The sequence below is a fragment of the Nocardioides sp. 503 genome (genome assembly GCF_004522095.1).
GTDB lineage: Bacteria > Actinomycetota > Actinomycetes > Propionibacteriales > Nocardioidaceae > Nocardioides.
Genome location: NZ_SPUI01000002.1, coordinates 563909 through 619722 on the forward strand (window position 1 = coordinate 563909; position 55814 = coordinate 619722).

A 55814-nucleotide genomic window follows, 5' to 3' on the forward strand; every position below is an offset into this window, starting at 1 on the left:
ACGCCGGCCGGCGTCGCCATCGGCACGCTGTGCGTCTTCGACACCGAGCCCCGCGAGCTCGACACCGCGCAGGTCGGCGCCCTCGCCACCCTGGCCGACCGGGTCGTCGACGTCCTGGAGCTCTCGCTGACCAGCAGGCGTCTCGCCGAGAGCCTCGCGCAGGTCGAGGAGTCCAACCAGCGGCTGGCGTCGTTCGCCGGCCAGGTCAGCCACGACCTGAAGTCGCCGCTCACGAGCGTCGCCATGTCGCTGGAGATGGTCCACGACCACCTCGCCGAGGGCGCCGACCCTCAGGAGGCGCAGTGGCTGGTCGAGCGCGCGCTGCAGGGCTCCCAGCGGATGGCGCTGCTGATCGACGACGTCCTCGACTTCGCCCGCGTCAGCGGCTCGCTCAAGCTCGGCGACGTCGACCTCGGCGCCCTGCTCGACGACGTGCTGGTCGACCTCGAGTCGGCCCTCGCCGACGTGTCGCTGGAGGCCGGGGCGCTCCCGACCGTGCCCGGGGACCAGGTCCAGCTGCGCGCGCTGCTGCAGAACCTGGTCGGCAACGCCGCCAAGTTCCGCGTGCCCGGGCGTGCCCCCGCGGTGCACGTCGGTGCGCACCCCACCGCCACCGGGTGGCGGGTCGAGGTGACCGACAACGGGCCCGGCGTCCCGGCCGCGGAGCGCGAGCGGGTCTTCCTGCCCCTCGCCCGGGCGTCCAGCAGCGTCGACGGCTCCGGCATCGGCCTGGCGACCTGTCGGCGCGTGGTGGAGGCGCACGGCGGCGCCATCGGCCTGGACGAGGCCCCCGGTGGCGGCACGGTCGCGTGGTTCGAGCTGCCCCAGTGACGGGGGAGTGACCCCGGCCCGGGTCAGTCCTTGTGCGACTTGCCCGGCAGGTCGAGCATCCGCTGCAGCGCGACCAGCGCGTCGCGCTCGGTGTCGTCGTCCACGTCGATCTGGTTGACCACGATGCCGTTGACGAGCGACTCCAGCGCCCACACGAGGTGGGGGAGGTCGATCCGGTTCATCGTGGAGCAGTAGCAGACGTTCTTCTCGAGGAAGACGATGTTCTTGTCGGGGTGGTCCTGCGCGAGCCGCTTGACCAGGTTGAGCTCGGTGCCGATGGCCCAGGTGGAGCCTGCGGGCGCCGCCTCGATGGTCTTGATGATGAACTCCGTCGACCCGACCAGGTCGGCCTTGAGCACGACCTCGTGGGTGCACTCCGGGTGCACCAGGACCTGGATGTCGGGGACCGTCGCGCGCAGGGTGTCGATGACCTCGGGGGAGAAGCGCCCGTGGACCGAGCAGTGGCCCTTCCACAGGATCATCGTGGCGTCGACCAGCTGCTGGCGGGTCAGGCCGCCGTGGGGCTTCTGCGGGTCCCACACGACGCAGTCGTCGAGCGTGAGCCCCATCTTGAGCACGGCGGTGTTGCGGCCGAGGTGCTGGTCGGGGAAGAAGAGCACCTTGCGGCCCGGGCCGCCGGCCTCCACGGGCTGCTTCTGGTCGAAGGCCCACTCCAGCGCCGTCTCGGCGTTGGAGGAGGTGCACACGATGCCGCCGTTGCGGCCGCAGAACGCCTTGATGTCGGCGCTGGAGTTCATGTACGTCACCGGGACGACCGCGTCCTGGACCCCGGCCTCGGCCAAGGCGTCCCAGGCGTCCTCGACCTGGGAGAGGACGGCCATGTCGGCCATCGAGCAGCCCGCCGACAGGTCCGGCAGGACCACACGCTGGTGGGGGCCGGTGAGGATGTCGGCCGACTCGGCCATGAAGTGCACGCCGCAGAAGACGATGTACTCCGCCTCCGGGCGGCCGGCCGCGTCGCGGGCCAGCTTGAACGAGTCGCCGGTGACGTCGGCGAACTGGATGACCTCGTCGCGCTGGTAGTGGTGGCCGAGCACGAACACCCGGTCGCCGAGGGTCTCCTTGGCGGCCCGGGCACGGGCGACGAGCGAGGGGTCGGAGGTCTCGGGCAGGTCGCCCGGGCACTCCACGCCGCGCTCGGAGGAGAGGTCGACCCCGCGGCCGAGCGGGAGCAGGGGCAGGTCGACGGTCGTCATGGCACCGATCCTAGTTCGGGGAGAGCCGTTGCTAGAGCAGGGCACCAGAGTGAACGTACGGCGACGGCGGGCTCATTCCCCGCAGCGCCAGGTAGCCCTCGGAGTGCAGCTCCAGGCGTGCGGCCATGCCCACGTCGACCGCCCACTCGTTGGCCGCCGTCACGTGGGAGATCGTCTGCCCCTCCGGCCCGTCCGCGACGGCCGCCCAGAGCAGCCGCGTGGCCGTGGCGCGGTTGGTCGCGGCCAGCAGCTGAAGGGTGCCCCGGTCGTCGAGGTAGGCGTAGCCCGAGCCCGTGGTCGAGTCCGAGACGATCGGCCGCCACAGCCGTTGCATCAGCGCGTGGTCCGGGCCATGGGCCGCGTCGCGCACCTGGCGGTCGACGGAGTCCATGAGGTCGGTGTCGGCGGCGGAGCCCTCGCGCACCTTCTCCACGACGGGGATCACGGAGCGGTCGACGGTGCCCGTGAGGAACATCTGCGGGTGCAGGGTGAAGCCGGCCAGGCGGTAGCGCCGCGCCGACCTGGGGTCGCTGCCCGCCGACAGCATCCCGCGCAGGCAGCCCCGCCCGTGGTGGAGCGCCGCCTCGAGCAGCTGGCGCCCGACGCCGCGCGACTGCACGTCCGGCCGCACGGCGTACGTCGCCAGGAACCACGTCTTGTCGCGCACGAACGAGGTCGCCATCCCGATCATGCCGCCGGCGTCGTCGGCGACCCAGCACCCGCCGGGGTCGGTCTCCAGGAAGTGCCGCGTGCGCACCGTCCAGGCCTCCTGGCGGGCCGGCGAGCGACGCTGCGGCTCCGGCCACGCGCGGCGCTGCATGCGTCGGTCGAGGTCGAGGAAGCTCTCCGCGCTGAGGCGCTCGGCGTCCGCCACGTCCTCGGGCCGCATCGGCCGGATCGTCACCTCGGTCACGGGCCGAGCCTAGGTGTCGGCCAGGATGGCCGCATGCGAGTCCTGGTGGCGCCCGACAAGTTCGCCGGCACGTTGACGGCGGTCGAGGCCGCGCGCGCGATCGCCACGGGCTGGGCGCGGCGCGCACCGGCCGACGAGCTGGACCTCGCCCCCATGTCGGACGGCGGACCAGGATTCGTCGACGTGCTCCACGCGACGTTGGGGGGCGACCTGCTGGCCGTGACGGTCTCCGGACCGTTCGGCGCTCCCACGCCCGCGACCGTCCTGGTGGTCGGCGACACCGCCTACGTCGAGACCGCCCAGGCCTGCGGCCTGCCGCTCGTGGTGGGTCAGGACCCCGAGCGAGCCTCGACGGTGGGGGTGGGCGAGCTCCTGCTGGCCGCCGCCGGCACCGGCGCCACGACGGTCGTGGTCGGGCTGGGCGGCAGCGGCACCAACGACGGGGGAGCGGGCCTGCTGGCGGCGCTCGGCGCCACCTCGGACGGGGTCCTCGACGCCGGACCCGCGGCGTTCGCCGCCCCCACCGAGGTCGACCTCGCCCCGGCGCGCGAGCGCGTGGCCGGGCTGACGCTGGTGGTCGCCACCGACGTGGACATCCCGCTGACGGGGCTCTTCGGCGCCACCAAGGCGTTCGGCGCGCAGCGCGGCATCGCCGAAGACCGGCTCGTGACCGTGGACGGCTGGCTGGAGGGCCTCGCCGCCGCCACCGACCGCCGTACCGCGCTGGAGAAGGGGGCCGGGGCCGGCGGCGGGCTCGGCTTCGCCCTGCTGTGCCTGGGGGCGACCCGCGAGCCGGGCATCGCGCTCGTGAGCGCGGCCGTCGGCCTCGCCGAGCGCGCCCGGGCCGCGGACCTGGTCGTGACCGGGGAGGGCGCCTTCGACTTCTCCAGCCGCTCCGGCAAGGTCCCCTACGGCGTGGCCGAGGTGGCCCAGGAGGCGCTGCGCCCCTGCGTGGCGCTGGCGGGGCAGGTGCTGGTGGGCTCGCGGGAGATGCGCGCACTCGGCGTGGAGTCGGCGTACTCGCTCGTGGACCTGGTGGGCGAGGAGCGCGCCTTCACCGACCCGGCCGGCTCCCTGGCGGCCCTGGCCGAGCGCGTCGCGCGCACCTGGTCACGTGGATGACGTCGCCATCCGGAATAACCGGAGGTGTGCGACCATTGGAAACGGTAAGAAACCCGCACACGGACTGGGAGTCACCACATGACCGAGCAGGTCGAGACCACCACAGAGCGCCGCACCGACCAGATCAACCTGAGCCCGGTCGCCGCCGCGAAGGTGCAGAGCCTTCTCGCGCAGGAGGGTCGTGACGACCTCCAGCTGCGCATCTCGGTGCAGCCGGGCGGCTGCAGCGGTCTGCGCTACCAGCTGTTCTTCGACGAGCGCAGCCTGGACGGCGACGTCGTCACCGACTTCGACAGCGTCAGCGTCGTGGTCGACCGCATGAGCGTCCCCTACCTCAACGGCGCGATGATCGACTTCGTCGACAGCATCGAGAAGCAGGGCTTCACGATCGACAACCCCAACGCCACGGGCTCGTGCGCGTGTGGAGACAGCTTCCACTGATCGCCGAGAAGCAACCGTTAGTCGAACCAAGCAACAGCCCCCCGCCGGTCACCGGCGGGGGGCTGTTCGGTCTCAACAGGCCTGAGGGAGAGGAGGGGTCGGCCTGTCGAGGGTCTGGGCGGGTCAGTCGAGGTGCAGGTGCAGCGCGTTGGCCAGCCGGGTCGCGGCCTCCGAGACCTGGATCTCGCGCTTGGGGACCTCGCGCGGGAAGTCGGCGAACAGGATGCTCGGCGCGGGGCGCGAGGCGGCCCGTGCGGCGCGCTCCAGCCGCGACTCCAGGCGCAGGTTGCGACCCGCGGCCTCGCAGTCGGCGCGCATCTGCTGCGGGCTGGTGAGCTCCTCGTACGGCGTCATGCTTCGACGCTATTGGCTACTCCCGCGTAGCCCCAGGCATACCCGTCGGTAGTGTTCCGTGTCATGTCCTCTGGCTCGCTCCTCATCGCCGGTTCCATCGCCTCCGACCACCTGATGACCTTCGCGGGGAGGTTCGAGGACTCGCTGGTCGTGGAGCAGCTCCACAACATCTCCGTGTCGTTCCTCGTCAACGACCTCGAGATCCGCCGCGGGGGAGTGGCGCCCAACATGTGCTTCGGGCTGGGGCGCCTCGGGCTGCGGCCCGTCCTGGTGGGTGCCGCCGGCGAGGACTTCGCCGACTACCGCTCCTGGCTGGAGCGCCACCACGTCGACTGCCACTCGGTGCACATCTCCACGACCAAGCACACCGCCCGCTTCGTGTGCACGACCGACTCGACGATGGCGCAGTTCGCGTCGTTCTACCCCGGCGCCATGAGCGAGGCCCGCCAGATCGAGCTGCAGCCGATCGTCCAGCGCGTCGGCCAGCCCGACTACGTCCTCATCGGCGCCGACGACCCCGAGGCCATGCGCCGCCACACCCACGAGTGCCGCCAGCGCGCCTACCCGTTCATCTCCGACTGCTCCCAGCAGCTCGCGTTCTCCGACGGCGAGCTGATCCGCGACCTCATCGACGGCGCCGCGATCCTCTTCTCCAACGAGTACGAGTCGCACATGATCGAGCAGAAGACCGGCTGGTCGCCCGAGGAGATCCTGTCCCGCGTCGGCACCCAGGTGGTCACCCTCGGCGCCCAGGGCGTGCGGATCACCCGCGCCGGGGAGCCCGTCATCGAGGTCGTGGCCGCCAAGGGCGTCGTGGCCGTGGAGCCCACCGGCGTCGGTGACGCCTTCCGCGCCGGGTTCCTGGCCGGGCTCAGCTGGGACCTGGGCCTCGAGGGGGCCGCGCAGGTCGGCTGCGTCCTGGCCGCCTACGTCGTGGAGACGGTGGGCACCCAGGAGTACACGTTCTCGCACGCGCAGTTCGTGGCCCGCGTGGAGGACTCCTACGGCGCCGAAGCGGCGGCCGCCGTGGCCGCGCACCTCTGAGCCGACCCTGGGGCAGGCCCCTAGGAGACCCGGCGCACCACGAAGCGTGGCGCGCCGTCGGCGGCCGAGTCCTGGCCGGCGTACTCCTGGCCGCGCATGCGGCACCACGCGGGTACGTCGTGCCGTGCGGCCGGGTCGTGGGCGACCACGGCGAGCAGCTCGCCCACGCCCACGTCGGCGAGGTGGCGGGCCAGCTCGATGATCGGCCGCGGACAGGGCAGGTCGCGGCAGTCGAGCTCCAGGGCCGGCGTCACAGGCCGACGTCCGCGCGGATCTCGGCCACCGCGTCGGGGAGCACCGCGAGGAACCGCTCGACCTCGTCGGCGGTGCTGCCGCGGGCGAGCGAGAGCCGCACGTTGCCGTGGGTGAGCGCGCCCATGGCGGCGAGGACGTGGCTGGGCTCCAGCGTCGAGGCGGTGCACGCCGACCCGCTCGCGACCCCGAAGCCGTGGCGGCCCAGCGCGTGGACGAGCGCCTCGCCGTCGACGTAGAGGAACGAGAAGGTCACCAGGTGGGGCAGCCGGTCGACGGGGTCGCCCACCACGTCGGTGTCGGGGATCGCGACGACCGCCGCCCGCACCCGGTCGACGAGCGCGGACTGTCGGGCGGCGGTCTCGGCGCGCTCGGCGACGACCGCCTGCAGCGCGGCCGCCGCGGCGAGTGCGGCCGGGACGTTCTCGAAGCCGGTCGAGCGGTCGTCGACCCGGTCGTCGCGGGGGAACGGGCTGGTCCAGCGCACGCCCTTGCGCACGAGCAGGACGCCGACGCCGGCCGGACCGCCCCACTTGTGGGCCGACGCGGCGGCCGCCGCCCAGCCGGTGGGCAGCTCCACGCGCCCCGCGGCGGCGCAGGCGTCGACGAAGAGCGGGACGCCCTCCAGCCGCTCGGCGACCTCGGCGACGGGCTGGAGGGTCCCCACCTCGTGGTTGGCGGCCTGCAGGGCCACCACGGCGACGCCGTCGGCCGCGGCGAGCAGCTCGTCGACCCGCACGCGGCCCCGCTCGTCGACCGGCGCCGAGACGGTCTCTCCCGGGGCCCACTCGGCGGCGTGGAGCACCGCCGAGTGCTCCACGGCGCTGTGCACGATCCGGTCCGAGACGCGCGCTCGAGCGCGGTGCAGCCCCAGCAGCCCGCGGTGCACGGCCTCGGTGCCCGAGGAGGTGAAGCTGACCTCGTCGGGGCGCACCCCCAGCCCGTCGGCCACCACGGCGCGCGCGTTGTCGAGCAGCAGCCGCGCGCTGCGGCCCGGGCGGTGCAGTCGCCGCGGGTCGGCGTAGCCCTGGTCGAGGGCGGCGAGCAGGGTGTCACGGGCCGCCGGGTGGAGGGGTTCCGAGGACGCCGAGTCGAGGTACCCGGCCGTGGGGTCCGCGGGATAGGTCACAGTCGGAGGCTACCGGCGACCCGGTCCGTCATCGGGGGGGTGATTCGGATAGTCTCTGGGGAGTTCGTGACCGTCTGAGAGGAAGGCTCGTTCGTGGGTCTGCAACTCCCCGAGCGCAAGGCAGGATCCGGCGTTCTCGGCCGCCGTCTGTCGCTCCTCGTCCTGCTGGGCCTCGGCCTGCTCGCCCTCTCCGGGTGCGGCTCCGACTCCGGCGAGTGGAAGCGCCTCGCCATGCCCGATCCGGGCACCGAGCAGGGCGAGTCCGTCCTGGCCCTGTGGCAGGGAGCGTGGATCGCCGCGCTCATCACCGGCGTGGTCGTCTGGGGCCTGATCTTCTACGCCTCCTGGCACTTCCGCCGGCGCAGCGACGACGAGATCCCGATCCAGACCCGCTACAACCTGCCGCTGGAGATCTTCTACACGATCTTCCCGGTCATCATGGTGATCGTCTTCTTCTCGCACACCGTGCGCGTGCAGAACGAGGTCCTCGACGACCGCGAGCCCGACAACACGATCACCGTGGTCGGACAGCAGTGGCAGTGGACGTTCAACCACCCCTTCGACGACGAGAACGTCTACGTCTCGGGCGATGGCAACACGATCCCCACGCTCTACCTCCCGGTCGACGAGACCACCCGCTTCAACCTGGTCACCCCCGACGTGATCCACGACTTCGGCGTGCCCGGCTTCCTGATGAAGATGGACGTCGTGCCCGGCCAGATGAACCACTACCAGGTGACCCCGAAGCGCACCGGCACCTACGCCGGCAAGTGCTTCGAGCTCTGCGGCACCTACCACTCGCGCATGCTGTTCGACGTCAAGGTCGTGACCCGCGCCGAGTACGACGACTACCTCCAGGGCCTCTCCGAAGACCCCGACCACGTGTCCGAGGAGCCCATCATCGGCGGCTCCTACGCCGACACCCCGGCCGGCCTGGAGTCCGACGAGTCCGAGAAGGGGGCCGAGTGACCACCACCGCGGCGCGACCGACCGACCTGAGCGCCGGGCGCAAGCCCCTGGGCCAGAAGCTGGTCACGATCATGACGACGACCGATCACAAGCTGATCGGCAAGATGTACCTGATCACGTCCTTCGCCTGGTTCATGGTCGGTGGCCTCATGGCCATGCTGATCCGCTCCGAGCTGGCCTACCCCGGTCAGCAGGTCGTCAACGAGGAGCTCTACAACCAGCTCTTCACGATGCACGGCACGATCATGCTGCTGCTGTTCGCGACGCCGCTGTTCTTCGGCTTCGCCAACGTGATCATGCCGATCCAGATCGGCTCGCCCGACGTGGCGTTCCCGCGGCTCAACATGTTCAGCTACTGGCTGTTCCTCTTCGGCGGCCTGATCGCCGCCTCCGGCTTCCTCACGCCCCAGGGCGCGGCCGACTTCGGCTGGTTCGCCTACACCCCGCTCTCCGACGCGATCCGCTCGCCCGGCGTCGGTGGTGACCTGTGGATCATGGGTCTGTGGCTGGCCGGTCTCGGCACGATCCTGGGTGCGGTCAACTTCATCACCACCATCATCTGCATGCGCGCGCCCGGCATGACGATGTTCCGGATGCCGCTGTTCGTGTGGAACACGCTGATCACCAGCCTGCTGGTCCTGATCGCGTTCCCCGTGCTCGCCGGCGCGCTGCTCTCGCTCGAGGCCGACCGCCAGCTCGGCGCCCACGTGTTCGACACCGCTCACGGCGGCGCGATCCTGTGGCAGCACCTGTTCTGGTTCTTCGGGCACCCGGAGGTCTACATCATCGCGCTGCCGTTCTTCGGCATCGTGACCGAGATCCTGCCGGTCTTCAGCCGCAAGCCGATCTTCGGCTACGTCGGCCTGGTCGGCGCCACGCTCGGCATCGCGATCCTGTCGGTCGCCGTGTGGGCCCACCACATGTTCGTGACGGGGTCGGTCAACCTCGCGTTCTTCTCCGGCATGACGTTCCTGATCGCGGTGCCCACGGGAGTGAAGTTCTTCAACTGGATCGGGACGATGTGGGGCGGGTCCATCTCGTTCGACACGCCCATGCTCTGGTCGATCGGCTTCCTGACGACGTTCCTCTTCGGTGGTCTGACCGGCATCATCCTGGCGTCGCCGCCGCTGGACTTCCACGTCTCCGACTCCTACTTCGTGGTCGCGCACTTCCACTACGTCGTGTTCGGCACGGTGGTGTTCGCGATGTTCGCGGGCTTCTACTTCTGGTGGCCCAAGATGACCGGCCGGATGCTCGACGAGCGCCTGGGCAAGGTCCACTTCTGGCTGCTGTTCGTGGGCTTCCACCTGACGTTCCTGGTCCAGCACTGGCTGGGCGTCGAGGGGATGCCGCGTCGCTACGCCGACTACCTGCCCGGCGACGGGTTCACCACCCTCAACCAGGTGTCCACGGTGGGTGCGTTCCTGCTGGGCGCCTCCACGCTGCCCTTCCTCTACAACGTCTACATCTCCCGGCGCGCGCCGCTGGTGGGTGTGGACGACCCGTGGGGCTGGGGTCGGTCGCTGGAGTGGGCGACGAGCTCGCCCCCGCCGCGCCACAACTTCGTGACGATCCCGCGGATCCGCTCGGAGTCCCCGGCCTTCGACCTGCACCACCCCGAGATCGCCGCCATCGAGCTCGACGAGAACTCCTCGGCCCGCGACGGCGACTTCGCCGACGCCCCGGACATGGAGGGCCGCGAGGAGCTCATCCAGGAGCGCCTGGACGGCGACGACCAGAGCCAGCGCCAGCGCCCGGAGGATGACGCCCGATGAAGTCCGAGACCTGGATCTTCGCCATCTGCACCGTCTTCCTGGTGCTCGTGACGCCGGCCTACTGGTTCGTCACCGAGGGCTCCGACAAGGGCGGTGACTGGACCGGCACGTCCGCGCTGACGATGACCGCGCTCCTGACGCTGATGGTCAGCCTCTACCTCGGCTTCCACGCCCGCAAGATGGACCCGCGCCCCGAGGACCGCAAGGACGCCGAGATCGCGGACGGCGCCGGCGAGCTGGGCTTCTTCCCGCCCTACAGCTGGTGGCCGCTCTGGTGCGCCCTCACGCTGGGCGTGATGGTGTCCGGGGTCGCCGCCGGTGCCTGGTGGATGGTCATCATCGGCGGGGTCCTGGGCGCGATCGCGCTGAGCGGCCTGGTCTTCGAGTACTACCGCGGCGAGCACGCCCACTGAGTCTCGGGCCGACCCGCGGCCCAGCACGACGATCCAGGATTCTAGGGATCGCCGCGTTATCCTGGGTCCGGTCGGCCGCTCGGTCGGCCGCGTCGCGTTCGGCAAGACCTCCGGGAGTTCCACCATGTCCAGCCGCCGCCTGGTCGGCGCCTCCGCGCTGCTCCTCGCCAGCCTCACCCTCGCCGCCTGCGATGCCGGGTCCGCGCTGACGGGTGGTCCTGACGACGAGCCCACGAGCTCCTCGAGCGGTGGTGCGACGGCGGCCCCGAAGCCCGCCGGCCGGGTCGCCACCAACGTCAAGCGTGGTGCGACGGTGGGCGTCGACAAGGTCGTCGAGGTCACCGCCAAGAACGCTCGCCTCACCTCGGTCACCCTCTCGTCGCCCTCCGGTGCCGTCGACGGCGCGATCGCCGCCGACGGCGCGCGTTGGACCGCCTCGGACCGGCTCGAGCCGGGGGAGACCTACACCGTCAAGGCGCTCGCCGAGGGCGCCGACGGCGCACCTGTCCGCCGTACCTCCCGCTTCGAGACGGCGCCCCTGTCGCTGCAGCAGCAGACCTACCCGTCGGTGGCGCCCCTGGGCGGGGAGACCGTCGGTGTCGGCATGCCCGTGGTCGTCTCCTTCGACGTGGCGGTGACCGACCGGGCGGAGTTCGAGCGGCACATGAAGGTGACCTCGCAGCCCGCCCAGCGCGGCACCTGGCACTGGCTGAGCGCCACCGAGGCGCACTGGCGCCCGGCGAGGTACTGGCAGCCCGGCACCAAGGTGTCGGTCGACGTCGACGTCAACGGCGTCGCGGCCGGCAACGGGATCTTCGGCCAGGAGGACCGCGTGGTCGACTTCGAGGTCGGCGACGCCCACGTCTACAAGGTCAACGCCCAGACCCACCAGATGAAGGTGTTCTCCAACGGCAAGCTGCTCCGCACGCTGCCGATCACCACCGGCAAGCCGGGCTTCACCACCCGCTCGGGCACCAAGGTGATCATGGAGAAGTTCGACCGCAAGCGGATGAACTCCGAGACCGTCGGCATCGCCGCCGGCAGCGCCGACGCCTACGACATCGACGATGTCCAGTGGGCCATGCGGGTGACCTACTCCGGCGAGTTCATCCACGCCGCCCCCTGGTCCACCGGGTCGCAGGGCCACGCCAACGTCTCCCACGGCTGCACCGGCATGAGCACCGCCGACGCCGGCTGGCTCTACGACATGTCCCGTCGCGGCGACGTCGTCGAGTACACCGGCACCGACCGCCCCATGACCCTCGACAACGGCTACGGCGACTGGAACGCCTCCTTCAAGGACTACGCCCAGGGCTCCGCCCTCCGCTGACGTCCTGTCGGTGGTCGAGCAGCGGGCGTCAGCGAGCGCACGTCGAGACCCCCACACCTCTGGTCGCCTCCTCGGGGCTGAGGTGAGCCCGCCCGCTACAAGCGCGGGCTCCGCCTGTCGGGCACCCACGTCGGCAGTCCGATCCCACGACAAGGTCGGCCACGCTCGACGGGCCCGAGGAGACAGCCACTGGTGCGGGGGTCTCGACGTGCGCTCGACCGCAGACGCGGGGGAGTGGGCCCTCAAATGACGCTGACCCGCCCGAACGTCTCGGGCGGGTCAGCGGTGGAGCGGGTCTATCAGTGGTCGCCGCGCAGGTCCTCGCCGTCGACCGCGTGGTGGCCGTTGAACTGGTGGCCGTCGGCGGGCTGACCCTCCAGCGAGGCCTGGAGCTCGTGCTCGTGGTCCGCGTGGTGGTGGGCGGCCTCGAGCTCCTCCTTGGTCACGGGCTGCACGTTGTCGGCGTACATCAGCGTCGAGAGCTTGCCCCGCAGGCCGTCGAGGCGCCCACGCTTGGCCGGCACGCCGTTGGCGTCGGTCCTGTCGCCAGGGGTCCAGACCTCCTCGCGCTCGCGCGCGGTGAGGGTGTAGGCCTCGGCCTCGTTGACCGGCAGGTGCCGCTCGGAGTAGCCACCCTCGGCCGAGCGCATGATGATGCCCGTCTCGTAGCCGTGGAGCAGCTTCTGCTCGTCGTGACGCTGCAGCGAGATGCACCAGCGCCGGGTGATCAGGAAGGCGATCACCGGTCCGACGAAGATCGCCGCTCGGATGAAGTAGGTGATCTGGTTGATGCTCAGGTGCAGCTTGATCGCGATGATGTCGTTGCCGCCGGCGATCCAGGCCAGCCCGTAGAACGTCATCAGCGCGACCATGACCGCCGTGCGGGTCGGGGCGTTGCGGGGACGCTGGAGCAGGTGGTGGTCCCGCTTGTCGCCGGTGACCCACGACTCGATGAAGGGCAGCATCAGCAGGATCGTGAACATCAGCCCGGGCATCACGATGATCGGGATGAAGACGTTCCAGGACAGGGTGACGCCCCAGAAGTGGGACTCCCACCCGGGCATGATCCGCAGCAGGCCGTCCGGCCAGCCCATGTACCAGTCGGGCTGCGAGCCCGCCGTCACCTTCGTGGGGTCGTAGGGCCCGAACTTCCACACCGGGTTGATCGACAGCAGACCACCCATGAGGGCGCTGACGCCGAAGACGATGAAGAAGAAGCCGCCGGCCTTGGCCGCGTAGACCGGGAGCATCGGGAAGCCGACGACGTTCTCCTCGGTGCGTCCGGGGCCGGGCCACTGGGTGTGCTTGTGGTAGACGAGCAGCAGCATGTGGGCGGCGATCAGGGCCAGCAGGATGCCGGGGATCAGCAGCACGTGCACGGTGTAGAGGCGCGGGATGATCGCCTCACCCGGGAACTCGCCGCCGAACAGGAAGAACGACATGTACGTGCCGACGACCGGCATCGACTTCATGAACCCGTCGGCGGCACGGATGCCGGTGCCGGAGAGCAGGTCGTCGGGCAGGGAGTAGCCGGTGAAGCCCTCGAGCGTGCCGAGCAGCAGCAGGAGGCTGCCGATCACCCAGTTGAGCTCACGCGGCTTGCGGAACGCGCCGGTGAAGTAGACGCGCAGCAGGTGGATCATCATCGAGGCGATGAACAGCATCGCCGCCCAGTGGTGCATCTGCCGCATGAGCAGGCCGCCACGGACGTCGAAGGACAGCCTCAGGGTCGAGGCCATGGCCTCGGACATCTCCACCCCGCGCAGCGGGTTGTAGGAGCCCTGGTACTCGACCTCGCCCATGCTCGGCGTGTACCAGAGCGTGAGGAACACCCCGCTCAGCAGCAGGACGACGAAGCTCCACAGCGCGATCTCGCCGAGCATGAACGACCAGTGGTCGGGGAAGACCTTGCGCAGGTTCTTCTTCATCAGGGTGCCGAGCCCCAGGCGCTCGTCGGCCCAGTTGGCGACGACGCCCGCCTTGCCCGGCTTCTTCGGCGTGGCGGCGGTCCCGGCGTTGGTATCGGCGACCTTGCTCGTATCGACGCTCATCAGCCACGCTCCCAGAAGCTTGGTCCCACGGGTTCGGTGAAGTCGCTCTGAGCGACGAGGAAGCCTTCCTCATCGACCATCAGCGGCAGCTGGGGAAGGGAGCGTGCCGCAGGACCGAACACGACCTTCCCCGAGTCGGCCAGGTCGAACGTGGACTGGTGGCACGGGCACAGCAGGTGGTGCGTCTTGCGCTCGTTGAGCGAGATCGGGCAGCCGACGTGCGTGCAGATCTTGGAGTAGCAGACGATCCCGTCGACCGACCAGTTCTCGCGGCCCTTGGCGGGCGTGATGTCCGAGGGGTCCATGCGCAGCAGGATCACGGCGGCCTTGGACTTGGCCACCTGGAGCTCCACGCCCTCCAGAACGTGCTCGCCCTCCTCGTCGACCGCGAACACGATCTCCGGCTCGGCGTTGACCAGGTCGCCGATCTCGAGGTCGGCCTTGTTGATCGGCGTGCCGACGACGTCGCGCACGACGCGCATGCCCTTCTCCCACACCGTGTGGTAGAGCTTGTCGCCCGGCAACGGGCCGAGGTCGCGCAGCATGACGATGGCGGGCAGGCCGAGCAGGCCGACCGCACCCAGGAGGGAGTTGCGGACCAGCGGACGCCGGCCGATGCCCGACTCCTCGGCACCCAGGGCGAGCGCCTCGAGGGTCGCGGCGCGGTCCTCGTCGGAGGAGCGCGCCGGGTGGCGCATCTCGGAGATCTCGTGGTCGCCCATGAGCTTGCGCGCCCACTGGATGATGCCGATGCCGATGAACAGCAGGGCGCCGCCGAGCGTTGAGCCCAGCGCGACCGTGGAGGCGCCGAAGCCGGCGAACGTCGTGTGGTTGTCGCCGACGTCGAGGACGAAGTAGGAGACCAGGAAGAGCAGCACGCACACCGAGGAGAGCCCGAAGAGCGTGGCGACCTGGCGCTCGGCGCGCTTGGCGAGCCGCTCGTCGACGTCCGTGGGACGCCAGGTGTGCTCCGGCAGACCCGGGTCGGGGATCGCCGGGACGTTGTCGGAGCGCTCCGCGCGGGTCACGTCCTGGTCGTGGTCGATGCTCACGCGTCGGCTCCCTTCGAGGGCTGCTTGGTCGAGCGGGTGGTGTGGGCCGCGATCCAGACCGCGAAGCCGACCAGGCCCCCGATGCCCACCAGCCAGGCGAACATGCCCTCGCTCACGGGGCCGAGCCCGCCGAGGCCGAAGCCGCCGTACTCGGGCTGCTCGCGCAGCTGGGAGACGTAGGCGATGACGTCGCGCTTCTCCTCCGGCGACAGGTTGCCGTTGGAGAAGGTGTCCATGTTGCCGGGGCCGGTCAGCATGGCCTCGTAGATGTGCTCGGGGGTCGTGCCCAGGATGTTGGGCGCCGCGCCGCCGCGGGGCATCGCGCCGCCGTTGCCGCTGAAGTTGTGGCAGGCGGTGCAGTTGGTCAGGAAGATCTGGCTGCCGCGGGTGACGGCCTCCTCGCGCTCGGCGGCGCTGAGGCCCTCGAGGCTGTAGTCCTTCTCGTCGGGGACCGCGGGGCCGGGGCCCAGCGAGGCGACGTACGCCGACAGCGCCTCGATCTCGTCGTCGTCGAAGACCACCGGCTTGACCGCGACCTGCTGGCCGGGACGCGTCAGCGGCATCCGGCCGGTGCCGAGCTGGAAGTCGGCCGAGGCCGCGCCCACGCCCGCGAGCGACGGGCCGTACTGCGTGCCACCCTCGGTGAGCACGCCCTCGCCGTTCTTGCCGTGGCAGAACGAGCAGCTCACGAGGAACAGCTCGCGGCCCTCGGCCACGAGCGCGGCGTCGGACTCCGAGGAGTCGGCCTGCGCCGGGGCGAAGACGGTGTAGAGACCGCCGGTCAGCACGAGGCCGACCATCAGCATCACCACACCGGCGAGGCGGCCGCGGCGGTGCCGGGAGATGCGTCCGGCGGTTCGGTTCAGGAGGCGCACGATGAGTCCTTGCGAGTCACTGGATGAGGTAGATCGTGGCGAACAGCCCGATCCACACGACGTCGACGAAGTGCCAGTAGTAGGAGACGACGATCGCGCTGACCGCCTGCTCGTGGGTGAACTTGCGCGCGAGGTAGGTGCGCCCGAGAACGAAGAGGAACGCGATCAGCCCGCCGGTCACGTGGATCCCGTGGAACCCGGTCGTGAGGTAGAACATCGTGCCGTAGGCCGAGTCGGGGATCGTGATCCCCTCCTGGATGAGCGTGGCGTACTCGATGGCCTGCCCGGCGATGAAGATCGACCCCATCAGGTAGGTCAGGATGAACCACTCGCGCAGGCCCCAGCCCTTGATGTTGAGCACCGATCCCGCGCGGCCGACCTGGCCGCGCTCGGCGGCGAAGACGCCGAGCTGGCAGGTGAGCGAGGAGAGCACCAGGATCGTGGTGTTGACCGCCGCGAACGGCACGTCGAGGAACGCGGTGTTCTGCGACCACAGGTCGGTGCTGACCGCCCGGATCGTGAAGTACGAGGCGAAGAGGGCAGCGAAGAACATCAGCTCGCTGGAGAGCCAGATGATCGTCCCCACCGCGACCATGCTGGGACGGTCGTGATGCCCGTGCAGTCGGGATGCCGGAATCGAAGCTGAAGCAGTCGTCGCCACGTGCTCATTATGTCCGGCGCATGGTCGGAGGGCGACCCGACCCCCTCACTAGGAGGGTCATAAAGTTCACACTGTGCCCGGACCACCCCTGCTCGCCGCTCTGGCGGCCACCGAGAGCCTCCCGCGACCGTCGGTCGGGGCGTTCTTCACGCAGTGGTCCCTGGCCCCGCTGCCGCTCGTCCTGACCGTCTGGGCGGTCGGTCTCTACGTCCTCGGGCTGCGCGAGCTCCGGCGTCGCGGGGACCGCTGGCCGGTGGGTCGCACGATCGCGTTCGGGGTCGGCATCGGGGCCTTCTACGTCGCCACCTCGTCCGGCCTGGCGGCGTACGACACGACCTTGGTGAGCCTGCACATGGTCCAGCACATGGTGCTGTCGATGGTGGTGCCGCTGGCGCTCGCGCTCTCCGCGCCCGTGACGCTGGCGCTGCGCACCCTGCCCCGCGCGCCGCGGCGCTGGCTGCTCGCCGTGCTGCACTCGCGGGTGGCGAAGGTGGTCTCGTTCCCGCCGCTGGCGTTCGCCCTGTACGTCGTGTCGCCGTGGGCGCTGTACTTCTCGGGCTGGTACGACGCCTCGCTGCACTCGGTCTTCGTGCACGAGATGATGCACGTCCACCTCGTGGCCGTCGGCAGCCTCTTCTTCTGGCCGCTCGTGGGCGTGGACCCGCTGCCGGGTCGGGTGGGCTACCCGTTCCGGGTGCTGCTCACGATGATGACGCTGCCCTTCCACGCCTTCCTCGGCGTCACGATCATGGGCCAGGAGACGCTCCTGGGCGGGGACTGGTACCCCTCGCTCTCCGACGGGCCGATGGGCGCGTGGCTGCCCGACCCCTACGACGACCAGCACCTCGCCGGCGGGATCCTCTGGGGCGCCGGCGACCTCGTGGGGCTCTCGTTCTTCGCCGTGCTGTTCGCGCAGTGGGTGCGCTCGTCCTTCTCCGAGGCCCGTCGCGAGGACCGCCGCCTCGACCTGGAGGAGGCCCGCGAGCGCGCGGCCGCGCCTGGCGCGTCCGGGGCCGACGCCGAGCGGTAGCATCTGGCCCGTGAGCGACTCGACGAACCGCAAGCTCAAGGTCCTGGTCTACAGCGACGACGTCACCACGCGCGAGCAGGTGATCCTCGCCCTGGGGCGACGGCCGCACCCCGACCTGCCCGAGCTGACCTACGTCGAGGTGGCCACCGAGCCGGTCGTCATCCAGCACATGGACTCCGGCACCATCGACCTGGTCATCCTCGACGGCGAGGCCGTGCCCGCCGGCGGCATGGGCATCGCCAAGCAGCTCAAGGACGAGATCTACCAGTGCCCGCCGGTGCTCGTGCTCATCGGCCGCCCCCAGGACGCCTGGCTGGCGACGTGGTCGCGCGCCGAGGCGGCCGTGTCGCACCCGATCGACCCCATCCAGCTCGCCGAGTCCGTGGTCGCGCTGCTGCGGGCACGGGTCCCCGCCCAGGCGTGACCTGGCCCGACGTCCTCAGCGCCCTCGTCGCACGCTCCGACCTCACCTCGGAGCAGGCCACCTGGGCCATGGGCGAGATCCTGTCCGGCGAGGCCACCGCGGCCCAGATCGCGGGCTTCGCGGTGGCGCTGCGCGCCAAGGGCGAGACGATCGAGGAGGTGACCGGCCTGGTCGAGGCGATGTACGCCCGCCGCACGCCGATCTCGGTCCCGGGGCGGCTGCTCGACGTCGTCGGCACCGGCGGTGACCGCTCGATGTCGGTCAACATCTCCACGATGGCGGCCATCGTGGCCGCCGGCGCGGGCGCCAAGGTCGTCAAGCACGGCAGCCGGTCGGCCTCCTCCCAGTCCGGCAGCGCCGACGTCCTCGAGGCGCTCGGCATCCGGCTCGACCTGCCCGCCGACCGGGTCGCCCGCGTGGCCGAGGAGGCCGGCATCACGTTCTGCTTCGCGGCCGCCTTCAACCCCGCCATGCGGCACACCGCCGTGCCCCGACGCGAGCTGGGGATCGGCACCACCTTCAACATCCTCGGGCCGCTCGCCAACCCCGCCCGGCCCCACGCGCAGGCGATCGGCTGCGCCGACGCCCGCATGGCGCCGGTGATGGCCGGGGTCTTCGCCCGCCGCGGCGCCGACGCCTGGGTCGTGCGCGGCGACGACGGCCTCGACGAGCTCACCACCACCACGACCTCCTCGGTGTGGCACGTCCACGCGGGCGTGGTGACGACCGCGAGCGTCGACCCTGCCGCTCTCGGCCTCGCGCCGGCGACCACCGAGGACCTGCGCGGTGGCGACGCGGCCCACAACGCCGACGTCGTACGGCGCATGCTCGCGGCCGAGCCCGGGCCGGTGCGCGACGCGGTCGTGCTCAACGCGGGGGCGGCCCTGGCGGTCTACGACCACCCGGGTGCCTCGGTCGAGGACGCCTTGCCGGCCGGCATCGAGCGGGCCGCGCAGGCCATCGACTCCGGAGCGGCCCAGGCCACGCTGGACCGCTGGGTCGCGGCCACCGGCGACTGAGCCGTCCTCAGAGCTCGAGGACGAACTCCTCGCCGTCGCGGCGGAAGCCCACGTGCTCGTAGTAGGCCCCACGCATCTGCGGTGAGGTGGTGACGCGGCGCAGGCCCAGGTCGCGGAGCACGCCGCTGCGCCGCCACACGAACTCGCCGGGGGAGAAGTCCCGGTAGCGGGGCGTGACGTAGTCGAGCTCGACCAGGGCGGCGTCGCCGTCGGTGCGCAGCAGCACCACGCCGACCGTCTCGTCGCCGGTGACGACCACGACCGCGAGCTGGCCCGCGTCGGGCCGGGTGCCGAAGTCGGGCTGGAAGGCCCGGATGTCCTGCTCGTGGGTCTTGAGGACGTGGCGGAAGTACTCGTCGTCGACCTTGACCTGCACGACCTCGAAGACCTCGTCGTCGTGACGGTCGCGGGTCAGGCGGACGAGGAACCACACGTTGATCGCCGCGAGGACGACGTTCATCCCGACCATCGGCCAGACCTCGATGAGCGCGTTGAAGCACAGCAGGATGAGGCAGGCGACCAGGTTGAGGGCGCGGAAGCGCAGCACCCGGGTCTGCAGCAGGGAGAGGACGAGCAGCGCGCTGCCGCCCCAGCCGAGGACGTCGAGCCAGTGGTCCCCGAACCGCTCCATCAGCCGGCGCGCACTAGTCGAGGCCCAGCGAGAACGCGGACTCGAGGTCGTGGCGGGAGTAGGAGCGGAACGCGATGTGGGTCTCGGTCTCGGACACGCCGGGGACCTTGTTGAGGCGGTCGGCGATGACGGCGGCCACGTCGTCGTGGTTGCGCACCCGCACCAGCGCGATCAGGTCGATCTGCCCGGTCACGGAGTAGACCTCGCTGACCCCCTCGAGGGCGGCGATCGCCTCGGCGACCTCGGGGATCCGGGCGACGTCGGCCTTCACGAAGACGATGGCGGTGATCATGAGCGGAGCCTAACGGGACTCGAGGTGGTGGCCGGAGTCCTGGCGGGCACCCAGCGGACCCTCCAGGTGGCGCCCGGCCCCCTGGACGGGGCAGGTCCACTCGCCGTCGACGTCGACCAGGCGCACGGTGGGGGACTCCAGCCACCGCAGCAGCCGCTCGGTCTCCTGGGCCGTCGCGGCGGGGACCGGCCCCGGCGCCGGTAGGACGGTCTCGGCCGAGGCGCGCAGCACCTCGACGTAGGCGACCGCGTCGGCTCCCGGCGGGATCACCCCGGCCGCCGCGAGGCGGCCGTAGCGCACGACGTGGACCGCCCAGCGTCCGTCGTCCTCGCGACGGGCGGCGACCACCTCGGCGCAGCGCGTGAGCGAGCTGAGCCGCTGGGTGCGGGCGGCGGCGCGGACGAAGGAGGCCAGGCGGTCGCGGTGCAGCCCCGCCTCCTCGTAGCGCTCGTCGGCGGCGAGGGCGGCCATGCGCTCGTTGACCAGGTCGACGACGTCGTCGGGGCGGCGCAGCAGCGTCTCGCGCAGCTGGCGCACGACCGCGGCGTAGGTGTGGCCGTCGACGCTGCCGTCGCAGGGGGACAGGCAGCGGCCCAGCTCGGCCAGCACGCACGCCGAGCGCGAGGGGGTGCGGCCGAAGCGGTCGGAGCACTGGCGCACCGGGAAGGTGTCGTGGAGCGCGGCCAGGCACTGCTCGGCCATCGCGCGGCTGCCGAAGGGGCCGAGGTAGTCGGCGTCGTCGTCGAGCACCCGCTTGACCATCGACAGCCGCGGCCACGGCTCGCGGGTGAGCTTGATGAAGGTGACCTTCTCGGGGAAGCGGGAGCGGCGGTTGTAGCTCGGCTTGTGCTCGGCGATCAGGCGCAGCTCGCGGACCTCCGCCTCGAGCGGGGTCGCGCACTCGATGGCCTGGACCTCTGCGGCCAGCCGCACCATCTCGCCCATGCGCGAGCGGGTCTCGGAGGCCGTGAAGTAGGAGCGCACCCGCTTGCGCAGGTCGCGGGAGGTGCCGATGTAGAGGACCCGCGCGGACTCGTCCTTGAAGAGGTAGACGCCGGGGGAGTGGGGGAGCCCGTCGGCGAGGTGGCGCTTGCGGCGCTGCGCGGCCGAGACCCGGGAGGAGAACGTCTGCAGCTCCTCGAGGGTGTGCACCCCGAGCGCGCCGACCCGCTCCATCAGCCCGTGGAGGACGTCGACGGTGGCCCGCGCGTCGGAGAGGGCGCGGTGGTTGGGGGTGGTCGTGCTGTGGAAGACCCGCGCCAGCGAGGAGAGCTTGCAGTTGGGCGCGTCGTCGCGGGTGATCACGCGGCGGGCCAGCTTGGCGGTGTCGACGACGTCGAACGCCGGCCAGGCGCGGCCCTGGAGCTCGGCGAAGTGGCGCAGGAACCCCACGTCGAACGGCGCGTTGTGGGCCACCAGCACCGTGCCGGCGGCGAACTCGAGGAACGCCGGCAGCGCCGCGTCGATGGGCGGGGCGTCGGCGACCATCGAGTTGCTGATGCCGGTGAGGACCGCGATGAACGCCGGGATCTGGGTCTGGGGGTCGACGAGCGTCTGGAACTCGCCGAGCACCTCGCCGCCGCGGACCTTGACGGCCCCGATCTCGGTGATCATGGAGCCGGCCGCCGGGGAGCCGCCGGTGGTCTCCAGGTCGACGACGGTGAACGTGACGTCGCGCAGGGCGCGACCGAGCTCGTCGAAGCTGCGCTGCGACTCCCACCGGGCGCCGGCCGGGGGTGCGGGAGGGGCGGCCTGGCTCATGCCCCGACCGTAGGACGAGGCGCCGACATCCCACGGGCGGCGCGCGGCGCGGACCTCTCCCCGCGTGCGCATAGGGTGGTGCCGTGAGCTCGACACCCGCCCTCCCCGACCAGGCCCACCGCTGGCGCTGCGGCGGCTGCGGCAACCTGACCCGCTTCGACGTGACGCGCACCCGGCGCACGCAGGAGTTCTGGCACTACGACCTCGCCGGCGAGCACCGGGTGGAGAGCACCGAGGTCCTCGGCGAGGACGTCGAGGCCGTGTCGTGCCGCTGGTGCGGTCGCAGCGACGCGATCGAGACGGTCGCGCGCACCGACGCCGACCTCACCTCCGACCCGTCCTGACCCGCGACGCGTCCTGACCCCCGCTCGCCGCGAGGGGGACCCCCTGTCGGTGGCGACTGTCAGCCTGGACGCATGACGACGAGAATCGACTGCGACACCTGCGTGGTGCGCGGGCTGGCCTGCCACGACTGCGTGGTGACCGTGCTCCTGGGGCCGCCGCCGGAGCTCACCTTCGACGACGACGAGTGCCGCGCGCTCGACGTGCTCGCGGCCGGGGGCCTGGTGCCGCCGCTGCGCCTGGTCCAGGCCGTGTCGGGGCCCGAGGTGGAGTCGGCGTGAGCCGTCCGGACGGGCGCGACGCGGACGGCTGTCCGTCGGTCGTGAGAAACACCGCCCCGGGAGTTGGCGTGGGCCCCTCCGAGGACTAACCTCATCCACTCAAGCAGCCGTGGAAGTGGGCCACCGGGTCCGCGCGGGTGCTGCGTCGAGTTCTGGAGCCTCTTCGGGGGGTTCCGGGAGCCGGGGAACCAACTCTTCTGGGGTGAATCCCTCGCGAGGCGTCGCGCGCAGGTGCGGCGAGGAGCGGGGGTAGGGCAAGTCGTGCCCGAATCCGTCAGCTCACCCGGTAGGCGTACGACACACAAGGGAGACCGCCCGCTCGTGCGGAAGCGACTCATCACTGCCCTGACCGGGTTGGCCCTGGCCGCCACGATCGGGCTCATCCCCTCCACCTCGGCCTACGCCGACCCCGACATCGACACCGTGCAGGCGCGCGTCGACCGGCTCTTCCACGAGGCCGAGCAGGCCTCGGAGCGCTACAACGATGCGAAGATCGAGCTGACTGCCCTCCAGAGCGACGTCGCCTCGCTGCGCGCCGACCAGGAGCGCCAGGACGCCGCGCTCGGCAAGGTGCGCGAGCAGGTCGCGGACGCGATGGTCAGCCAGTACCAGGGCCAGGGCATCTCCGCGGTCGGCGAGGTCATCGTCTCCGACGACCCCGGCGCCTTCCTCTCGCAGCTCACGACCATGTCGTCCTACCAGGACCACCAGGACGCGCTGCTCGACGACTACGCCGACGAGGTCGCGGCCCTCGACATCCGCGAGACCGCGACCGCCCGCCGGGTCTCGCAGGTCAGCGCCGTCGAGTCGCGTCTCAAGGACGAGAAGAGCACGATCGACGACAAGCTCGACCAGGCGAAGTCGCTGCTCGACCGCCTCAAGGACGAGGAGCGCGCGGAGATCCTGTCGCGCGGCGGGACCACCGTCCCCTCCGACGTCCCCGCGTCCGGTCGCGCTGCCGCCGCCGTCCAGTACGCCATGGCCCAGGTCGGCGACTCCTACGTCTACGGCGCCGCCGGCCCCAACGCCTTCGACTGCTCGGGCCTCACGATGATGGCCTGGGCCCAGGCCGGCGTCGGCCTGCCGCACTCCTCCAGCGCCCAGTACTCCTCGGGCCCCCACGTCGCCGAGAGCGACCTGAGGCCCGGCGACCTGGTGTTCTACTACAGCCCGATCAGCCACGTCGGCATGTACATCGGCAACGGCCTGATCGTGCACGCCGCCAACCCCGGTGCGGGTGTGAAGGTCTCCAACCTCCACGAGATGCCCTACGTCGGCGCGGTCCGCCCTGGCTGACCGCCCCAGCAACGAGGCCGGCCGTCCACGTCTGTGGATGGTCGGCCTTTCGCTGTTCCTGCTGGTGGGCGTCGGACTCCTGACCTGGTCGGTGCTCGACGACGACCCCTACGTCGCCCCGCGGCCGGCCGCCGGCCCCGCGCTCGCGCAGCCGGCGGAGGCGTCGCGGTCGCTGCGCCTCCTCCAGCAGGCGGTCGCCTCCGGGGACGCCGCCCTGGCCGACGAGGCGGCGCCCGAGGGCGACACGGCCGCCGCCGGTCTGCTGGAGGACCTAGTCGGCAACGCACGGGCGCTGCGGGTGCGTGACTTCTCCCTGCGCTTCCTCGACGTCACCGGGGCGAGCGAGGGCGACACCTGGACCGCCGCGGTCGACGCGACCTGGCGCTTCGCCGGCTTCGACGAGACCTCGGCCCGCGCCGAGGTGGTCGTGCGCTTCGCCGGCGAGGACGCCGGCATCGTCGGCGTCGGCGACCGCACGGGGGTCGCGCCGGTGTGGCTCGCCGGCGCGGCGACCGTGCGCCGTACCCCCGACGTGCTGGTGGTGGTCGCCGGCACCGGCACCGCCCAGGACGCCGCAGCCCGCGGCTACCTCGCGCGCGGCCGCGAGGCGCTGCCGGTCGTGGGGCGGGTGCTGCCGGCCTGGCGGGGACCCCTGGTCATCGAGGTGCCTGCAGGCGCCGCGGAGCTCGACCGGGCCCTGGACGCAGACGCCGGCGCCTACGCCGGCGTGGCCGCGGTGACCGCGTCTCCCGACGCCACCAGCGCGCCGGGGGTCCCGGTGCACGTGTTCCTCAACCCCGACGAGTTCGACCGCCTCCGACCGCTCGGCGCCCAGGTCGTCATGAGCCACGAGGCCACGCACGTGGCGACCGATGCGACCAGCAGCAGGCAGATGCCGCAGTGGCTGGTGGAGGGCTTCGCCGACTACGTCTCGCTGCGCGACGTCCGGCTCCCGGACTCCCGGGCCGCCGCCCAGGTGATCGAGCAGGTGCGCGCCGACGGGCCGCCGCGGGCGCTGCCCGGCGCCGTGGAGTTCGACGCCTCGACGGGCCACGCGGGCGCCGCCTACGAGTCGGCGTGGATCGCCTGCCGGGTGCTCGCGGAGCGCCGGGGCGAGGACGCCCTCGTCGCGCTGTACGCCGCCGTGCGGGACGGCCGGCCCCTCGCCGAGGTGCTGCGGGCGTCGTTCGGCTGGAGCGAGGCCGCGCTGGTCCGAGCCTGGCGGGCCCGCCTGTCAGACTTGGCGGCGTGACCGTCCCCGACCGCCGCGTCGCGCTCGTGACGACCCTCGTGGGCCTCGTCGCGTTCGTGGTCCTCGCCGTGTGGCTCGTCCCCTGGCACCCGGTGCCCGGGGGCGACCTCCAGCCCGCCGAACCCGGCTCGGTCTTCACCCCCGAGCAGCTCGACCGCGCCGAGGACTTCGCCCGCCAGGCCCGCCTCTGGAGCTGGACGTCCCTCGCGGTGTCCCTGGCCGTGGCGTGCTGGCTCGGCCTGACCCGGCGGGGCCGCGCGCTGTTCTCGCGGCTCCCGGGCCGGTGGTGGGTCCAGGTGCCGCTCGCCGTCGCGCTCGTGGAGCTCCTGCGCCGCGTCGTGACCCTGCCGTTCGCGGTGCTGCTGCGCCGCGAGCGCCTCGACTACGGACTGACCGAGCAGGGCTGGGGCGCCTGGGCCGTCGACCTGCTCAAGGGTGAGCTGCTGAGCATCGTCCTGACCTCGCTGGGGCTGCTCGCGGTCCTGGCGTGCGCCCGCCGCTGGCGCCGCGCGTGGCCCGCGATCGCCGGAGCGGGTCTCGGGGTCCTCGTGCTGGTCGGCTCCTTCGTCTACCCGCTGGCCGTCGAGCCGCTCTTCAACCACTTCGAGCCGCTGCCCGACGGGAGCCTGCGCACCGCGATCATGCAGCTGGCCGACGAGGAGGGCGTCACGGTCGACGACGTGCTGGTGGCCGACGCCTCACGCCGTACGACGACGCTCAACGCCTACGTCTCCGGCTTCGGCGGCACCCGCCGGGTCGTGGTCTACGACAACCTCGTCGACGACCTGCCGCAGGACGAGACGCTGTCGGTCGTCGCGCACGAGCTGGCCCACGCCCGCCACGGCGACGTGATCACCGGGTCGCTGCTGGGCGCCTCGGGCGGGCTCGTGGCGGCCGGCCTGCTGTCGCTCGTCCTCGCGCGCGTCCGCCGGCGTGGCGGGCCGGGCCTCACCGACCCGGCCGTCGTGCCGCTCGTCCTGGCCCTGGTGGCCATCGCCTCGCTGGTCACGAGCCCGGTGAGCAACACGATCAGCCGCCAGATCGAGACCCGCGCCGACGTGGACGCGCTGCGGACCACGCGGGACCCCGACGCGTTCATCGCGATGCAGACCCAGCTCGGGCTGCGCTCGCTCAACGACCCGACCCCGCCGGCCTGGAGCCAGGTGTGGTTCGGCAGCCACCCCACCGGCCTGACCCGCATCGCCCTGGCCGAGCGCATGCGTCGGCTCGAGGCCGACGGGTCCGAGCCCGACTAGGAGAGGTAGAGCGCGGCGATCTCGTCCTTGCACTCGCGCAGGACGACGTTGCGCTTGAGCTTGAGGCTGGGGGTCAGCTGCCCGCCCTCCTCGGTCCAGTCGTCGGGCAGGATCACGAACTTGCGGATCGACTCGGCCTTGGACACCGTCTTGTTGGCCTCCTCGACGGCCGCCTCGACCTCGGCGCGCAGGTCCGCGTCGTCGACGTGCTCGGCGATGGTGCCGGTCTTGCCGTGCGCCTCGGCCCACGCCGGGAAGGACTCGGGGTCGATCGTGACCAGCGCGCCGATGAACGGCTGCCGGTCGCCGACGACCATGCACTGGCTGACCAGCGCGTGGGCCCGGATGCGGTCCTCGAGCGGCGCCGGCGCGACGTTCTTGCCGCCGGCGGTCACGAGGATCTCCTTCTTGCGGCCGGTGATCCGGACGAAGCCCTCGTCGTCGACCTCGCCGACATCCCCGGTGTGGAACCACCCGTCGCGCTCGAGCGCCTCGGCCGTGGCCTCCTCGTTGGCCCAGTAGCCGGCGAAGACCTGACCGCCCCGGAAGAGCAGCTCGCCGTCGTCGGCGACGCGCACCGACGTGCCGGGGAGCGGGCGCCCGACCGTGCCGATCTTGGTGCCGCCGGGCACGTTGACGGTCAGCGCCCCGGTGGTCTCGGTCAGGCCGTAGCCCTCCAGGACGACCAGGCCGATGCCGCGGTAGAAGTGGCCCAGCCGGTCGCCGAGCGGGGCGCCGCCGGAGACGGCGTAGACGCAGGCGCCGCCGAGGGCGTCGCGCAGCTTGCCGTAGACGAGCCGGTCGAAGAGGGCGTGCTGCGCACGCACGGCCAGCGACGCCCTGCCCTTGCCGGAGTCGAGGCCGCGCGACCACGCGATGGCGGCCTCGGCGGCGCGGGCGAAGATCGCCCCCTTCCCGTCGGCGGTGGCCTTCTGCGAGGCGGTGTTGAAGACCTTTTCGAAGACGCGGGGGACGGCCAGGATGAACGTCGGGCGGAACTCCTGCAGGTCCTCGAGCAGGTGCTTGATATCGGCGCTGTGGCCCAGGCGGGTGCGTCGCTTGACCGCGCCCACCTGGATGATCCGCGCGAACACGTGGGCCAGCGGCAGGAACAGCAGCGTCGAGGACTCCCCGCCGAACAGGTCGTCGAGCTCGTCGGTCGCCACGCCCAGCTCGAACATGAAGTTGCCGTGCGTGAGCATGCAGCCCTTGGGGCGGCCGGTGGTGCCGGAGGTGTAGATCAGGGTCGCCAGGTCGAGCGGGGTCGACGACGTACGGCGCTTCTCCAGCTCGTCGTCGGCCACGTCCTGGCCGAGGCGGCCCAGCACCGTGACGGCGTTGTCGGCGATCGACCAGACGTGGTTGAGGTCCTCCAGCCCGGCACGCACCTCCGCGATCCGCGCGAGGTGGGCGGAGGTCTCGGCGACGACGGCCTTGGCGCCGGAGTCCTGCAGGATCCAGGAGACCTGGTCGGCGGCCGACGTCTCGTAGATCGGCACGGTGACGGCGCCGGCGAACCAGATCGCGTAGTCGAGCAGGGTCCACTCGTAGCGGGTCTTGCAGATCAGGGCGACCCGGTCGCCCGGCTCGATCCCGGAGGCGATGAGGCCCTTGGCGACCGCGCTGACCTCGGCGAGGAACTGCGCCGCGGTGACGTCGGTCCAGCCGGACTCGCCCGGCCGGCTGAAGACGACGGCGTCCGGGGCCTCCGCGGCGTTGGCGACCACGTCGTCGGTCAGGTTGCCCGTCGTCGGGATCTCGATCGTCAGGGGCGTGGAGAACTCCCGCACTTTTCTCTCCTCAGGCTCGCCATGGGGGCGTTGCGGGCAGGTTACCGCCGAGGGGAGGAGGGTCGTCCATCCGGTAGCATCGCGGTTCCGATCCACCCACGCTCCCGGGCGCCAGCAAGGGGTTCCACGATGGCCGAACAGACCACCTCCTCGATCGTCGTCGACGCCGCTCCGGCAGACGTGATGAGCGTGATCGCCGACTTCGAGGCCTACCCCGAGTGGGCCAAGGGCGTCACCGTCGCCGACGTCGTGTCGTCGTTCGGCCCGGAGCAGGGCGGACGGGCCGAGCAGGTGTTCTTCAAGCTCGACGTCTCACCGATCAAGGACGAGTACACGCTGGCCTACGAGTGGGACGGGGACCGCGAGGTCACCTGGACCCTGGTCGAGGGCAAGATGCTGCGCTCGCTCGACGGCGCCTACGTCCTGCGCGACCTGGGCGGCTCGACCGAGGTGACCTACCGCCTCGCCCTCGACGTGAGCATCCCGCTGATCGGCATGCTCAAGCGCAAGGGCGAGAAGATCCTCATCGACACCGCGCTCAAGGGGCTGAAGAAGCGCGTCGAGTCCCGCTGACTCGTGCGCATCCTCCTGTTCACCGGCAAGGGCGGCGTCGGCAAGTCCACCGTGGCCGCCGGCACGGCGGCGCTGGCCGCGGCCGCCGGTCAGCGCACCCTGGTGCTGTCGACCGACGCCGCGCACTCCCTGGCCGACGCGTTCGGGGCGCCGGTGGGCTCCGAGCCGACCGAGGTGGCCGAGCGGCTGTTCGTGCAGCAGGTCGACGCCCAGCTCCGCTTCGAGCAGTCGTGGGCCGAGATCCAGGGCTACCTGCTGAGCGTGCTCGACGTCGCGGGGGTGGACCCGGTCGCGGCCGAGGAGCTCACGGTCATCCCCGGCGCCGAGGAGGTTCTGGCGCTGCTCGAGCTGCGGCTGCACGCGCTGTCGGGGGAGTGGGACGTGGTCGTGGTCGACTGCGCGCCGACCGCGGAGACGCTGCGGCTGCTGGCGCTGCCCGAGGCGCTCGGCTGGTACATGGAGCGGGTCCTGCCCACGCAGCGGCGCGTCGTGAAGGCGCTCAAGCCGGTCTTGACGCGCGCGGCCGGCGTGCCGATGCCCGGTGACGGTCTCTTCGACGCCGTCGAGCGCCTGCACGCCGAGCTCGACGAGGTGCACACCCTGCTGTCGGGTCCCGACGCGAGCGTACGGCTGGTGCTGACCCCCGAGGCCGTCGTGCTGGCCGAGGCCCGCCGCTCCTACACGAGCCTCTCGCTCTTCGGCTACCGCGTCGACGGGGTGGTCGCCAACCGGGTCTTCCCCGCCGAGGGGGCCGACGACTGGCGTGCGGGGTGGGTGGTGGCCCAGGACGCCGTGCTGGCCGAGGTGGACCAGTCGTTCGCCGGGCTACCGGTCTGGCGCTCGGAGTACCGGCCGGCCGAGCCGGTCGGCGTGGAGGCCCTGCGCACGCTCGCCGCCGAGGTCTACGCCGGCGCGGACCCCCTCGCGGTGCCGGAGGGGGAGGGGCCGTTCCGGGTGGAGCGCACCGCCTCCGGCGCCGTGCTCCACCTCTCGCTGCCCTTCGTCACGCGCACCGAGGTCGGTCTCGCCAGGAACGGCGACGAGCTGGTCGTGACCGTGGGGTCGTATCGTCGCCTTCTCACCCTCCCCGCGGGGCTGGCGCGACTGCAGGTCGCCGGCGCCCGGGTGGACGAGGGTGAGCTCCGGGTCCGGTTCGCGGACCCGGCGCACGCGGACGCGACGGAGAAGGTGACGTGAACGACCCCCAGGACGGCCCCGACGGCGGCAGCGACGAGCCCGTGGGCAGCGTCGGAGACGAGGCCGCCAAGCTCCTCGGCGCCCTCGCCGGCTGGGCCACCGAGCACGGCGCCGACCTCGGCCAGGGCCTCGGCGGGCTCGCCGGCCAGGCGGCCGCGGCCGTCCACGACATCGACGAGCACGTCGCCACCGGCGCCGCCGAGTGCAGCTACTGCCCGCTGTGCCGCGCCGTGCACGCCGTCCGGCAGACGAGCCCGGAGGTGCGCGCCCACCTGGCGACCGCCGCCTCCGCCCTGGTGCAGGCGGCCGCCGGCCTCCTGGCCACCCCCGTCCCACCCGACGCCTCGGGGCGTGCCCAGCAGGTCGAGCGGATCGACCTGGACGACGACCTCGGGTCAGAGGGAGAGTCATGAGCCTGACGTGCGGCATCGATGTCGGAGGCACCAAGATCGCGGGCGCCGTGGTCGACGCCAAGGGGATGATCCTCGAGGAGTCGAGGGTCGAGTCCCCGGCGACCGACCGTGAGGCCATCGAGGCGGCCATCGCCACGCTGGTCGCCGACCTGCGCACCCGCCACGAGGTCGAGAGCGTGGGCATCGGGTTCGCCGGCTACGTCGACGCCTCACGCGCCCGGGTGCTCTTCGCCCCCAACCTCGCCATGCGCGACCTGGACCTGCGAGCCGAGCTCCAGGAGCACATCGACCTGCCGGTCATCATCGAGAACGACGCCAACGCCGCCGCCTGGGGCGAGTTCGCGTTCGGTGCCGGCGAGGACGTCGAGGACCAGCTGATGGTCACCGTCGGCACCGGTGTCGGCGGCGGGCTGGTCCTGGGCGGCGAGCTCTACCGCGGCGCCTACGGCGTCGCCGCCGAGATCGGGCACCTGCGGGTCGTCCCCGACGGGCACCTGTGCGGCTGCGGCAAGCGCGGCTGCCTGGAGCAGTACGGCAGCGGCTCCGCGCTCGTGCGCGACGCCCGGGTCGCGGCCGGCGGCGGGTCGGAGCAGGTGGGCCCGCTGCTGGCGCGCGCCGGCGGCCGGCCCGACGCGATCACCGGCCCCCTGATCACCGAGGCCGCCCAGGACGGCGACCCGTTCGCGGTCGAGCTGCTCGCCGCACTGGCCTACTGGCTGGGCGGCGGGATCGCCTCGCTCGCCGCCGTGCTCGACCCGGCGGCGGTGGTGATCGGCGGTGGCGTCAGCGAGGCCGGCGACCTGCTGCTCGACCCGATGCGCGCGGCCTTCGAGTCCCACCTCAGCGGCTTCGGGCACCACCCCACCGCCGAGATCCGCCTGGCGACCCTGGGCAACAAGGCCGGTGTGATCGGCGCGGCCGACCTGGCTCGTCGGTGAGCCCCCTGCACGTCGGGGTCGACATCGGCGGCACCAAGGTGCTGGCCGGCGAGGTGACCGCCGAGGGCCGCGTGCTGCGGACCGCCCGGCGGCGTACCCCCGGCCGGTCGGCGGCGCCGCACGAGCTGGACGACGCCGTCACCGAGGCGGTCGAGGAGGTCGCCCAGGGGCGCCCGCTCGCGTCCGTGGGGCTCTCGGTCGCGGGGCTGGTGGACGTGGCGCGCGGCCGCGTGCGCTTCTCCACCCACCTGCCCTGGCAGGAGGACGACACCGGCGCCCGCCTGTCGGCCCGCTGGGGCGTGCCGGTGCTGCTGGACAACGACGTGTCGTGCGCGGCGATCGCCGAGCTGGCGTTCGGGCGCGGGCTCTCGCACTCCGACTTCCTGCTCGTCACCATCGGCACCGGCATCGGCGGCGCCATCGTCCACCGGGGCCGCCTGTGGCGCGGCGCCAACGGCATGGCGGGGGAGTTCGGCCACGTGCGGGTCGTGCCCGACGGGCGCGTCTGCGAGTGCGGGATGCGCGGCTGCCTGGAGGAGTACGCCAGCGGCAACGCGCTGCGGCGCCTGGCCGGTGACGCCTACGAGGACGGGCAGGCCGTCACCGCGGCGGCCACCGCGGGTGACCCGGTCGCGATCCAGGCCCTCACCTCGGTCGGCGACTGGTTCGGCATCGGCCTGGCCGGCCTCGTGGGCTCCTTCGACCCCGCCGCGCTGGTGATCGGCGGCGGTGTCGTCGACGCCGGCGAGCTGCTGCTGGGCCCCACCCGGGCCGCTCTCGAGCGCCACCTGGTCGGCGCCGGCCACCGGGACCTGCCGCCGCTGCTGGTGGCGGCCTGCGGCCCCGCCGCCGGCATGGTGGGTGCGGCCCACCTCGCCCGCACGGGCTGAGTCAGATGACGGCGCCGTCGTCGTCGGGGTCGCGCGGACCGCGCGGCATCTGGACGACGAGGTAGAGGAAGCCGCCCACGAACGCCGCCACCAGCAGGTAGGCCACCAGGCTGGGCAGGTCGACACCCGCCACGAGGCACACGAGCAGGATGGCGGGGGCGCCGAAGAGGCCCGCCCAGGCGACCATCCGGTCGGGGGTGGTCGTCGGCAGCGGCGGCGGGGGCGGCGGGACGAACCGGTCGGTGGTCCAGTCGTCGTCCGGGGCGGTCTCGTCCCAGCCGGTGGGTCCGGCCGGTGCGGGGGCCACCGGTGCGTCGGCGACCGGCTCGGGCGCCGGCGGCTCCGGGTCGAGGTCGGCCCGCTCGCCGAAGTTCTCGACGATCGCGCGCCACGCCTCGTCGTCGTTGTCGCGCTGCACTCCTCGAGGTTACTCGGCGGTGGTGCGCGCCACGAACGCGGCGGAGTCGGCGAAGATCTGCGGGGCGTCGTTGTCGAGCGTGGCCACGTGGTAGCTCTCGGTCAGGGGGACGACCGTGACGTCGCGCGAGGACACCTTGCTGGTGATCAGCGGCTGGGACGCCTCGTCCACGACGTGGTCGACCGAGGAGCGGAAGTACAGGATCGGGCAGGTGACCTTGGGCAGGTCGGCCACCAGCGGCGGCCAGGCCCGCATCAGGGTGTGGATGGCCTTGAGCGGGGTCCGGTCGTAGCCGTGCTCGTCCCCTCCGGCCTTCTTGATGTCGTTGGCGAGGCCGGGGAAGGACGGCACCAGGTGCTTGAGGACCGGCAGGAGCTTGACGTCGAGCCGCTTGGTGGCCACGGCCGGGTTGACCAGGAGCAGGCCGGAGACCCGGTCGGCGTGGTCGGCGGCCAGCCGCAGCGTGAGCGCACCACCCATCGACAGCCCGCCGACGACGACCGCGTCGGTGTCGCGGGCGAGGGACTCGAACGCGCGGGTGAGCTCGGCGTACCAGTCGTCCCACGTGGTGGTGTTGCACTCCTGCCAGGTGGTGCCGTGCCCGGGCAGCCGCGGCACCGAGACGGCGTACCCCAGGGCGCCGAGGTGCTCGCCCCACGGCTTCATCGAGGCGGGCTGGCCCGTGAACCCGTGGCTGAGCAGGACGCCGATGCGCCGCCCGCCCGTCAGCTCCGGTCGCGCCGCGATGGTCAGGGGTGACGCGAGGGGGTCGATCGTCATGCGGTGATTGTGCACCACGGAGGTGGTAGGTGACTGGCGCTCGCAGGCACTACGCTGCGAGCAGGTCAGGGCTGCCGCCGGCTCGACGATGAGAAGGGTGCTTCGTTGTTCTACTGGTTCCTCAAGTGGGTCGCCCTGGGTCCGTTGCTGCGCGTCGTGTTCCGCCCGCAGGTCGAGGGCGCCGAGCACGTGCCGGAGGAGGGCGCCGCGATCCTCGCGAGCAACCACCTGTCCTACGCGGACTGGATGTTCATGCCCCTCACCCTGCCGCGCCGGGTGACGTTCGTGGCCAAGGCGGAGTACTTCACGACCCCGGGCATCAAGGGCTGGTTCCAGAAGCAGTTCTTCACCGGCGCCGGGCAGGTCCCCATCGACCGCACCAGCGGCTCGGCGGCCGAGGGCGCGCTGTCGTCCGCCAAGCGGATCCTCGGCGAGGGCGACCTCTTCGGCATCTACCCCGAGGGCACCCGCTCGCACGACGGCCGGCTCTACCGCGGCAAGACCGGGGTCGCCCGGCTCGCGCTCGAGTCCGGCGTGCCGGTGATCCCCGTGGCCGTCGTCGGCACCGACGTCGTGGCCCCTCCGGGCAAGACGTTCGGCTCGGTCACGCGGCCGGTGGTGCGCTTCGGCAAGCCGCTGGACTTCTCGCGCTACGCCGGCATGGAGAACGACCGCTACATCCTGCGCTCGATCACCGACGAGATCATGTACGAGATCATGCGCCTCTCCGGCCAGGAGTACGTCGACATGTACGCCGGTCGAGCCAAGGAGGAGTCCAAGCGGCTCGAGGCCGAGGCGAAGGCCAGGACCGAGTCGATCACCCCGCCGGACGACGACGAGCAGAAGAAGGCGTCCTGACCCAGCTCCGGCTCTGGACCCGGCCCGCGCTCGACGTCGAGGACCGGCTGTTCCGGGCGCTGGGGATCCTGCGTGTCGTCCTGCTGGTCAACGCGCTCGGCCTGAACCTCTACCGCGCGGACAACTTCGAGCACCCGCGGTGGGCGGTCGTCTGCTGCGTGGTCATGGCGCTGTGGACCGGGGTGACGCTCCGCGCCTACGCCGACCCCGACCGCCGTACCCCCTGGCTGCTGGGGGCCGACCTCGCCGTGGCCGCGGGGCTGCTCGCCGCCACGCCGATCGTCAAGGGGGTGTGGTTCAACGCCTCCATCCCGGGATTCTGGGTGGCCTGCGCGATCTTCGCCTGGGCGATCCACCACCACTGGCGCGGCGGGCTCCTCGCCTCGGTCTGCGTGGCCGCGACCGACGCGCTGGCGCGCGACGGACTCACCCAGGGCAACTACGGCAACCTCTTCCTGCTCCTCATCTGCGGGCCGATCGTCGGCTTCCTCGCCGAGTCGCTGCAGCTGATGGCCCGTGAGCGGGACGAGGCGCAGCGCGCCGCGCTCGCCGAGGCCGAGCGCGCCCGCCTGGCGCGCACCGTCCACGACGGCGTGCTCCAGGTGCTCGCGCTGGTGCAGCGTCGCGGCGCCGAGCTGGGCGGGGAGGCCGCCGACCTGGGTCGGCTAGCGGGGGAGCAGGAGCAGGTCCTGCGCACGCTGATCCGCTCCCAGGACGCCGTGTCCTCCACGGCACCCGACGCGACCGCCGACCTCGCCGCCGCGCTGGCCGAGCTCGGCGCCCGGGGGCACGTCACCGTCGCCGCCCCCGGCACGCCCGTCGAGCTGCCCGCCGCCCTGGTCGAGGAGCTGCGGGCGGTCGTGTCGGCGTGCCTGGACAACGTCGCGGTGCACGTCGGGGTCGACGCGCCCGCGTGGGTGCTGCTGGAGGCGTTCCCCGACCGGGTCGAGGTGTCGGTGCGCGACGAGGGGCCGGGCATCCCCGAGGGCCGCCTCGACGCGGCCGCCGGCGAGGGTCGCCTGGGCGTGCGCGAGTCGATCCGCGGCCGCATCGCCGACCTCGGCGGCACCGCCGAGCTCGCCACCGGCTCGTTCGGCACGGAGTGGGAGCTCGTCGTGCCGCGCCCGGCCTAGCGCGCCTCGAGCACCCGCCGCAGGAACTGCTTCGTGCGCTCGTGCTGCGGGTCGGTGAGCACCTCGGCGCTGCCGCGCTCGGCCACGACCCCGCCGTCGAGGAAGAGCACCTGGTCACAGACGTCCCGCGCGAAGCGCACCTCGTGGGTCACGATGACCATCGTCCAGCCCTGCTGAGAGAGGTCGCGGACGACTCCGAGGACCTCGCCGACCAGCTCGGGGTCGAGGGCCGAGGTGGGCTCGTCGAGCAGGACGACGTCCGGCTTGAGCGCCAGCGCCCGGGCGATGCCCACGCGCTGCTGCTGGCCGCCGGACAGGTCGGCCGGTCGCGCGTCCTCGCGGCCGGCGAGCCCCACCTGCTCGAGCAGCTGCCGGGCCTCGGCCACGGCCTCGTCCTCGGGGCGACCCTGGACCTGCACCGGTCCTTCGATGAGGTTGCCCAGGACGGTCTTGTGCGGGAAGAGGTTGTGGGACTGGAAGACCATCCCGCTGCGCGAGCGCAGCGCCCTGACCTGGCGTCGCCGCGCGCCCTTGTCGTCGGGCAGCTCGGAGAAGTCGACGGCCGCGTCCCCGATGCGGACCAGCCCGGCGTCCGGGGTCTCCAGCACGTTGAGCGAGCGCAGGACGGTGGTCTTGCCCGAGCCCGACGGCCCCAGCAGCACCGTCGCGGTGCCCGAGGCGGCGGTGAAGTCCACCCCGCGCAGCACCGGGGTGTCCCCGAAGGCCTTGGCGAGCCCGTGGACCTCGATCAGCGGGGTGCTCATACGGCGTACCTTCCCAGTCGCTTCTCGAGCCTGCCCTGCCCGACGGACAGCGCGAAGCAGATGACCCAGTAGTAGAGCGCCGCGAAGATGTAGAGCGGCATGAACTGCTGGCTGAACGCGGCGGCGTTCTGCGCCTCCCGGAACAGGTCGGTCACGAGGATGACCGAGACCAGGGAGGTGTCCTTGACCAGCGACAGCAGCGAGTTGGACAGCGGGGGCACGGCGATCCGCGCGGCCTGGGGCAACACGATCCGGCGCATCGCCTGCCAGCGCTCCATGCCGATGGTCGTAGCCGCCTCGAGCTGGCCGCGGGGCACCGACAGGATCGAGCCACGGATGATCTCGGCGGCGTACCCGCCGACGTTGAGGCTCAGGGCCAGGCACCCGGCGAGGAAGCCGGGCAGCGTGACCCCGACCTGCGGAAGGCCGTAGAAGAAGATGAACAGCTGGACCAGCAACGGGGTGCCGCGGATCAGGGAGATGTAGCACCGGGCCGGGGCGCTGAGCAGCCGCGACGGCGACATCCGGGCCAGCGCGACCGCGAGGCCGATGAGCAGTCCGGCCGCGAAGCTGATCGCGGTCAGCGGGATGGTGCCCTGGATCGCGCCGCGCAGCATCGGCCAGGCCGCGTCCTGGAGGACCTCGCCCCACGAGCGCGGGTCCCGGTCGGTGGTGACGTCGACCTCGTCGGGGTTCTCGACGGAGACGTCGGCGCCGAAGTACTTCTCGGAGATGTCGGCGAGCGTGCCGTCGGAGCCGAGCTGCTCGAGCGCCTTGTCGGCCTGGTCGCGCAGTGCCTGCTGGGACTTGGGGAAGACCAGCGCCTGCTCGCTGACCTCCTCGCCGGCGTAGCCGGTGATCTTGATGTCGTCGGACCCGGTGGACGCGAGGTAGTCGAGCACGGCGATGTTGTCGTTGACGATCACGTCGACGCGGCCCTGGACGAGCAGCTCGGCGGCCTGGGCGAAGCCCTCGACCGACTGCACCGTCGCGCCGGCGTCGCGGGCGACCTGCGCCCAGTTGCTCGTCTCGGACTGGGCGGCGGTGAGCCCCTTCAGGTCGTCCAGGCTCGTGACGTCGTCGGTGCCGGCCGCCGTGACGATCACGCCGCGCGAGTAGGTGTAGGGGCGGGTGAACAGGTAGCGCGCCTCGCGCTCGGGGTTGATCGTCACCTGGTTGGCGATGACGTCGATCCGGTCGGCGTCCAGCGCCGGGAACAGGGCGTCGAACGTCGACTGCACGTAGTCCGGCTCGCCCCAGCCGGCCTCCTTCGCGACCGCGTCCATCACCTCGATGTCGTAGCCGGTGAGGTCCTCGGTGCGCGGGTCGACGAACGTGAAGGGCGGGTAGGTGCCCTCCGTGCCGACGCGCACCACCCGACCGTCGCCGTCGGCGGCGGTGGCGGGCGCCGCGAGCAGCGCGCTCAGCCCGAGCAGCACGCCCAGGATCGCCAGGACCCGATTCCTCGTCTTCACTGAAGCAGCGTAGTCACGGGGCGTCGCCGGGTGCCGCCCTAGGCTCGCTCTGTGACCATCCACAGCACCCACCCGTTCGCGGACCCCGACCCTGATCCGGTACGCCGGCTGCGCGGTCGCCTCGGCGGCGCGGTGAGCCTGTGGACGGCAGGATCCGGTCGCGACCGCTCCGGACTGACGGTCACCTCGCTGATGCTGGCGCACGGCGAGCCCGCCCACCTGCTGGGTCTGCTCGACCCGGACGCCGACCTCACCGAGGGGCTCCTGGACGCCGGCCGTGGCGTCGTGCAGCTGCTCTCCTGGCCCGACCGCGACCTCGCCGAGGCCTTCGCCGGCACCGCCCCGGCACCGGGCGGCCCGTTCCGGATGTCGCCCTTCGAGGAGACCGAGTGGGGCCCGCGGCTGACCTCGGCCGACACCTGGGCCGGCGTGAGCGTCGTCGACAGCCGCGAGGTGGGCTGGTCGCTGGAGGTCACCTGCCGCATCGACGCCGTCACCGTCGGCGACGACGAGGCGCCGCTGCTGCACCGGCGCGGGCGCTACGTGCGGCCGGGCGCGTGACGTTCCCACGCGACAAGGTGCTCGTGCGGCAGGTGAGCGCGTCCAGCCGGGTGGTCGACCCGACGATCGAGCTGGCCATCTCGGAGGTGTGGTCCGACCAGCTCGCCGAGGCGGCGGCCCGCGGCCTCCCACTGGCCGACGCGCCGGCGTACCGGCTGGAGTCGGCGGCCGAGCGCGACGGCGTGCTGGAGCTCGGACTGACGCTGGAGCCCTACCGCGTGCACTCCGCCATGAAGGTGCTGCACCGTGACCCACGCGTCCGTCCCGAGCACCACGACCGGACGTTCGTCGCGGACGGCCTGGTGCGCACGGCCGATGACCAGTACCTCCTGCTGAGCACGCCCAAGGTCACCGGTGTCGAGCTCCAGCTGGTGGGCGGGACGGCCTCACCCGCGCAGCGCGTCCTCGAGACGTCCGACGACCTGTTCGAGTTCATGTCGCAGCGGGTGGAGCGGGCGCTGGGGGTGCAGGCGTCCCAGGTGGACGTCCTCGGCGTCCTGGGGATGGTGCGCCTGGAGGTCGGCTGCGTCAACGCGGTCTTCGACGTGAGGCTGACGGTCCGGGCCGACGAGGTGCGCCTGCGTCCGGGATCCGATGTGGTCGTCGTGCCGAGCGCAGAGCTGGGCGACTTCCTCGCCGCCGGTCCGGCGTACCTTCCGGCGATCGCGACGTTGCTGTAGGTGGTTGGTCGTGGTGTCGCTCTGTTACCCGTCCTGGAGTGACGGTGCGGCCGGGAGCCTGCTTTATCGTCTTTATTGACATTTATGGAGATCCGATAAACCCGACTAAATCAGATAAGATCCACGTGTGGACCCGATCAGAAATCCGTACACGCCAAACGCTGGGGCGCAGCCCCCGGCCGTGCTCGGACGTGACGCGCAACTGAAGAACTTCGACCTGCTGCTTCGTCGCATGAGCGCTGGGCGCACGGAACAGTCCATGATCATCACGGGACTGCGCGGGGTCGGTAAGACGGTGTTGTTGGGTCGTTTCAGGACCAAGGCTCAAGAGTTGGACTGGGTCGTGGTCGAGCGCGAGGTCTCCAAGCACGATGACGAGCAGTTCCGGCGGCAGATGGTGAGCGCGATTCGCACTTCTCTGTTCGAGATGTCGCCCAAAGCCCGTTGGAGTAACCGCATGCGGCGCGCAGCGGCGGTGCTGAAGTCCTTCAGTGTCTCGGTAGATCCAGGCGGGGCCCTCACCGGTGGCATCGACGTTGAGGCCGCGCAAGGCTTCGCCGATCAACAGGACCTGCAAGCGGACCTCACTGACCTCCTGGTGGCCGTTGGGGAGGCGGCGACAGACGTCCAGAGGGGTCTGGTGCTGCTCTTCGACGAGGTGCAATTCCTCTCCACCACGCAGTTGGAGGCGCTGATCTCGGCGTTGCACAAGACCGTTCAGCGAGGGCTCCCCGTCACGATGGTGGGAGCTGGCCTCCCGCAGATCGCAGAGCTGGCGGGGGACGCCAAGTCGTACTCGGAGCGATTGTTCAAGTTCCCGCGCATCGGGAATCTCGATGATCAGGACGCTCGAGCGGCCCTGGCTGAGCCCGCGCAGGACGAAGGCGCTGAATACAGTGACGATGCCCTGACCCTGGCGCTTGAGGTAACGGGCGGGTATCCATACTTCTTGCAAGAGCTTGGCTACGCCGTCTGGGGAGTCGCAGATGGCCCCGTGATCACACGCGAGGACGTGCTCCTAGCCGTCCCCACTTATGAGGCGAAGCTCGATGAGTCCTTCTTCCGCGTGAGATTGGATCGGGCCACGGAGATGGAGCGCATCTACCTGCGAGCCATGGCCGAGCTTGGTCCTGCAGCGCAGAAGGCTCAAGACGTGGCTGCAGTCATCGGACGCAAGTCGACGCAGATGGGTCCTACGCGGGCCCAGCTGATCAACATGGGGCTGCTCTACACCCCCGAGCACGGCTACGCCGCGTTCACGGTGCCGCACTTCGACAAGTTCCTGCTTCGGGCCATTCCTGAACTGATGTTGCCGCCTGACCGGCCGAGGAAGTCGAGGAAGAAGGACTGACCGCTCGCTGCGCGGGCGCCTACATCCCGGTTGCGTCGAGGGCGGGACAACTAACGTTGTCAGTAGGGTCCATGCCATGCAGCCGGAGACGATCGACGACCAGCCGACCCGGGTGATGGTCGTGGACGACCACCCGATGTGGCGCGACGCCGTCGAGCGCGACCTCCAGGCCGCGGGCTTCGACGTCGTGGGCGTCGCGAGCAACGGGAGCGAGGCGCTGGCGCGCTTCCCCGCCTGCCGCCCGCAGGTGGTGGTGCTGGACCTCCAGATCCCCGAGCCCAACGGCGTCGCGGTGACCGCCGAGGTGCTGCGCCAGGACCCGGCCGCCCGCGTGCTGATCCTGTCGGCGTCGGGGGAGCAGGCCGACGTGCTCGAGGCGGTGAAGGCGGGCGCGACCGGCTACCTGGTCAAGTCGGCCTCGCGCGAGGAGCTGCTGTCCGCCGTACGGCGGGTGGCGGCGGGCGACACGGTGTTCACGCCCGGTCTCGCGGGGCTGGTGCTGGGGGAGTTCCGCCGGCTCCTGGAGCCGGTCGAGGACCCGATGCGCCCGCAGCTGACCGAGCGGGAGACCGAGATCCTCAAGATGGTCGCCAAGGGGATGTCCTACAAGCAGATCGCCGAGCGGCTGGTGCTCTCGCACCGCACGGTGCAGAACCACGTCCAGAACACCCTGCGCAAGCTGCAGATGCACAACCGCGTCGAGCTCACCCGCTGGGCGATCGAGCAGGGCCTCGACGACGACTGAGGGCTCACGCCCCGCGAGCGGGGTGGGGCTTGCCGCCCGCGGGGGAGGCGTCGACGAGGTCGTGCTGCACGCCGTAGCGCGTGCGCAGCCGGAGCTCCTGCCGCTGGCGGTAGCGCTCGCCGAGGCGGCGCCGGGGCTCCAGCGTCCACGGCCGTCGGTCCAGCGCGCCGTTGGCGCGGGTCAGCACCGGACCGACCCGCTCCACGAGGCGCTTCGTGCGCGGCGCCTGCGGGATGCCGAGCTCGTCGGCGATCTCGTCGCCGAGGAAGATCCGCTCCAGGCCGTGGACCACCGGCGGCGCGAGCCGACGCAGACGGGCCGGGCGCGCGGGCAGCAGCTCCTCGATCTCGGGCACCAGGAAGTCGGCGTTGATGCTGCCGACGAGCTCGCGGCAGTAGGCGTCGACCGGCGGGCGCGTCAGCAGGTAGATCTCCTCGAGCCGCTCCTGCTCCGCGCGGTCGCGCGGCAGGAGCGCGGCGTCGATGCCGAGCAGGTGGCCGAGGTAGCGCCAGCGCGCGTAGGCGGCGGCCTCCTCGGCCGGGAGGTGCGGCGCCCCGATCGCGCGCATGCCGCGGACCGGGATCAGGCAGAACTCCACCAGCGTGTAGCCGAGGTAGGCCTGGCAGATAGGCACGCCCCACGCGGGTAGGTCCCAGGCAGGGTCCTCGCGCAGGGCGGCGCGCACCATCGCGTGGATGACCCGCACCCGCACGGTGAGCTCGAAGCCGGTGGAGAAGCGCTCCAGCCCGCCGCTGCCACTGACCGCGACGAGCCAGGAGCCGACCTCGATCGTGCGGGCGCCGGCGTTCTCGACGTAGCGCCCGGTCATCTCCAGCGGACGCGACGCCGCGGAGTTGGCGTAGCCGCTGACCAGCGAGGCGGCCCCGAGCACGATCCCGGACTGCCGGGTGTAGCGCCCGATGTAGGCGCTGTCGCGGTCGATGCGCTCGAGGTCGACCCAGTCGGGGACGTCGTCGAGCTGCGCGAACAGCGCCCGCAGCGAGTCCGGCGCGTCGCCCACCGCCTCGATGCCGTCGCGGCAGGCCGTCCTGAGCATCCGCATGGCGCGGCCGTGCCCGAGGCCCGCGACGTCGGCGACGAAGGCGTCCGCCAGCGGGTCGCCTGCCCACATCGCGTCGAAGTACGTCGCCGCGAACTCGCCGAAGCGCCGGTGCGCCTCGTCCACACGGCGCACGGTCGTCGGGAGTCCGGGCGGTGCGCTCTCGGCTGCCATCCGGCGAGCATAGGAGTCCGGAGCCCCGGGCGGGCCGACCGTCCTATGCTCGGCGGGTGCCGATCAGCGCCTACCTCCGGCGCCTGGGTGTCGACCAGGCCCTGCCGCCGACGCTGGAGTCGCTGCGCCTGCTTCACCGCCGGCACCTCGCGACGTTGCCCTACGAGAACCTCGGCATCATGCTCGCGCAGACCCCCTCGGTCGACCCCGAGTCGAGCCTGGAGCGCGTCGGCGAGGTCGGTCGCGCCGGCTACTGCCTGCACCAGAACGCCGTGCTGGAGCGGGTCCTGGTCGACCTCGGCTTCACGGTCGAGCGGCGCCACGGGCACGTGTGGACGCAGGAGGGCGACCGCGACAGCCCGGCCCTCAACCACCTGGCGCTGGTGGTCTCGGGGCTGCCGACGGACGACAACCGGGGCGGGCGCTGGTGGCCCGACGTCGGGCTGGGCGAGGGCTTCTGGGAGCCGCTGCCGCTGCTCGTGGGTGAGTACGCCGACGGGCCGTTCCGGTTCGCGATCACCGACGTCAGGCCGGACGGCTGGTCTTTCCGCAACGACCCGAGCGGCGCGTTCGTCGGCCTGGAGGTCACGAGCCGCCCGACCGACCCCGCGGCGGTCCTTGCGGCGCACGCGGTGCTGTCGACCCCGCCCGACGGCCCTTTCACCCGGCTGCTGGTGGTGCAGCGCCGCGACGAGGACGGCCTCGAGACGGTCCGTGGCTGCGTCGCCGGCCGCATCGACGCCTCCGGCCACCACACGAGGGACCTGACGACCTACGACGCCTGGCTGGCGGCGCTGGCGGCCATCGGGCTGTCGCTGGAGGGCTTCGAGGACGACGATCTGCGCGCGCTGTTCGAGCGCAGCCTGGCCGGCCACGAGCGCTGGGTCGCGGCGGGTCGGCCCTGATGGCCGACGACCTGCTCGAGATCGCCGACGAGCTCTACGCCCTGGCGCTGCCCGACTTCACGCCCGCTCGCGACGCCCGCGCCAAGGCGCTCAAGGGCACCGACCTCGCCGCGCCCGTCAAGGCACTGAAGAAACCCTCGCTCGCAGCCTGGGTCGTCAACCTGCTGGTGCGGCGCGACGGCGAGCAGGTGGAGCGGATCCTCGAGGTCGGGGCGTCCCTTCGCGAGGCGCAGGCCGCGATGTCGGGCGACGACCTGCGGGCGCTGACCCGCCAGCGGCGCCAGGTGACCGCGGCGATCACCCAGCAGGCGCGGTCGCTGGCGTCGGAGGCCGGCGTGAAGGTGACCTCCGCGGTCAGCGACCAGGTCGAGGCCACCCTCACCGCGGCGATGCTCGACGAGCGGTGCGCCGAGGCCGTGCGCAGCGGGCTGCTCGTCACCGCGCTGTCCTCGACCGGCGTGGGGGAGACCGACCTCAGCGGCGCGGTCGCGCTCCCCGAGGCACTGGGCTTCACGGCGAGCCAGGTCGAGGAGGCCCCACCCCCGGGCCGCCCCGAGCTGCACGTCGTACCCGACCCGGAGGCGGATGCCAAGGCCCTCGCCGCCGCGCAGGAGGCCCTGGACGCGGCCGACGAGGAGTTGTCCGAGGTCCAGGCCGCCTACGACGAGGCGGTCGGCGACGTCGAGCGGCTGGAGGCCCGCTCGATGCAGGTCCAGGCCGAGATCGACGAGCTCAAGCGAAAGCTCGCCGAGCTCGAGGAGACCTCCGAAGAGGTCGACGAGGAGCTCGAGGGCGCCGAGGAGACCAAGTCGGAGGCCCAGGACGCGCTCGACGAGGCGACCAAGGCCAGGGACAAGGTCGCGAAGCGGCTCGACCGGCTTCAGCCGGACTAGGCGTTGCCTCCATGTGGTGCTGACTGAGGGGCGATCTCAGTCGCTTCTGCCTGAGTTCGCATACGACCAGGGGACTCTGGCTGGATCGACGGCGACGAGATCGGCCGCGGCCACCGCCACTGCGACGACGGTACGGACGTGTGTGCGAACCCGAGCCCGGGTGATGGACATCATCGAGGACTCACTGCCTTCTCACTTCCGCTTCACCTTGAACTTGACGACCAGGGGCGTCGGGTCCGAGAGACCCGTCGAGGGGTCGACCGCCGTGACGGTCACGACGTGCTTTCCGGGCTTGTAGCGCTTGCGGAACGGCGACGCACACGTCTTGACCGACCGCTTGTCGACCTTGCAGCGGAAGGTCGATCCGGGCACGGACGACCTGAACCTCAGCGTCACGGTGCGCTTGCTCATCTTCTTCTTCGTGATCCCGACCAGCCTGGTGTCGGGCCGCGGAACGGCGGGGGTGGGCGTCGTGGTCGGGCTCGGACTCGTGGTCGGGCTGGGCGTCGGGCAGGGGGTCTGCTGGGTCGACAGGGTCGGGCAGAGATCCTGGGTGACGTCGCCATAGCCGTCGCCGTCCGCGTCGGGCTCCAGCTGAGCCGCGAGATTGGCTGCGTACTGGTTCTCCGAGGGGGCACCGGTGAAGTCTGCGACGGCACCGTCGGTCTCCGGGTTGAAGTCCGACGCGGGGAGCGCGCTCGCTGCGTACCCGTTGATGGTGGCCACGTAGCACCACGACTTGGTGCCGGCCGGGCTGAGCACCTGCAGCGCGATCCGATCGCCGGGCTGGACGGTGATCCGCGTCGCGATGGCGACGATCGCAGGCCCGGACGCCTGACCGACCGCGCTCCGACCGACCACGGTGTACTGGTCGGCTGCCCCGGTGGGGCGGAGCACGAGGCCACGGGCGCTGGTGTCGGACTGGTAGGTGCTGAACGAGGTGATCACACCCGGCGCATGCGCCGTGTAGTCGACGCCCCCCGCGGGCCAGGTGCTCTGGATGATCGTCGGGTGTGCGCCGGACTCATCGCAGCGGATCCCTCCGTTGGTGACCTGGCCGATGGTGCTGGCGGTCGCGGCGTCGGCGCGGCCACCAGGCCCGGCGTCATCGTGGGAGGAGGCAGTCGCCGCGACCGGAACGGCCACGACTGCGGCCAGGAGGACGGTGGCCAGGACGGGATGGGGGAATCGCGCCAACGCTGAAGAGGACACGTCTTTCAACCTAACGAGAGATGTCGGCGGCCGGGATGGCCCTGACCGTGAAGTAGCAGCTGGTGACGCCACCGAGCCCGGCGTCGACGTAGGAGTTGCCCGCCACCGGGCTGGATCTCACCGGGGTGGTCGACTGTCCGCCGGCCCTGGTGCCCCGATGGGCGTTGCGGCCGGACGACGACATGCTTGCTCCCAAGATCGCGGATCCTCTCGTCATCCCTGGTCTCGGCTAGTCGCCGAGTGGAACGTGTCCGAAGCCTGATGGTCTTCCCAGGTGCCACCCCAACCTGTGCAAGACGCTCATTCTCATCGTTACGAGGTTCTCATGTCAATGGCTGTTGATGGAACGTCAGACGTTCTCCGACTGGTGCCACCGGCCCTGTCGGTGCGGTTCCCGGTGGCCCGCGGACCACGTGCTGCAGACTGGGACGGTGTCGCGGTTCGACGAGGTCCTCAAGCGCAACGTGGTCATCCTCGACGGGGGCATGTCCAACGCCCTGGAGGAACGAGGTCACGACCTCGCCGACGACCTCTGGACCGCGCGGCTGCTCCGTGACGAGCCCGCTGAGATCGTCGCGGTGCACCGCGCGTACTTCGAGGCGGGCGCCGACGTCGCGACGACCGCCAGCTACCAGGCGAGCATCCCGGGCCTGGTCCGTGCCGGGCTCTCCGAGGAGACGGCCGCCGGCATGATCAGGAGCAGCGTCCACCGGGCCCGGGAGGCGGCGGACGAGGTCGCCGCGTCGACCGGGCGCGAACTCCTGGTGGCAGCGTCCGTCGGGCCCTACGGCGCCGCGCTGGCGGACGGCTCCGAGTACCGCGGTCGGTACGGCGTCTCCGCGGCCACCCTCCGCGACTTCCACGCGCCGAGGCTCGAGCTCCTCGCCTCGGCGGCTCCGGACCTGCTGGCGGTCGAGACCGTCCCGGACCTCGACGAGGCGGAGGTGCTGGTGCCGCTGCTGGACGAGCTCGGCGTGCCGGCGTGGTTCTCCTACTCCGTCAGCGACGGCGAGACGCGCGCCGGCCAGCCGCTGCAGGAGGCCTACGGAGTCCTCGCCGACAGCACGGCGGTCCGCGCCGTCGGGGTCAACTGCTCCGCGCCCGCCGACGTCCTCGCCGCCATCGAGACCGCGGTCTCGGTCACGGGCAAGCCCGGTGTCGCCTATCCCAACCGCGGCGAGGAGTGGGACGCGACGTCCAGCTCGTGGGCGGGTCAGGGCTCCTTCGACCTCGCGCTCGCCACCGCCTGGGTGGACGCGGGGGCACGCCTGATCGGTGGCTGTTGCCGGGTCGGACCCACGGACATCGCACGACTGGCAGGCATGCTGCGCTGAGGTGTTCGATCCCGCGGTCGGCGACGTCGCGGGACCGGACATCCTGCGACCGCTCGGAAGCGACGTCAGGATGTCCTTGACAAGACGGGGGTGAGCGGACATCGTGAGCCGCCTCGGACACGCGGTTCTCGGGCCAGGTGGTTCCCACGATCCGTTCTTCGAGCGCGTGACCACCGCTCCCCACGATCGCCGGCCCGGCACCTCGCCGACGACCCCTGTCTCCGCGCGCGGAGATCCCTCGTCCTACCCGGCATCGAACGAACGGAACGACCATGACCCGGAACACCCCCTACCTGTCACTCGGAGTGGCTGCCGCGATGAGCGTCGGCGTCCTGGGATTCGCCATCCCCGCCCTCGCCGCGCCAGGCGTCGCCCGTGCGGAGAGCTGTGCCAACAACCGCACCTGCACCTACGCGGGCGGCACCAACCATGACGGCGGCGCCTACAACACCCTGCTCACGGTGCGCACCCCCGGAACGGGCCTGGCCAACATGGACCCGGGTCTGCGCAACCGTCTGTCGTCGTGGAAGAACACCTCCGGGACGGGAGCCCGCTTCTTCTACGGCCTCAGCGGCAACGGCAACTGCGTCTCGATGTTCGCCAACGACCAGGCGTCCGCCTCGGCGAGCAACCCGGACGACAACCAGGCCGAGTCGCACTCCTACACCAACCGGTGCACCTGATCGAATGATGCTGCGGCGGGCGGCCTGGCCGGCCGCCCGTCACGGCACCGCAGGGTCGTGGCAGTCCGTCGCCCACTGTCACCAGCCTAGGAGTCGAGATGACCGCCCGCCTGGACCACGTCTCGAAGGACTTCAGGCTCGGCGACGAGACCATCACCGCGGTCGACGACATCAGCATGCACGTCCGAGCCGGCGAGTTCGCCTGTCTCTACGGCGCCAGCGGGTCCGGGAAGACGACCCTGCTCCACATCCTCGCGGGCATCGAGCAGGCCGACTCGGGCACGGTCGAGGTGGCGGGGGTCTCGCTGTCCGGTGAGTCCGAGCGCACGCGCGCCGACGTCCGCCTGCGCCACGTCGGGGTCATCTTCCAGTCCAACAACCTGCTCCCTGAGTTCTCGGCGCGCGAGAACGTCGCGTTGCCGCTGATGGTCCGGGGGAGGGGTCGTGACGAGTCGATGACGGAGGCGTCGGCGGCGCTGGAGGCCGTCGGGCTGACCGGGCTCGACGACCGGTTCCCCGCGCACATGTCGGGTGGTCAGCGCCAGCGCGTCGGCATCGCGCGCGCCCTGGCCGGGAAGCAGCAGGTGCTGATCGCCGACGAGCCGACGGGCGCGTTGGACTCCGACACCTCCAAGCACCTGTTCACGCTGATGCGGGACCTGAGCGACGCGCACGGCGTCACGATCATCCTGGCCACGCACGACCCGCTGGCGCGCGACTTCGCCGACGTGGTGCACCACATCGTCGACGGGAGGCTGTCACCGTGAGCGGCTCACGGTCCGCCTCGGCCCCCCTCGTCGCCGGCGAGGTCCTGGCCCGAGGCTGGCTCCGCACGCCGGCCTCCCGCCGCTCGCTCACCGTCGTGACGCTGGTCTTCGCGATCTTCGCGGCGGTGGTGATCTGCGTCAGCGCCTTCCTGCCGACCAGCGAGCAGCTGGCCGAGAAGGAGTTCGGTCGCTACGACGCCGGCGTCTTCGCGAACGTCGACGTCGGAGATCTCGACGCCGGTGGCACGAGCCGCATCCAGGACCGGGTGCGCGCCGTGGCGCCGGGCGCCCACGTCCTCATCGAGACCGACGCGCTCCGCCCGGACCACCTCGCCAAGCGCTTCGTGCAGGCTCCCCTGAGCGTCCTGCGCTACGCCGAGGATCCCAACCTGCGCGAGGCGTTCCCCGGTCGGTACACGCTGCAGGACGGCAGGTGGCCGAGTGCGCCGGGGGAGGTGGCGGTCTCGCCCGAGCTGCTGGAGTCCCTCGGCGACCCCGACTCGTTCACGGTGCTGTCGGGTCGCGTCTCCTTCGACCTCGTCGGGGTTGTCGAGGACGCCTTCGCCAAGAAGGACGACACGATCGTGGCTGCGCCCGGCACCTGGGAGTCGATCCCTCCGGCGAGACCCGGGCGGGCGGCAGGACCCACCGAGGCAAAGCTCCGCGTCCTCGTCGAGGACACCAGCACCGTCCCCGCCATCAGCGACCTGTTGGCCGAGGCCCTGCCGCCGTTGCCGAAGGAGCAGGGCGACCGCTCCGGCTACATCCAGGAGAGCCGGCAGACCCGTGACGACGTCGCGCGACGCGACGTGCCCACGTTCGGCGCCGACGAGGCGGTCGTCTCCTACCTCCCGCTCCTGCTCCTGGTCCTGGTGGTCTCGTCCTTGGTGGTGGCGCAGGTCCGGCCCGCCACCCGGCGTACCGCGAACCGCTTGACGGCGGTCGGGGTGAGGCGGGTGTGGGTGACGGCGCCGCACCTCCTCGTGATCGCCGCGACGATGACCCTGGCGGTCACCGTCGGACTGGTCCTGGGGTGGTTGGCCGCGCTGGCACTGCGAGCGACCGTCCTGCCGGGGCTCGCGGAGCAGACGCTCTCGCCGGTGCCGCGGCTGGACCGGACCACGGTCGCGGTCGCGGCCATGTGCGTGGTGCTGGTCGCGGCCGGCACGTCGTGGCCCGAGCCGACCTCCGAGCGCGGTCGGCTCACCGCCGTGCGCCGCGCGCTCTCCGGGCTCCGGCTCGGGTTGCTCCGGCGGGTGGCCGTCGTCCTGCTCGGCGTGGGAGCCCTCCAGGTCGGGAGCAGCAGGGCCACGTCGGTGCGGGCCTCCTACCTGGCGCTGGCGGCCGTCATCCTCGTGACGCCCGACCTCCTCAGGATCGTGGTGAGGACGATGCCGCGGAGATCGCCGCGATGGTGGGTCGCGCGGCGGCTGATCGAGTCCGACGTGTCCCGTCAGGCGCTCGCCGCCGGAGTCGTGGCCTGTTGCATCGCCGTGCCGGTCCTGGTGGCCACGCAGCTGGCCAGCCAGAAGGCGAGCGATGCGACGTTCACCTTCAGCCGGGTTCCGGCCGGCCAGATCTGGGTGCAGAGCGACAGCGGCGCGGGAGACGTCACGGGAGCGGCCGACGCCATCAGGAGCGTCCCCGGCATCGGGCGCCCGGTCGCGATCCGAGGGCTGCGCAGCGAGGACGACACCCTCGCGGCCTTCTTCACCCGTGCGCCGGCCGCCGGACGCACGAGCCTCAACATCATGGTGGTCGACACGGTCGCCGACGTGAGGCGGGTCATCGGCGACGAGGTGTCCGCGACCGGCGAGGCGACCCTCGAGGACGGCGGAGTCCTGGACTTCACCGGGGCCGGCGGGAGGCAGCGGCTGGAGGTCATCTCTCCCACGGGCGCACGGGCGCTGCGGACCGCGCCGCTGCCGACGCTGGGTGTCGCGCTGCCGATCGCGCTGCGGGCGAACTTCGGCGGTGCCATCCTGCGCGCGAGCGCCGAGGACCTCGGCCTGCCGGTCAGCGCGCCGAGCCGCTACGTGTTCGCGGACGTCTCCCCGCACGTCACCGCCGAGGCGGCCGCGGCAGCCGTTGCGGCGGGCTACGACGGCAACTTCGTCCAGTACGCCGTCGAGCCGCCCGAGCCCACCCTGCCGACGACGGCCTACGTGTTCCTCGCGGCCCTCGTCCTCGGTGGCTTCGCGGTCCTGGTCACGATCATCCGCGCCCAGGGGCGACGGGTGCGCAGCTACCTGGCCCGCCTGGTCGCACTCGGCCTGGGCACGCGCTGGGCGGTCTCGCTCCTCGGCATCCAGGCGGCGCTGATCGTCGCCGTCGGCGTCGTGGCGGGAGTCGGCGCCGGGGTCCTGGGCATCCGCGTGGCGTCGGCGACCTATGCCGTCACGCTCGTGCCCGCGGTCCCCATCGCCATCGCGTGTGCCGCCACGGCGGTGGCGGCCCTGCTGGCCACCGGCTCGGCGGTGCGCACGGTCACGGCGGTGGAGGGCGCCGAGGTCGGCTAGGGGTGCTGCTCGGCCGGTGAGCTACGTCGTCGCCCAGCCCTTGGAGCGCTCGACGGCGTCCTTCCAGCGGACGTGGGCGGCGTCGGCGGGTCCTCGGTCGGAGGTGGGCTCGAAGCGCCGGTCCAGCCGCCAGGTGTCGCGCAGCTCGTCGGTGGAGGACCACACGCCGGTCCCGAGGCCGGCGAGGAACGCGGCGCCCAGCGCCGTGGTCTCCACGAGCGTCGGGCGCTCGACCGGGACCCCGAGCTGGTCGGCCTGGATCTGGCACAGCAGGTCGTTGGCGGCCGCGCCGCCGTCGACGCGCAGCGAGGCGCGGGCCGGCATGGTGTCCAGGACGTCGCGGACCTCGAAGGCGATCGCCTCGAGCGTCGCGCGCACGAGGTGGGCGCGTGAGGTGCCGCGGGTGATGCCGATGATCATGCCGCGGGCGTGCGGGTCCCAGTGGGGCGCGCCGAGGCCGGTCAGAGCCGGCACGAAGACGACGCCCTCGCTGTCGGGCACGGTGGCCGCTATCGCCGCGGTCTCCGCGGCCGAGCCGACGATCTGGAGCCCGTCGCGCAGCCACTGCACGGCCGCGCCGGTCACGAAGATCGCGCCCTCGAGGGCGTAGGTCAGCTCGCCGTCGGGGGAGCGCCACGCGGCCGTCGAGAGCAGGCCGGCGTCGGAGCGCTGCAGCGTGGTCCCGGTGTTGGTGAGGATGAACGACCCGGTGCCGTAGGTGCACTTGGAGTCACCCTCGTCGAAGCACGTCTGCCCGAAGAGCGCCGACTGCTGGTCGCCCGCGATGCCCGCGATCGGCAGCTCGAGGTCGAGGAACGAGCGGGGGTCGGTCGTCGCGATGTCGCCCCAGCTGGGCACCAGCTCGGGCAGGGCGTCGCGCGGCACGCCGAAGAGCGAGCACAGCTCGTCGGACCAGTCGCCGGTGGTGAGGTCGAAGAGCAGGGTCCGGCAGGCGTTGGAGACGTCGGTGACGTGCTCGAGGCCGCGGGTCATGCGGGCGATGAGGTAGGAGTCGACGGTGCCGACGGCGTAGCGCCCGGACTCGACCAACCCCCACGTGCGCGGCTCGTTCTCGGCCAGCCACATCAGCTTGGTGCCCGAGAAGTACGGGTCCAGCCGCAGGCCCGTCAGCTCGGCCACCCGGTCCTCGTGACCGGCGTCGCGCAGCCGCCCGCAGATGTCCGCCGTACGACGGTCCTGCCACACGATCGCGCGCCGGGGGGAGCCGAGGGTCTCGCGGTCCCAGAGCAGGATCGTCTCGCGCTGGTTGGTGATGCCGATGCCGGTCAGCTCCGAGACGTCGACCTGCTTCAGGGCGTCGCGCGTGGCCTCGAGCGTCGACTGCCAGATCTCCTCCGGCGCGTGCTCGACCCAGCCGGGCCTCGGGAAGTGCTGGGCGAACTCCTGGTAGCCCTTCGCCGCGATCCGCCCGTCGGGCGTGACGACGACCGCGGTGACCCCGGTGGTGCCGGCGTCGATCGCGAGGATGCTCACCCCGCCTCGCCCCGCACGATGTCCAGGATCCGCTGGTCGATCCAGGACAGGTCGCCGGCGACGCGCATCTCGTAGTTCTCGGTGCCGACCCAGGTGTGGAAGTCTGCCAGCCCGGCGGCGCGCGCGAAGGACTCGAGCTCGGCCTCCAGCTCCGCGGTCACCGGCACGCGCTCCTCCTCCGTGGAGGCGGTGAGGTAGAGATCGTTGAGGTCGAGCAGGCGCGTCAGCTCGTCGACGGGCGCGGGGTGGTCGTCGACCCGCAGGTCCACGGCGATGTCGTCGAGGCCGCCGTAGCCGGCGCCCTCGCGCACGACGAGCAGCGCGGCCGACTGCCGTCCCCGCTTGTCGCCGCCGGCGGCGTCGCCGGCGGCCAGCGCCAGCAGCAGCCGCTGGGCCAGCGGGGCGTCGTCGTCGGAGGCCTGCCAGGCCAGCTCCATGGCCTCCACCACGTCGGCCCCGGCCAGGCAGTTGCCCTGGATCGCGTAGTCCTGGCCGGTCGACCCGCCGGCCCACTCGATGCACGCATGGCCGGTGTGGGAGGCGGCGTTGCCGTCCACGTCGACGATGCCGACCTGACGGTGGTCGCGGCCGTCGTCCTCCTCCAGCAGTCGCTGCAGGGCGACGTCCGCGGTGGCGCCCTCGTCGAGGTGGGCCAGCGCGATGCCCTTGTAGGCGACGTTGGCGTCGGCCTGGGTGGCGATGGCGCCGACCTGGGCGACGGCGGCGGGCACGGCGGCGCCCACCGCGAGGAACTTGGAGGCCACCGCCACCCCCCAGGACTCACCGTCGGCGGAGCGGGCCACGATCGAGAAGGTCATGCGCGTGACTTTAGCCACCGGGGATGGCCGGGTCCGATAACCGCTTGCCCTCAACCGCGGTTGAAGAAGGAGGATGCTCGGGTGCTGCAACGTCTCGGGTTCCCCGCCGTCGGCGACCACCGACGGTTCGTCACCGCCCTCGCGATCGACGCGATGGGCAGTGGCGTCTTCATGCCCGTCTCGATGCTCTACTTCCTCGTCACCACCGACCTCACCCTGGTGCAGGTCGGCGGGGCGATCTCGCTGGCCAGCCTGGTCGCGCTCCCGGCGGGCCCGCTGATCGGCTCGGTGGTCGACCGCGTCGGCGCCAAGCGGGTGCTGCTGGCCGGCAACGCGCTGCAGGCCGTCGGCTTCGCCGCCTACCTCGTGGCCGACTCCTTCGCCGTCGTCACGCTCTGGACCGTGGTCGTCACCGTCGGCCGCACCGCCTTCTGGGGCTCCTTCGGCAACATCGTCGCCGCCATCTCGGCGCCGGGGGAGCGGGAGAAGTGGTTCGGCTTCCTCGGCGCCCTGCGCAACGTCGGCTTCGCGGTCGGCGGCCTCGTCGCAGGCGCGGCCATCACGATCGGCACCCCGTCGGCCTACGCCGCCGTGGTGGTCGCCAACGCCGCGTCGTACGCCGTCGCGCTGGCGCTGCTGCTGGCCGTGCCCGCCACCCACCGCGGTACGGCGGTCAGCGCCGAGCCGGGCTCGTGGGCGGTGGTCCTGCGCGACCGTCCCTACCGCGTGCTGTTCTGGGGGCAGCTGGCCTACTCGACGTCGATGATGGCGCTCAACTTCGCGTTGCCGGTCTACGCCACCGAGGTGCTGGGGCTCGCGGGCTGGGTGACCGGGGCGATCTTCACGCTCAACACGATCATGGTCGGCTTCGGCCAGGGGCTGGTGGTCCGCGGGCTGACCGGCCGGGTGCGCTGGCGGGTGCTGATGGCGGCCAACGCGACGTTCGCCGCGTCGTTCGTGGTGCTGCTGGGGGCCAGCCGGCTCTCCGCCGTGCTCGCGACGGTGGTCGTGCTGGTCGGCTCGGTCGTCTACACCGTCGGCGAGCTCCTCGGCGGGCCGGTGCACGGCGCCCTGTCCGCGGAGGCGGCTCCCGAGCACCTGCGCGGCCGTTACCTCTCGCTGATCCAGCTCGCGTGGAACGGGTCGGGTGCCGTCGCCCCGGTCGGCATCGCCTGGCTCCTCGACCGGGGGTCGGAGCCCGTGTGGCTGGCGTTCCTCGCGATCGCCCTGGTGGGCATGGCGTGCGCCGCCCGGCTGGGCGCCGTCATGCCGCGGGCCGCCGACCGCGTGACCAACGCGGCCGAGGAGCCGCAGGCCGCCTGAGGTTCAAGTCCGGCGCGCGGGGCAGGATGCCCCCGTGCTCAACGACCTCGCGCGGCAGACCCGCACCATGCTCTTCCTCCAGATGCTGGGGCCGGCGATCGCGATGGGGTCCTTCTTCGGCATCTCCGGCGAGCACTGGGGCGTGGTCATCACGCTGTTCTGCCTCGGCCTGCTCGTCACCGTCGGCTGGGGCGTCGGCGTCCTCGTCTGGAGCCGGCGCACCGACCGTGCCCTCAAGGCCACCCTGGCGCGCGCCGGGGCGGAGCTCGTGACCGGGCGGGTGACCGGGGTCCCCGCCGCCGGGAGGGTGGCCCGCCGCCGGATCGCGGCCAAGCACCCGTCGTACCTCGCCACCACGCCGCAGCCGATCCCGGCGCCGTCGGTGGTCCTGGTCGTGACGGCGCTGGCGTCCGACGGCCCGCGCCGCGTCGCCGCGCTGGTGCCGGCGACGATCGGCCTGGAGTCTCGCAAGGCGCCGGTGGCGGTCCTGCTCCACCCGGACGAGCGCGAGGCCGCGGTGCTCGACGACCGGGTCACGCCCGAGCAGCTCGCCGCCATCGGCGGCGACCCCCGGTGGGCCTCCGCGGACCTGCCCACCGACCGCACGGTCGGCGGCGGCTACCTGCCGATGCTCGGCGCGGCGCTCCTCGGGGTCGCCGCGGGCCTCGGTCTCGACCTGCTGGTGGTCGCGCTCGCCACCTGAGCCACCGACTCACTAGGGTGTGGGACGTCCACTGTGAACGTTCCAAACCAGGAGGTCCCCATGCGCGTCGGAGTGCTCACCGGAGGCGGCGACTGCCCCGGGCTCAACGCGGTGATCCGCGCCGTCGTCCGCAAGGGGGTCCGCACCCACGGCTTCGAGTTCGTCGGGTTCCGTGACGGCTGGAAGGGCCCGCTCGAGGGCCTGACCATGGAGCTCGGCATCGAGCAGTGCCGCGGCATCCTGCCTCGCGGCGGCACGATCCTGGGCTCCTCGCGCACCAACCCGTTCAAGATCGAGAACGGCGTGGAGCGCATCAAGGACAACCTCGCCGAGCACGGCGTCGACGCGCTGGTCGCCATCGGCGGCGAGGACACCCTCGGCGTGGCCACCAAGCTCGCCGACCTCGGCGTCCACGTGGTCGGCGTGCCCAAGACCATCGACAACGACCTGTCCGGCACCGACTTCACGTTCGGCTTCGACACCGCGGTCAACATCGCGACCGAGGCCATCGACCGGCTCCACACCACCGCCGAGTCGCACCACCGCGTCCTCGTCGTCGAGGTCATGGGCCGCCACGCGGGCTGGATCGCGCTGCACTCGGGCATCGCCGGCGGCGCCAGCGCCGTGCTCATCCCCGAGCAGCCCTTCGACATCGAGCAGCTCTGCGCCAACGTCGAGGCGCGCTTCGAGACCAGCTACGCGCCGATCATCGTGGTCTCCGAGGGCGCGGTGCCGGCCGCGGGCGGCGACATGACGCTGGTGTCGGGTGAGAAGGACGCGTTCGGCCACGTCCGCCTCGGCGGCATCGGCGACCGGATCGCCGGTGAGATCGAGCAGCGCACCGGCAAGGAGGCCCGCGCGGTCGTCCTGGGCCACGTGCAGCGGGGCGGCACGCCCACGGCGTTCGACCGCTGGCTCGCGACGCGCTTCGGCCTCCAGGCCATCGACGCGGTCGCCGACGGCGACTGGGGCACGATGATGGCGCTGCGCGGCACCAAGATCATCCGGGTGCCCCTGAGCGAGGGCACCGCCGAGCTCAAGCTGGTCAGCCCGGAGGAGTACGCCGAGGCGCAGGTCTTCTTCGGCTGAGCCCGATCAGTGCTCGACCGCTGACAGGTCCAGGTCGCGGGGCGTCAGCACCGCGACCAGGCCGGCGACCGCGAGCATCGCCAGCCCTCCGGCGAGGCCCACGCGGGAGAGGGCCTCGCTGAGGGTGGCCGGGCCCAGCCCGGCCGTGGTGGCGATGCTGCCCAGGATCGCCACGCCGAGCACGGCGCCGATCTCGTAGCTGGACTCCTCGAGGACGGCGGCGCTGCCGGCCTGGTCGAGCGGCGCGCCGGCCATGATCAC

The 55814-nt window shown here is 72.1% G+C and carries 58 protein-coding genes and 1 riboswitch (2 of these 59 running past the window's edge); of the genes, 36 read left to right on the forward strand and 22 right to left on the reverse strand.

Going from position 1 to position 55814, the window contains the following annotated elements:
- Window positions 1-831, forward strand: the 3' portion of a protein-coding gene (locus E4622_RS03715; RefSeq protein WP_134738709.1) for a GAF domain-containing sensor histidine kinase. The gene continues 351 nt to the left of window position 1, outside the view; 831 of the gene's 1182 nt are visible here — the last part of the coding sequence; its start codon lies off the left edge, out of view; its stop codon occupies window positions 829-831.
- Between the two features lie 23 nt (window positions 832-854).
- Here E4622_RS03715 and nadA read toward each other — a convergent pair whose 3' ends face one another.
- On the reverse strand, window positions 855-2048 hold the full coding sequence (gene nadA / locus E4622_RS03720) for a quinolinate synthase NadA (protein ID WP_134738710.1): 1194 nt from the start codon (window positions 2046-2048) through the stop codon (window positions 855-857).
- Between the two features lie 31 nt (window positions 2049-2079).
- Window positions 2080-2961: a GNAT family N-acetyltransferase gene (locus E4622_RS03725; protein ID WP_134738711.1), complete on the reverse strand. Its 882-nt coding sequence runs from the start codon at window positions 2959-2961 to the stop codon at window positions 2080-2082.
- A gap of 33 nt (window positions 2962-2994) precedes the next feature.
- Between E4622_RS03725 and E4622_RS03730 the strand changes: the two genes are divergently transcribed.
- Together E4622_RS03730 and erpA are read left to right on the forward strand one after the other, a co-directional pair.
- A complete protein-coding gene (locus tag E4622_RS03730) occupies window positions 2995-4083 on the forward strand; it encodes a glycerate kinase (protein ID WP_134738712.1) in 1089 nt (362 codons plus the stop codon).
- Window positions 4084-4161: 78 nt separating this feature from the next.
- The gene (gene erpA / locus E4622_RS03735) at window positions 4162-4524 is read left to right on the forward strand and encodes an iron-sulfur cluster insertion protein ErpA (RefSeq protein WP_134738713.1); all 363 of its coding nucleotides are present in this window, start codon (window positions 4162-4164) and stop codon (window positions 4522-4524) included.
- Window positions 4525-4647: 123 nt separating this feature from the next.
- Here the strand turns inward: erpA and E4622_RS03740 are convergent, their stop codons facing one another.
- On the reverse strand, window positions 4648-4878 hold the full coding sequence (locus tag E4622_RS03740; RefSeq protein ID WP_134738714.1) for a hypothetical protein: 231 nt from the start codon (window positions 4876-4878) through the stop codon (window positions 4648-4650).
- A 63-nt stretch (window positions 4879-4941) separates the two neighbouring features.
- On the opposite strand from E4622_RS03740, the gene E4622_RS03745 reads away from it, so the two are divergent.
- A complete protein-coding gene (locus tag E4622_RS03745; protein ID WP_134738715.1) occupies window positions 4942-5922 on the forward strand; it encodes a carbohydrate kinase family protein in 981 nt (326 codons plus the stop codon).
- A 20-nt stretch (window positions 5923-5942) separates the two neighbouring features.
- Here the strand turns inward: E4622_RS03745 and E4622_RS03750 are convergent, their stop codons facing one another.
- Window positions 5943-6176 carry a sulfurtransferase TusA family protein gene (locus E4622_RS03750; RefSeq protein ID WP_134738716.1) on the reverse strand — a complete coding sequence of 78 codons (234 nt, stop codon included), beginning with the start codon at window positions 6174-6176 and terminating at the stop codon, window positions 5943-5945.
- Window positions 6173-7303 (reverse strand): aminotransferase class V-fold PLP-dependent enzyme, encoded by a 1131-nt coding sequence (locus tag E4622_RS03755; RefSeq protein ID WP_134738717.1) that lies wholly within the window; start codon window positions 7301-7303, stop codon window positions 6173-6175. The genes E4622_RS03750 and E4622_RS03755 overlap by 4 nt, the downstream gene beginning before the upstream one ends.
- Before the next feature lie 93 nt (window positions 7304-7396).
- On the opposite strand from E4622_RS03755, the gene coxB reads away from it, so the two are divergent.
- The 4 genes from coxB to E4622_RS03775 all read left to right on the forward strand — a co-directional run bounded on the left by coxB (window position 7397) and on the right by E4622_RS03775 (window position 11790).
- Window positions 7397-8272: a cytochrome c oxidase subunit II gene (gene coxB, locus E4622_RS03760; RefSeq protein WP_134738718.1), complete on the forward strand. Its 876-nt coding sequence runs from the start codon at window positions 7397-7399 to the stop codon at window positions 8270-8272.
- Window positions 8273-8343: 71 nt separating this feature from the next.
- Complete coding sequence (gene ctaD, locus E4622_RS03765) at window positions 8344-10047, forward strand: cytochrome c oxidase subunit I (RefSeq protein WP_245155917.1); 1704 nt, start codon at window positions 8344-8346, stop codon at window positions 10045-10047.
- A complete protein-coding gene (locus tag E4622_RS03770; RefSeq protein WP_134738720.1) occupies window positions 10044-10460 on the forward strand; it encodes a cytochrome c oxidase subunit 4 in 417 nt (138 codons plus the stop codon). Before ctaD ends, E4622_RS03770 begins: the two co-directional genes overlap by 4 nt.
- A gap of 124 nt (window positions 10461-10584) precedes the next feature.
- Entirely contained in the window at window positions 10585-11790 is a 1206-nt protein-coding gene (locus E4622_RS03775) for an Ig-like domain-containing protein (protein WP_134738721.1), read from the forward strand.
- Window positions 11791-12089: 299 nt separating this feature from the next.
- Here the strand turns inward: E4622_RS03775 and E4622_RS03780 are convergent, their stop codons facing one another.
- Genes E4622_RS03780 through E4622_RS03795 form a run of 4 tightly spaced genes read right to left on the reverse strand, consistent with a single transcriptional unit; the run spans window position 12090 to window position 16390 of the window.
- Window positions 12090-13841, reverse strand: coding sequence for a ubiquinol-cytochrome c reductase cytochrome b subunit (locus E4622_RS03780; protein WP_134738722.1), 1752 nt, complete (start codon window positions 13839-13841; stop codon window positions 12090-12092).
- On the reverse strand, window positions 13841-14887 hold the full coding sequence (locus tag E4622_RS03785) for a Rieske 2Fe-2S domain-containing protein (protein WP_245155918.1): 1047 nt from the start codon (window positions 14885-14887) through the stop codon (window positions 13841-13843). The genes E4622_RS03780 and E4622_RS03785 overlap by 1 nt, the downstream gene beginning before the upstream one ends.
- Window positions 14888-14889: 2 nt before the next feature.
- On the reverse strand, window positions 14890-15768 hold the full coding sequence (locus tag E4622_RS03790; protein WP_245155868.1) for a c-type cytochrome: 879 nt from the start codon (window positions 15766-15768) through the stop codon (window positions 14890-14892).
- A gap of 16 nt (window positions 15769-15784) precedes the next feature.
- Window positions 15785-16390 carry a heme-copper oxidase subunit III gene (locus E4622_RS03795; RefSeq protein ID WP_280633746.1) on the reverse strand — a complete coding sequence of 202 codons (606 nt, stop codon included), beginning with the start codon at window positions 16388-16390 and terminating at the stop codon, window positions 15785-15787.
- Window positions 16391-16502: 112 nt separating this feature from the next.
- Here E4622_RS03795 and E4622_RS03800 point away from each other — a divergent pair, with 112 nt between their 5' ends.
- From E4622_RS03800 to trpD, 3 genes are read left to right on the forward strand one after another with little or no spacing between them, the layout of a single operon-like run.
- Window positions 16503-17459 (forward strand): cytochrome c oxidase assembly protein, encoded by a 957-nt coding sequence (locus E4622_RS03800; protein ID WP_167735966.1) that lies wholly within the window; start codon window positions 16503-16505, stop codon window positions 17457-17459.
- A gap of 10 nt (window positions 17460-17469) precedes the next feature.
- Window positions 17470-17883 (forward strand): hypothetical protein, encoded by a 414-nt coding sequence (locus E4622_RS03805; RefSeq protein WP_245155869.1) that lies wholly within the window; start codon window positions 17470-17472, stop codon window positions 17881-17883.
- On the forward strand, window positions 17880-18902 hold the full coding sequence (trpD, locus tag E4622_RS03810; RefSeq protein ID WP_245155870.1) for an anthranilate phosphoribosyltransferase: 1023 nt from the start codon (window positions 17880-17882) through the stop codon (window positions 18900-18902). Before E4622_RS03805 ends, trpD begins: the two co-directional genes overlap by 4 nt.
- A 7-nt stretch (window positions 18903-18909) precedes the next feature.
- Here the strand turns inward: trpD and E4622_RS03815 are convergent, their stop codons facing one another.
- Genes E4622_RS03815 through E4622_RS03825 form a run of 3 tightly spaced genes read right to left on the reverse strand, consistent with a single transcriptional unit; the run spans window position 18910 to window position 21586 of the window.
- On the reverse strand, window positions 18910-19533 hold the full coding sequence (locus E4622_RS03815; RefSeq protein ID WP_134738726.1) for a YgjV family protein: 624 nt from the start codon (window positions 19531-19533) through the stop codon (window positions 18910-18912).
- Between the two features lie 13 nt (window positions 19534-19546).
- A complete protein-coding gene (locus tag E4622_RS03820) occupies window positions 19547-19825 on the reverse strand; it encodes an Lrp/AsnC ligand binding domain-containing protein (protein WP_134738727.1) in 279 nt (92 codons plus the stop codon).
- Between the two features lie 9 nt (window positions 19826-19834).
- Window positions 19835-21586: a DEDD exonuclease domain-containing protein gene (locus tag E4622_RS03825; RefSeq protein ID WP_134738728.1), complete on the reverse strand. Its 1752-nt coding sequence runs from the start codon at window positions 21584-21586 to the stop codon at window positions 19835-19837.
- A gap of 83 nt (window positions 21587-21669) precedes the next feature.
- On the opposite strand from E4622_RS03825, the gene E4622_RS03830 reads away from it, so the two are divergent.
- From E4622_RS03830 to E4622_RS03850, 5 genes are all read left to right on the forward strand, one after another.
- A complete protein-coding gene (locus E4622_RS03830; protein WP_134738729.1) occupies window positions 21670-21930 on the forward strand; it encodes a hypothetical protein in 261 nt (86 codons plus the stop codon).
- A gap of 72 nt (window positions 21931-22002) precedes the next feature.
- Window positions 22003-22209, forward strand: coding sequence for a hypothetical protein (locus E4622_RS03835; protein WP_134738730.1), 207 nt, complete (start codon window positions 22003-22005; stop codon window positions 22207-22209).
- Between the two features lie 133 nt (window positions 22210-22342).
- Window positions 22343-22517, forward strand: a riboswitch (cyclic di-AMP (ydaO/yuaA leader).
- A 13-nt stretch (window positions 22518-22530) separates the two neighbouring features.
- Window positions 22531-23505 (forward strand): NlpC/P60 family protein, encoded by a 975-nt coding sequence (locus E4622_RS03840; protein ID WP_134738731.1) that lies wholly within the window; start codon window positions 22531-22533, stop codon window positions 23503-23505.
- A 37-nt stretch (window positions 23506-23542) separates the two neighbouring features.
- Window positions 23543-24757 carry a hypothetical protein gene (locus E4622_RS03845; protein WP_134738732.1) on the forward strand — a complete coding sequence of 405 codons (1215 nt, stop codon included), beginning with the start codon at window positions 23543-23545 and terminating at the stop codon, window positions 24755-24757.
- A complete protein-coding gene (locus E4622_RS03850; protein WP_134738733.1) occupies window positions 24754-26013 on the forward strand; it encodes a M48 family metallopeptidase in 1260 nt (419 codons plus the stop codon). Before E4622_RS03845 ends, E4622_RS03850 begins: the two co-directional genes overlap by 4 nt.
- Here E4622_RS03850 and E4622_RS03855 read toward each other — a convergent pair.
- Entirely contained in the window at window positions 26010-27803 is a 1794-nt protein-coding gene (locus E4622_RS03855) for a long-chain fatty acid--CoA ligase (protein ID WP_134738734.1), read from the reverse strand. The two genes, E4622_RS03850 and E4622_RS03855, sit on opposite strands and share 4 nt — an antisense overlap.
- A gap of 129 nt (window positions 27804-27932) precedes the next feature.
- Here E4622_RS03855 and E4622_RS03860 point away from each other — a divergent pair, with 129 nt between their 5' ends.
- The 5 genes from E4622_RS03860 to E4622_RS03880 are packed head-to-tail and all read left to right on the forward strand — an operon-like array spanning window position 27933 to window position 31814.
- The gene (locus tag E4622_RS03860) at window positions 27933-28376 is read left to right on the forward strand and encodes an SRPBCC family protein (RefSeq protein WP_134738735.1); all 444 of its coding nucleotides are present in this window, start codon (window positions 27933-27935) and stop codon (window positions 28374-28376) included.
- 3 nt (window positions 28377-28379) lie between these two features.
- Window positions 28380-29573 (forward strand): ArsA family ATPase, encoded by a 1194-nt coding sequence (locus E4622_RS03865; RefSeq protein ID WP_134738736.1) that lies wholly within the window; start codon window positions 28380-28382, stop codon window positions 29571-29573.
- Window positions 29570-29986, forward strand: coding sequence for a hypothetical protein (locus E4622_RS03870; RefSeq protein WP_134738737.1), 417 nt, complete (start codon window positions 29570-29572; stop codon window positions 29984-29986). The genes E4622_RS03865 and E4622_RS03870 overlap by 4 nt, the downstream gene beginning before the upstream one ends.
- Window positions 29983-30924, forward strand: coding sequence for an ROK family glucokinase (locus E4622_RS03875; protein ID WP_134738738.1), 942 nt, complete (start codon window positions 29983-29985; stop codon window positions 30922-30924). Before E4622_RS03870 ends, E4622_RS03875 begins: the two co-directional genes overlap by 4 nt.
- The gene (locus E4622_RS03880) at window positions 30921-31814 is read left to right on the forward strand and encodes an ROK family protein (protein WP_134738739.1); all 894 of its coding nucleotides are present in this window, start codon (window positions 30921-30923) and stop codon (window positions 31812-31814) included. Before E4622_RS03875 ends, E4622_RS03880 begins: the two co-directional genes overlap by 4 nt.
- Before the next feature lies 1 nt (window position 31815).
- Here the strand turns inward: E4622_RS03880 and E4622_RS03885 are convergent, their stop codons facing one another.
- Together E4622_RS03885 and E4622_RS03890 are read right to left on the reverse strand one after the other, a co-directional pair.
- Window positions 31816-32232, reverse strand: coding sequence for a hypothetical protein (locus tag E4622_RS03885; protein ID WP_134738740.1), 417 nt, complete (start codon window positions 32230-32232; stop codon window positions 31816-31818).
- A 9-nt stretch (window positions 32233-32241) separates the two neighbouring features.
- Window positions 32242-33012 carry an alpha/beta fold hydrolase gene (locus E4622_RS03890; protein WP_134738741.1) on the reverse strand — a complete coding sequence of 257 codons (771 nt, stop codon included), beginning with the start codon at window positions 33010-33012 and terminating at the stop codon, window positions 32242-32244.
- 105 nt (window positions 33013-33117) lie between these two features.
- Here E4622_RS03890 and E4622_RS03895 point away from each other — a divergent pair, with 105 nt between their 5' ends.
- Entirely contained in the window at window positions 33118-33870 is a 753-nt protein-coding gene (locus E4622_RS03895) for a lysophospholipid acyltransferase family protein (protein ID WP_134738742.1), read from the forward strand.
- Entirely contained in the window at window positions 33867-35003 is a 1137-nt protein-coding gene (locus E4622_RS03900; protein ID WP_134739403.1) for a DUF5931 domain-containing protein, read from the forward strand. The genes E4622_RS03895 and E4622_RS03900 overlap by 4 nt, the downstream gene beginning before the upstream one ends.
- Here the strand turns inward: E4622_RS03900 and E4622_RS03905 are convergent.
- Window positions 35000-35767, reverse strand: a complete 768-nt coding sequence (locus E4622_RS03905) for an amino acid ABC transporter ATP-binding protein (RefSeq protein ID WP_134738743.1) — start codon at window positions 35765-35767, stop codon at window positions 35000-35002. The genes E4622_RS03900 and E4622_RS03905 overlap by 4 nt on opposite strands.
- Window positions 35764-37242: an ABC transporter substrate-binding protein/permease gene (locus tag E4622_RS03910; RefSeq protein WP_245155871.1), complete on the reverse strand. Its 1479-nt coding sequence runs from the start codon at window positions 37240-37242 to the stop codon at window positions 35764-35766. The genes E4622_RS03905 and E4622_RS03910 overlap by 4 nt, the downstream gene beginning before the upstream one ends.
- A 51-nt stretch (window positions 37243-37293) precedes the next feature.
- Here E4622_RS03910 and E4622_RS03915 point away from each other — a divergent pair, with 51 nt between their 5' ends.
- The 4 genes from E4622_RS03915 to E4622_RS03930 all read left to right on the forward strand — a co-directional run bounded on the left by E4622_RS03915 (window position 37294) and on the right by E4622_RS03930 (window position 40579).
- Window positions 37294-37803: a flavin reductase gene (locus E4622_RS03915; protein WP_134738744.1), complete on the forward strand. Its 510-nt coding sequence runs from the start codon at window positions 37294-37296 to the stop codon at window positions 37801-37803.
- Window positions 37800-38483, forward strand: a complete 684-nt coding sequence (locus E4622_RS03920; protein WP_134738745.1) for a hypothetical protein — start codon at window positions 37800-37802, stop codon at window positions 38481-38483. Before E4622_RS03915 ends, E4622_RS03920 begins: the two co-directional genes overlap by 4 nt.
- A 127-nt stretch (window positions 38484-38610) precedes the next feature.
- Complete coding sequence (locus E4622_RS03925) at window positions 38611-39834, forward strand: ATP-binding protein (RefSeq protein WP_134738746.1); 1224 nt, start codon at window positions 38611-38613, stop codon at window positions 39832-39834.
- Between the two features lie 76 nt (window positions 39835-39910).
- Complete coding sequence (locus E4622_RS03930; protein WP_134738747.1) at window positions 39911-40579, forward strand: response regulator transcription factor; 669 nt, start codon at window positions 39911-39913, stop codon at window positions 40577-40579.
- A gap of 4 nt (window positions 40580-40583) precedes the next feature.
- Here E4622_RS03930 and E4622_RS03935 read toward each other — a convergent pair whose 3' ends face one another.
- Window positions 40584-41813: an oxygenase MpaB family protein gene (locus tag E4622_RS03935; protein WP_134738748.1), complete on the reverse strand. Its 1230-nt coding sequence runs from the start codon at window positions 41811-41813 to the stop codon at window positions 40584-40586.
- 56 nt (window positions 41814-41869) lie between these two features.
- Here E4622_RS03935 and E4622_RS03940 point away from each other — a divergent pair, with 56 nt between their 5' ends.
- Together E4622_RS03940 and E4622_RS03945 are read left to right on the forward strand one after the other, a co-directional pair.
- Window positions 41870-42718, forward strand: coding sequence for an arylamine N-acetyltransferase (locus tag E4622_RS03940; protein ID WP_167735967.1), 849 nt, complete (start codon window positions 41870-41872; stop codon window positions 42716-42718).
- Window positions 42718-43611: a hypothetical protein gene (locus E4622_RS03945; protein WP_134738750.1), complete on the forward strand. Its 894-nt coding sequence runs from the start codon at window positions 42718-42720 to the stop codon at window positions 43609-43611. Before E4622_RS03940 ends, E4622_RS03945 begins: the two co-directional genes overlap by 1 nt.
- 192 nt (window positions 43612-43803) lie before the next feature.
- Here the strand turns inward: E4622_RS03945 and E4622_RS03950 are convergent, their stop codons facing one another.
- Window positions 43804-44823 (reverse strand): hypothetical protein, encoded by a 1020-nt coding sequence (locus E4622_RS03950; protein WP_134738751.1) that lies wholly within the window; start codon window positions 44821-44823, stop codon window positions 43804-43806.
- A 431-nt stretch (window positions 44824-45254) separates the two neighbouring features.
- On the opposite strand from E4622_RS03950, the gene mmuM reads away from it, so the two are divergent.
- The 4 genes from mmuM to E4622_RS03970 all read left to right on the forward strand — a co-directional run bounded on the left by mmuM (window position 45255) and on the right by E4622_RS03970 (window position 50126).
- On the forward strand, window positions 45255-46157 hold the full coding sequence (gene mmuM / locus E4622_RS03955; RefSeq protein ID WP_245155872.1) for a homocysteine S-methyltransferase: 903 nt from the start codon (window positions 45255-45257) through the stop codon (window positions 46155-46157).
- A gap of 272 nt (window positions 46158-46429) precedes the next feature.
- Entirely contained in the window at window positions 46430-46840 is a 411-nt protein-coding gene (locus tag E4622_RS03960; RefSeq protein WP_134738753.1) for a hypothetical protein, read from the forward strand.
- A gap of 98 nt (window positions 46841-46938) precedes the next feature.
- Window positions 46939-47607, forward strand: a complete 669-nt coding sequence (locus E4622_RS03965; RefSeq protein ID WP_167735968.1) for an ABC transporter ATP-binding protein — start codon at window positions 46939-46941, stop codon at window positions 47605-47607.
- A complete protein-coding gene (locus tag E4622_RS03970; RefSeq protein WP_134738754.1) occupies window positions 47604-50126 on the forward strand; it encodes a hypothetical protein in 2523 nt (840 codons plus the stop codon). The genes E4622_RS03965 and E4622_RS03970 overlap by 4 nt, the downstream gene beginning before the upstream one ends.
- Window positions 50127-50147: 21 nt before the next feature.
- On the opposite strand, the gene glpK is transcribed toward E4622_RS03970, so the two are convergent.
- Both glpK and E4622_RS03980 read right to left on the reverse strand, forming a co-directional pair.
- Window positions 50148-51620, reverse strand: a complete 1473-nt coding sequence (gene glpK, locus E4622_RS03975; protein WP_134738755.1) for a glycerol kinase GlpK — start codon at window positions 51618-51620, stop codon at window positions 50148-50150.
- Window positions 51617-52438 carry a DUF1028 domain-containing protein gene (locus tag E4622_RS03980; RefSeq protein ID WP_134738756.1) on the reverse strand — a complete coding sequence of 274 codons (822 nt, stop codon included), beginning with the start codon at window positions 52436-52438 and terminating at the stop codon, window positions 51617-51619. Before E4622_RS03980 ends, glpK begins: the two co-directional genes overlap by 4 nt.
- 81 nt (window positions 52439-52519) lie before the next feature.
- On the opposite strand from E4622_RS03980, the gene E4622_RS03985 reads away from it, so the two are divergent.
- Genes E4622_RS03985 through E4622_RS03995 form a run of 3 tightly spaced genes read left to right on the forward strand, consistent with a single transcriptional unit; the run spans window position 52520 to window position 55553 of the window.
- A complete protein-coding gene (locus tag E4622_RS03985) occupies window positions 52520-53761 on the forward strand; it encodes an MFS transporter (protein WP_245155873.1) in 1242 nt (413 codons plus the stop codon).
- Window positions 53762-53795: 34 nt separating this feature from the next.
- Window positions 53796-54464, forward strand: coding sequence for a hypothetical protein (locus E4622_RS03990; RefSeq protein ID WP_134738757.1), 669 nt, complete (start codon window positions 53796-53798; stop codon window positions 54462-54464).
- Window positions 54465-54524: 60 nt separating this feature from the next.
- Complete coding sequence (locus tag E4622_RS03995; protein ID WP_134738758.1) at window positions 54525-55553, forward strand: 6-phosphofructokinase; 1029 nt, start codon at window positions 54525-54527, stop codon at window positions 55551-55553.
- A gap of 6 nt (window positions 55554-55559) precedes the next feature.
- On the opposite strand, the gene E4622_RS04000 is transcribed toward E4622_RS03995, so the two are convergent.
- Window positions 55560-55814, reverse strand: the end of a protein-coding gene (locus E4622_RS04000; RefSeq protein WP_134738759.1) for an MFS transporter. 1158 nt of this gene lie beyond the right edge of the window; the window shows 255 of its 1413 coding nt (coding positions 1159-1413); its start codon lies beyond the right edge, outside the window; its stop codon occupies window positions 55560-55562.

Excerpts from the sequence above, each read along its gene's own strand:
- E4622_RS03820 (WP_134738727.1), bottom strand. The coding sequence starts at position 19,825 with ATGATCACCGCCATCGTCTTCGTGAAGGCCGACGTCGCCCGGATCCCC.
- E4622_RS03730 (WP_134738712.1), top strand. The coding sequence starts at position 2,995 with ATGCGAGTCCTGGTGGCGCCCGACAAGTTCGCCGGCACGTTGACGGCG.
- E4622_RS03780 (WP_134738722.1), bottom strand. The coding sequence starts at position 13,841 with ATGAGCGTCGATACGAGCAAGGTCGCCGATACCAACGCCGGGACCGCC.
- E4622_RS03960 (WP_134738753.1), top strand. The coding sequence starts at position 46,430 with ATGACCCGGAACACCCCCTACCTGTCACTCGGAGTGGCTGCCGCGATG.
- E4622_RS03905 (WP_134738743.1), bottom strand. The coding sequence starts at position 35,767 with ATGAGCACCCCGCTGATCGAGGTCCACGGGCTCGCCAAGGCCTTCGGG.
- E4622_RS03890 (WP_134738741.1), bottom strand. The coding sequence starts at position 33,012 with ATGACGATCGACCCCCTCGCGTCACCCCTGACCATCGCGGCGCGACCG.
- E4622_RS03930 (WP_134738747.1), top strand. The coding sequence starts at position 39,911 with ATGCAGCCGGAGACGATCGACGACCAGCCGACCCGGGTGATGGTCGTG.
- E4622_RS03825 (WP_134738728.1), bottom strand. The coding sequence starts at position 21,586 with ATGAGCCAGGCCGCCCCTCCCGCACCCCCGGCCGGCGCCCGGTGGGAG.
- E4622_RS03995 (WP_134738758.1), top strand. The coding sequence starts at position 54,525 with ATGCGCGTCGGAGTGCTCACCGGAGGCGGCGACTGCCCCGGGCTCAAC.
- E4622_RS03770 (WP_134738720.1), top strand. The coding sequence starts at position 10,044 with ATGAAGTCCGAGACCTGGATCTTCGCCATCTGCACCGTCTTCCTGGTG.
- E4622_RS03775 (WP_134738721.1), top strand. The coding sequence starts at position 10,585 with ATGTCCAGCCGCCGCCTGGTCGGCGCCTCCGCGCTGCTCCTCGCCAGC.
- E4622_RS03875 (WP_134738738.1), top strand. The coding sequence starts at position 29,983 with ATGAGCCTGACGTGCGGCATCGATGTCGGAGGCACCAAGATCGCGGGC.
- E4622_RS03845 (WP_134738732.1), top strand. The coding sequence starts at position 23,543 with ATGGTCGGCCTTTCGCTGTTCCTGCTGGTGGGCGTCGGACTCCTGACC.
- erpA (WP_134738713.1), top strand. The coding sequence starts at position 4,162 with ATGACCGAGCAGGTCGAGACCACCACAGAGCGCCGCACCGACCAGATC.
- E4622_RS03740 (WP_134738714.1), bottom strand. The coding sequence starts at position 4,878 with ATGACGCCGTACGAGGAGCTCACCAGCCCGCAGCAGATGCGCGCCGAC.
- E4622_RS03835 (WP_134738730.1), top strand. The coding sequence starts at position 22,003 with ATGACGACGAGAATCGACTGCGACACCTGCGTGGTGCGCGGGCTGGCC.
- E4622_RS03815 (WP_134738726.1), bottom strand. The coding sequence starts at position 19,533 with ATGGAGCGGTTCGGGGACCACTGGCTCGACGTCCTCGGCTGGGGCGGC.
- E4622_RS03945 (WP_134738750.1), top strand. The coding sequence starts at position 42,718 with ATGGCCGACGACCTGCTCGAGATCGCCGACGAGCTCTACGCCCTGGCG.
- E4622_RS03745 (WP_134738715.1), top strand. The coding sequence starts at position 4,942 with ATGTCCTCTGGCTCGCTCCTCATCGCCGGTTCCATCGCCTCCGACCAC.
- E4622_RS03860 (WP_134738735.1), top strand. The coding sequence starts at position 27,933 with ATGGCCGAACAGACCACCTCCTCGATCGTCGTCGACGCCGCTCCGGCA.
- E4622_RS03980 (WP_134738756.1), bottom strand. The coding sequence starts at position 52,438 with ATGACCTTCTCGATCGTGGCCCGCTCCGCCGACGGTGAGTCCTGGGGG.
- E4622_RS03935 (WP_134738748.1), bottom strand. The coding sequence starts at position 41,813 with ATGGCAGCCGAGAGCGCACCGCCCGGACTCCCGACGACCGTGCGCCGT.
- ctaD (WP_245155917.1), top strand. The coding sequence starts at position 8,344 with ATGACGACGACCGATCACAAGCTGATCGGCAAGATGTACCTGATCACG.
- E4622_RS03965 (WP_167735968.1), top strand. The coding sequence starts at position 46,939 with ATGACCGCCCGCCTGGACCACGTCTCGAAGGACTTCAGGCTCGGCGAC.
- nadA (WP_134738710.1), bottom strand. The coding sequence starts at position 2,048 with ATGACGACCGTCGACCTGCCCCTGCTCCCGCTCGGCCGCGGGGTCGAC.